General features: G+C 39.8%; 54 protein-coding genes (2 of these 54 only partly in view). 23 read left to right on the top strand and 31 right to left on the bottom strand.

What is annotated here, in order from left to right; all coding sequences use genetic code 11:
- A protein-coding gene (tolB, locus tag I593_RS02140) for a Tol-Pal system beta propeller repeat protein TolB (RefSeq protein ID WP_026441291.1) crosses the window boundary here: on the top strand, positions 1-890 show its 3' portion. 394 nt of this gene lie to the left of the window's left edge; the window shows 890 of its 1,284 coding nt (coding positions 395-1,284); the start codon falls outside the window, past its left edge; its stop codon occupies positions 888-890.
- A 32-nt stretch (positions 891-922) separates the two neighbouring features.
- Entirely contained in the window at positions 923-1,495 is a 573-nt protein-coding gene (gene pal, locus I593_RS02135) for a peptidoglycan-associated lipoprotein Pal (RefSeq protein WP_016165949.1), read from the top strand.
- A gap of 55 nt (positions 1,496-1,550) precedes the next feature.
- Here pal and I593_RS02130 read toward each other — a convergent pair whose 3' ends face one another.
- Complete coding sequence (locus tag I593_RS02130) at positions 1,551-1,742, bottom strand: NF038105 family protein (RefSeq protein ID WP_016165948.1); 192 nt, start codon at positions 1,740-1,742, stop codon at positions 1,551-1,553.
- A 182-nt stretch (positions 1,743-1,924) separates the two neighbouring features.
- Here I593_RS02130 and I593_RS02125 point away from each other — a divergent pair, with 182 nt between their 5' ends.
- The 5 genes from I593_RS02125 to I593_RS02105 all read left to right on the top strand — a co-directional run bounded on the left by I593_RS02125 (position 1,925) and on the right by I593_RS02105 (position 5,211).
- Positions 1,925-2,899, top strand: coding sequence for a class 1 fructose-bisphosphatase (locus I593_RS02125; protein ID WP_016165947.1), 975 nt, complete (start codon positions 1,925-1,927; stop codon positions 2,897-2,899).
- A gap of 51 nt (positions 2,900-2,950) precedes the next feature.
- Positions 2,951-3,727 (top strand): TrmH family RNA methyltransferase, encoded by a 777-nt coding sequence (locus I593_RS02120; protein ID WP_016165946.1) that lies wholly within the window; start codon positions 2,951-2,953, stop codon positions 3,725-3,727.
- A gap of 158 nt (positions 3,728-3,885) precedes the next feature.
- The gene (locus tag I593_RS02115) at positions 3,886-4,500 is read left to right on the top strand and encodes an RNA polymerase sigma factor (protein WP_026441292.1); all 615 of its coding nucleotides are present in this window, start codon (positions 3,886-3,888) and stop codon (positions 4,498-4,500) included.
- Positions 4,497-4,817, top strand: a complete 321-nt coding sequence (locus tag I593_RS02110) for a hypothetical protein (protein ID WP_016165944.1) — start codon at positions 4,497-4,499, stop codon at positions 4,815-4,817. Before I593_RS02115 ends, I593_RS02110 begins: the two co-directional genes overlap by 4 nt.
- Positions 4,807-5,211 (top strand): DUF3106 domain-containing protein, encoded by a 405-nt coding sequence (locus I593_RS02105; RefSeq protein WP_016165943.1) that lies wholly within the window; start codon positions 4,807-4,809, stop codon positions 5,209-5,211. The genes I593_RS02110 and I593_RS02105 overlap by 11 nt, the downstream gene beginning before the upstream one ends.
- 134 nt (positions 5,212-5,345) lie before the next feature.
- On the opposite strand, the gene I593_RS02100 is transcribed toward I593_RS02105, so the two are convergent.
- The 4 genes from I593_RS02100 to cxpE all read right to left on the bottom strand — a co-directional run bounded on the left by I593_RS02100 (position 5,346) and on the right by cxpE (position 11,894).
- Positions 5,346-7,760 carry a CSLREA domain-containing protein gene (locus I593_RS02100; RefSeq protein ID WP_016165942.1) on the bottom strand — a complete coding sequence of 805 codons (2,415 nt, stop codon included), beginning with the start codon at positions 7,758-7,760 and terminating at the stop codon, positions 5,346-5,348.
- A 15-nt stretch (positions 7,761-7,775) separates the two neighbouring features.
- Complete coding sequence (rbtA, locus tag I593_RS02095) at positions 7,776-9,596, bottom strand: rhombotarget A (protein ID WP_016165941.1); 1,821 nt, start codon at positions 9,594-9,596, stop codon at positions 7,776-7,778.
- A gap of 360 nt (positions 9,597-9,956) precedes the next feature.
- A complete protein-coding gene (gene hda, locus I593_RS02090; RefSeq protein WP_016165940.1) occupies positions 9,957-10,661 on the bottom strand; it encodes a DnaA regulatory inactivator Hda in 705 nt (234 codons plus the stop codon).
- A gap of 24 nt (positions 10,662-10,685) precedes the next feature.
- Positions 10,686-11,894, bottom strand: a complete 1,209-nt coding sequence (gene cxpE / locus I593_RS02085) for a chloramphenicol efflux transporter CxpE (protein WP_016165939.1) — start codon at positions 11,892-11,894, stop codon at positions 10,686-10,688.
- Between the two features lie 134 nt (positions 11,895-12,028).
- Here cxpE and purM point away from each other — a divergent pair, with 134 nt between their 5' ends.
- Both purM and purN read left to right on the top strand, forming a co-directional pair.
- Positions 12,029-13,099 (top strand): phosphoribosylformylglycinamidine cyclo-ligase, encoded by a 1,071-nt coding sequence (gene purM / locus I593_RS02080; protein ID WP_016165938.1) that lies wholly within the window; start codon positions 12,029-12,031, stop codon positions 13,097-13,099.
- Positions 13,096-13,728, top strand: a complete 633-nt coding sequence (purN, locus tag I593_RS02075) for a phosphoribosylglycinamide formyltransferase (protein WP_026441293.1) — start codon at positions 13,096-13,098, stop codon at positions 13,726-13,728. Before purM ends, purN begins: the two co-directional genes overlap by 4 nt.
- Before the next feature lie 52 nt (positions 13,729-13,780).
- Here purN and I593_RS02070 read toward each other — a convergent pair whose 3' ends face one another.
- Entirely contained in the window at positions 13,781-14,581 is an 801-nt protein-coding gene (locus I593_RS02070) for an alpha/beta fold hydrolase (RefSeq protein ID WP_026441294.1), read from the bottom strand.
- Positions 14,572-15,597, bottom strand: coding sequence for a signal peptide peptidase SppA (sppA, locus tag I593_RS02065; RefSeq protein ID WP_016165935.1), 1,026 nt, complete (start codon positions 15,595-15,597; stop codon positions 14,572-14,574). The genes I593_RS02070 and sppA overlap by 10 nt, the downstream gene beginning before the upstream one ends.
- Before the next feature lie 130 nt (positions 15,598-15,727).
- Here sppA and I593_RS02060 point away from each other — a divergent pair, with 130 nt between their 5' ends.
- Positions 15,728-16,675 (top strand): lysophospholipid acyltransferase family protein, encoded by a 948-nt coding sequence (locus tag I593_RS02060; RefSeq protein WP_016165934.1) that lies wholly within the window; start codon positions 15,728-15,730, stop codon positions 16,673-16,675.
- Here I593_RS02060 and I593_RS02055 read toward each other — a convergent pair.
- The 3 genes from I593_RS02055 to I593_RS02045 form a co-directional block, all read right to left on the bottom strand.
- Positions 16,665-19,073: a DNA internalization-related competence protein ComEC/Rec2 gene (locus I593_RS02055; protein WP_016165933.1), complete on the bottom strand. Its 2,409-nt coding sequence runs from the start codon at positions 19,071-19,073 to the stop codon at positions 16,665-16,667. The two genes, I593_RS02060 and I593_RS02055, sit on opposite strands and share 11 nt — an antisense overlap.
- A gap of 86 nt (positions 19,074-19,159) precedes the next feature.
- Positions 19,160-19,843 (bottom strand): lipoprotein-releasing ABC transporter ATP-binding protein LolD, encoded by a 684-nt coding sequence (lolD, locus tag I593_RS02050; protein ID WP_016165932.1) that lies wholly within the window; start codon positions 19,841-19,843, stop codon positions 19,160-19,162.
- Entirely contained in the window at positions 19,836-21,071 is a 1,236-nt protein-coding gene (locus I593_RS02045; RefSeq protein WP_016165931.1) for a lipoprotein-releasing ABC transporter permease subunit, read from the bottom strand. The genes lolD and I593_RS02045 overlap by 8 nt, the downstream gene beginning before the upstream one ends.
- 25 nt (positions 21,072-21,096) lie before the next feature.
- On the opposite strand from I593_RS02045, the gene I593_RS02040 reads away from it, so the two are divergent.
- Positions 21,097-21,666, top strand: coding sequence for a PilZ domain-containing protein (locus tag I593_RS02040; RefSeq protein ID WP_016165930.1), 570 nt, complete (start codon positions 21,097-21,099; stop codon positions 21,664-21,666).
- Between the two features lie 9 nt (positions 21,667-21,675).
- Here the strand turns inward: I593_RS02040 and I593_RS02035 are convergent, their stop codons facing one another.
- On the bottom strand, positions 21,676-22,587 hold the full coding sequence (locus I593_RS02035) for a DMT family transporter (protein WP_016165929.1): 912 nt from the start codon (positions 22,585-22,587) through the stop codon (positions 21,676-21,678).
- A gap of 12 nt (positions 22,588-22,599) precedes the next feature.
- Positions 22,600-23,076 carry a YaiI/YqxD family protein gene (locus tag I593_RS02030; RefSeq protein WP_016165928.1) on the bottom strand — a complete coding sequence of 159 codons (477 nt, stop codon included), beginning with the start codon at positions 23,074-23,076 and terminating at the stop codon, positions 22,600-22,602.
- 281 nt (positions 23,077-23,357) lie between these two features.
- On the opposite strand from I593_RS02030, the gene I593_RS02025 reads away from it, so the two are divergent.
- Positions 23,358-24,287, top strand: a complete 930-nt coding sequence (locus tag I593_RS02025) for a hypothetical protein (RefSeq protein WP_016165927.1) — start codon at positions 23,358-23,360, stop codon at positions 24,285-24,287.
- 417 nt (positions 24,288-24,704) lie between these two features.
- A complete protein-coding gene (locus I593_RS20575; RefSeq protein WP_016165926.1) occupies positions 24,705-24,845 on the top strand; it encodes a hypothetical protein in 141 nt (46 codons plus the stop codon).
- Positions 24,846-24,902: 57 nt separating this feature from the next.
- Here I593_RS20575 and serC read toward each other — a convergent pair whose 3' ends face one another.
- Positions 24,903-25,982, bottom strand: coding sequence for a 3-phosphoserine/phosphohydroxythreonine transaminase (serC, locus tag I593_RS02020; RefSeq protein ID WP_016165925.1), 1,080 nt, complete (start codon positions 25,980-25,982; stop codon positions 24,903-24,905).
- Between the two features lie 1,042 nt (positions 25,983-27,024).
- Here serC and I593_RS02015 point away from each other — a divergent pair.
- From I593_RS02015 to gltP, 5 genes are all read left to right on the top strand, one after another.
- Complete coding sequence (locus I593_RS02015; RefSeq protein WP_228130555.1) at positions 27,025-28,443, top strand: TolC family protein; 1,419 nt, start codon at positions 27,025-27,027, stop codon at positions 28,441-28,443.
- Positions 28,444-28,461: 18 nt separating this feature from the next.
- Positions 28,462-29,625, top strand: a complete 1,164-nt coding sequence (locus I593_RS02010) for an HlyD family secretion protein (protein WP_016165923.1) — start codon at positions 28,462-28,464, stop codon at positions 29,623-29,625.
- The gene (locus tag I593_RS02005; RefSeq protein WP_016165922.1) at positions 29,625-30,755 is read left to right on the top strand and encodes an ABC transporter permease; all 1,131 of its coding nucleotides are present in this window, start codon (positions 29,625-29,627) and stop codon (positions 30,753-30,755) included. The genes I593_RS02010 and I593_RS02005 overlap by 1 nt, the downstream gene beginning before the upstream one ends.
- Positions 30,752-31,858 carry an ABC transporter permease gene (locus I593_RS02000; RefSeq protein WP_016165921.1) on the top strand — a complete coding sequence of 369 codons (1,107 nt, stop codon included), beginning with the start codon at positions 30,752-30,754 and terminating at the stop codon, positions 31,856-31,858. Before I593_RS02005 ends, I593_RS02000 begins: the two co-directional genes overlap by 4 nt.
- Before the next feature lie 253 nt (positions 31,859-32,111).
- Positions 32,112-33,407: a glutamate/aspartate:proton symporter GltP gene (gene gltP / locus I593_RS01995; protein WP_016165920.1), complete on the top strand. Its 1,296-nt coding sequence runs from the start codon at positions 32,112-32,114 to the stop codon at positions 33,405-33,407.
- Between the two features lie 58 nt (positions 33,408-33,465).
- Here gltP and I593_RS01990 read toward each other — a convergent pair whose 3' ends face one another.
- From I593_RS01990 to I593_RS01970, 5 genes are all read right to left on the bottom strand, one after another.
- Positions 33,466-33,903, bottom strand: a complete 438-nt coding sequence (locus tag I593_RS01990; RefSeq protein WP_228130554.1) for a DUF3887 domain-containing protein — start codon at positions 33,901-33,903, stop codon at positions 33,466-33,468.
- Positions 33,904-33,977: 74 nt separating this feature from the next.
- Entirely contained in the window at positions 33,978-36,953 is a 2,976-nt protein-coding gene (gene gyrA / locus I593_RS01985; RefSeq protein WP_016165918.1) for a DNA gyrase subunit A, read from the bottom strand.
- A gap of 495 nt (positions 36,954-37,448) precedes the next feature.
- On the bottom strand, positions 37,449-38,384 hold the full coding sequence (locus tag I593_RS01980) for an FAD-binding protein (protein WP_016165917.1): 936 nt from the start codon (positions 38,382-38,384) through the stop codon (positions 37,449-37,451).
- A 17-nt stretch (positions 38,385-38,401) separates the two neighbouring features.
- Complete coding sequence (locus tag I593_RS01975; protein ID WP_016165916.1) at positions 38,402-39,154, bottom strand: electron transfer flavoprotein subunit beta/FixA family protein; 753 nt, start codon at positions 39,152-39,154, stop codon at positions 38,402-38,404.
- Between the two features lie 505 nt (positions 39,155-39,659).
- A complete protein-coding gene (locus tag I593_RS01970; RefSeq protein ID WP_016165915.1) occupies positions 39,660-40,265 on the bottom strand; it encodes a LysE family translocator in 606 nt (201 codons plus the stop codon).
- Between the two features lie 116 nt (positions 40,266-40,381).
- Here I593_RS01970 and I593_RS01965 point away from each other — a divergent pair, with 116 nt between their 5' ends.
- Positions 40,382-40,876, top strand: coding sequence for an Lrp/AsnC family transcriptional regulator (locus I593_RS01965; protein WP_016165914.1), 495 nt, complete (start codon positions 40,382-40,384; stop codon positions 40,874-40,876).
- Positions 40,877-40,884: 8 nt separating this feature from the next.
- The gene (locus tag I593_RS01960; protein ID WP_016165913.1) at positions 40,885-41,445 is read left to right on the top strand and encodes a GNAT family N-acetyltransferase; all 561 of its coding nucleotides are present in this window, start codon (positions 40,885-40,887) and stop codon (positions 41,443-41,445) included.
- Here the strand turns inward: I593_RS01960 and I593_RS01955 are convergent.
- From I593_RS01955 to I593_RS20975, 9 genes are all read right to left on the bottom strand, one after another.
- Positions 41,425-41,793: a hypothetical protein gene (locus I593_RS01955; protein ID WP_016165912.1), complete on the bottom strand. Its 369-nt coding sequence runs from the start codon at positions 41,791-41,793 to the stop codon at positions 41,425-41,427. The two genes, I593_RS01960 and I593_RS01955, sit on opposite strands and share 21 nt — an antisense overlap.
- 213 nt (positions 41,794-42,006) lie before the next feature.
- Positions 42,007-42,930: a tyrosine recombinase XerC gene (locus I593_RS01950; RefSeq protein WP_016165911.1), complete on the bottom strand. Its 924-nt coding sequence runs from the start codon at positions 42,928-42,930 to the stop codon at positions 42,007-42,009.
- Positions 42,931-42,940: 10 nt separating this feature from the next.
- On the bottom strand, positions 42,941-43,555 hold the full coding sequence (locus I593_RS01945) for an alpha/beta fold hydrolase (RefSeq protein WP_016165910.1): 615 nt from the start codon (positions 43,553-43,555) through the stop codon (positions 42,941-42,943).
- 104 nt (positions 43,556-43,659) lie between these two features.
- Positions 43,660-44,505, bottom strand: coding sequence for a diaminopimelate epimerase (gene dapF / locus I593_RS01940; protein WP_016165909.1), 846 nt, complete (start codon positions 44,503-44,505; stop codon positions 43,660-43,662).
- Between the two features lie 13 nt (positions 44,506-44,518).
- Entirely contained in the window at positions 44,519-45,763 is a 1,245-nt protein-coding gene (gene lysA / locus I593_RS01935) for a diaminopimelate decarboxylase (RefSeq protein WP_016165908.1), read from the bottom strand.
- Positions 45,764-45,787: 24 nt separating this feature from the next.
- Positions 45,788-46,012: an LPS translocon maturation chaperone LptM gene (lptM, locus tag I593_RS01930; protein ID WP_016165907.1), complete on the bottom strand. Its 225-nt coding sequence runs from the start codon at positions 46,010-46,012 to the stop codon at positions 45,788-45,790.
- Between the two features lie 133 nt (positions 46,013-46,145).
- Positions 46,146-47,549 carry an amino acid permease gene (locus tag I593_RS01925; RefSeq protein WP_016165906.1) on the bottom strand — a complete coding sequence of 468 codons (1,404 nt, stop codon included), beginning with the start codon at positions 47,547-47,549 and terminating at the stop codon, positions 46,146-46,148.
- A 306-nt stretch (positions 47,550-47,855) separates the two neighbouring features.
- On the bottom strand, positions 47,856-49,355 hold the full coding sequence (locus I593_RS01920) for an alanine/glycine:cation symporter family protein (RefSeq protein ID WP_016165905.1): 1,500 nt from the start codon (positions 49,353-49,355) through the stop codon (positions 47,856-47,858).
- Positions 49,333-49,455 carry a hypothetical protein gene (locus tag I593_RS20975; RefSeq protein WP_265596860.1) on the bottom strand — a complete coding sequence of 41 codons (123 nt, stop codon included), beginning with the start codon at positions 49,453-49,455 and terminating at the stop codon, positions 49,333-49,335. Before I593_RS20975 ends, I593_RS01920 begins: the two co-directional genes overlap by 23 nt.
- A gap of 250 nt (positions 49,456-49,705) precedes the next feature.
- Here I593_RS20975 and radA point away from each other — a divergent pair, with 250 nt between their 5' ends.
- From radA to tehB, 3 genes are all read left to right on the top strand, one after another.
- Entirely contained in the window at positions 49,706-51,088 is a 1,383-nt protein-coding gene (gene radA, locus I593_RS01915) for a DNA repair protein RadA (RefSeq protein WP_016165904.1), read from the top strand.
- Positions 51,089-51,213: 125 nt separating this feature from the next.
- The gene (locus I593_RS01910; RefSeq protein ID WP_016165903.1) at positions 51,214-52,188 is read left to right on the top strand and encodes a Tim44 domain-containing protein; all 975 of its coding nucleotides are present in this window, start codon (positions 51,214-51,216) and stop codon (positions 52,186-52,188) included.
- A 137-nt stretch (positions 52,189-52,325) separates the two neighbouring features.
- Positions 52,326-53,189, top strand: coding sequence for an SAM-dependent methyltransferase TehB (gene tehB / locus I593_RS01905; RefSeq protein ID WP_016165902.1), 864 nt, complete (start codon positions 52,326-52,328; stop codon positions 53,187-53,189).
- Between the two features lie 69 nt (positions 53,190-53,258).
- On the opposite strand, the gene cysN is transcribed toward tehB, so the two are convergent.
- The 4 genes from cysN to I593_RS01885 all read right to left on the bottom strand — a co-directional run.
- On the bottom strand, positions 53,259-54,869 hold the full coding sequence (cysN, locus tag I593_RS01900; protein ID WP_016165901.1) for a sulfate adenylyltransferase subunit CysN: 1,611 nt from the start codon (positions 54,867-54,869) through the stop codon (positions 53,259-53,261).
- A gap of 84 nt (positions 54,870-54,953) precedes the next feature.
- Entirely contained in the window at positions 54,954-55,862 is a 909-nt protein-coding gene (gene cysD, locus I593_RS01895) for a sulfate adenylyltransferase subunit CysD (RefSeq protein WP_026441297.1), read from the bottom strand.
- 212 nt (positions 55,863-56,074) lie between these two features.
- A complete protein-coding gene (locus tag I593_RS01890; protein ID WP_016165899.1) occupies positions 56,075-56,287 on the bottom strand; it encodes a hypothetical protein in 213 nt (70 codons plus the stop codon).
- 102 nt (positions 56,288-56,389) lie between these two features.
- Positions 56,390-57,671 carry the 3' portion of an alpha/beta hydrolase gene (locus tag I593_RS01885; RefSeq protein WP_016165898.1) on the bottom strand. It continues 164 nt past the right edge of the window, so only the last 1,282 of its 1,446 coding nucleotides appear in the window; its start codon lies off the right edge, out of view — the gene reads right to left on this strand; the stop codon is at positions 56,390-56,392.

Here is a 57,671-nt window from a genome sequence, read left to right as displayed (position 1 = left end):
TACCCACTTCACGCGTACGTCAAGCTGCTCATATGATCAGCGATGCCATTTACCAAGCATTAACTGGCATTCAAGGGGATTTTAGCGGACGTATTGCCTATGTACTCCGTAATCCTGCAACACCTGAGCAGCGCTATACCTTACAAATTGCAGATACAGATGGTGAACAGCCTAAAACTATTCTCACCTCGCGTGATCCAATCTTGTCTCCTGCGTGGACACCGGATGCCCAAAAAATTGCTTATGTGTCGTTTGAAAGCAAACGTCCTGCGATTTATGTACAAGATTTAGCCACAGGTCAACGTGAGAAACTGGCAAGCTTCCGTGGCTTAAATGGCGCACCAAGTTTCTCTCCAGATGGCAAATCGATGCTATTTACTGCGTCTATGCATGGTAATCCTGAAATTTACCAAATGGATTTAAATACTCGCCAGTTACAACGCATGACCAATGACAGTGCAATTGATACCGAAGCACGTTATGCACCTGATGGTAAGTCATTTATTTTTACCTCTGACCGTGGTGGATCACCACAAATTTACCGTTATAGCTTTGCCGATGGCAGTAGCAAGCGTATTACCTTCCGTGGTGCATTCAACGCACGAGGTACATTAAGTGCCGATGGTAAAAAAGTGGCATTGGTGCATCGTCCAAGTGGCAGTAGCTACAAAGTTGCAATTCAAGACATTAATACGGGGATCACCAATATTCTAACCCCAACCAGTCTGGACGAATCCCCAAGCTTCTCGCCAAATGGGCAAATGGTGGTGTATGCCACTCGCGAAGACAACCGTGGTTTACTCTCAATTATGTCGGTCGATGGCCGTTTCCGTATGAATTTACCAAGTGAACAAGGTGAAGTTCGTGAACCCGCTTGGGCACCTAAATAATTTTTTAAAAATCAATCTTTATGGAGATGAAGATGAACGCTCTTAAACTATTAGTTTTACCTGTTTTGGCTTCAGCCCTAATTATGACTGGATGTGCCAGCCGTAAACCTGCAGCCGAGATTCAAACAGGTCAAACGCCAAACTCAGCAGGTACAACCGTCAGCACTGAAGGATTAAGTGAAGATGCTGCATTAAATGCACAAAATCTTGCAGGCGCATCTTCAAAAGGGGTTACGGCTGCAAACAAAGCTTTTCTAGCAAAACGCGTAGTGCATTTTGACTACGACAGCAGCGATCTTTCAAATGAAGACTATCAAACATTGCAAGCGCACGCACAATTCCTCGTGGCAAATGCAAACTCTAAAGTGGCATTAACAGGTCACACGGATGAACGCGGTACGCGTGAATACAATATGGCACTAGGTGAGCGTCGTGCCAAAGCTGTAGAAAGCTTTTTAATCACGAATGGTGTAAACCCGACTCAATTAGAAGCAGTCAGCTATGGTAAAGAAATGCCAATCAATGCAGGTCATGATGAAAATGCGTGGAAAGAAAACCGCCGTGTTGAATTGAACTATGAAGCTGTACCACCTTTATTAAAATAACAAGGTCTACAGACATAAAAAAAGCGCTTTAAAATTAAAGCGCTTTTTTTATGCATTAAGCAGGTTTCTGCTCATCTTCTTCATGCTCATGCTGCATGGATTCAATGAGGTCATGCTTATTGAAATTCTTGTATTCAGGCTTGGCTTCATATTCTTTCCAAGCTTCTTTCACCTTTTCAGGACTAATATCATCTAAACTAATGCCTTCATTTTGCGTTGGCATGGCATCAAACTTTTGTGTAGTCATTCTGCTGCTCCTCAATTCTTCTTCATCCTTCACATCAACATAGCATTATCCCTAAAAGTTGCAAGGGCAAAATCAAGCCAAATAATCGAGTTTAATTTTTCTTTTGCGGCATTCTCCTCTAAAATAGCTATCTAAATTTTTTTTGCTCAATTTGATTGGTTTTCACTCGGAGTTTTCCTGCCATGGCATACCTCACCCTTTCCCAATTCTTAGAACAACAAACTGGGAATCTTACACCTGAACTTGCAAAAGTCATTGATACTATTGCAAATACGTGTAAAACGATTGACCAAGCTTTACAAAAAGGTGCACTTGCTGGGGTATTAGGCAGTGCGCAGCATGAAAATGTGCAAGGTGAAGAACAAAAAAAATTAGATGTGATTTCAAATGACTATTTAATTGATGCATTAAAAGTTCACCCACATGTCGGTGGTTTGGCGTCAGAAGAACTTGATGAATTCACACCTGCACAAGAAAATGGTGAATATTTGGTGTTATTTGACCCACTCGATGGTTCAAGCAACATCGATATCAACATGTGTGTTGGTACGATTTTCTCAATTCTTCCAGCTAAAAATGCCGTGACGCAATCAGCAGATTTCATGCAAGCAGGTGTCCATCAAGTTGCTGCGGGCTATGTACTTTATGGTCCATCAACCATGATGGCATTAACTGTAGGTGCAGGCGTAGTCTTCTTTACTTTCGACCCTGAGTCTCAACAGTTCTTATTAACTACTGACAGCATTCAGGTGGCAGCAGACACCAAAGAATATGCAATCAATGCATCTAATCAACGTCACTGGGAACAACCGGTAAAACGTTATATTGATGAATTACTTGCAGGGAAAACTGGCCCGCGTGAAAAAGACTTTAACATGCGTTGGGTTGCATGTATGGTCGGTGATATTCATCGTATTCTTTGCCGTAGCGGTATCTTCATGTACCCATATGACCTTAAAGATCCGAAAAAAGCGGGTCGTTTACGTTTGATGTACGAAGCCAACCCAATGAGTATGTTAATGGAACAAGCAGGTGGTGCTTCTACAACTGGTCGCGTTCGTATTCTTGAGATTGAACCAACAGAGTTACACCAACGTGTACCTGTAATTATTGGTTCAAAAAATGAAGTTGATCTAGTAACTCAATACCACAATTAATTTAAAAAACAGAAGTAGGTTTTATGCCTACTTCTGTGGACTCTAGCAAACATGCCTATAATTTTTTTAGAATCGAAAGACAACCCAAAAATTAAACACTTACGTGGCTTAATTGAGCAAAACACCTATCGCAAAAAGCAAGGTCAAACCGTGCTTGAAGGTACACATTTGTGTTTGGCATGGTTGCAAGAGCAAAAAAAAATCAATGCCATTTTTACCACGGAACTCGCACTACAACACCCAGACTTAGAAGAAATCCAACGTCTTTATCATGGTTCAATTTTTATTTTAAGTGAATCTTTATACAAAGATTTAAGTACTTTAGGCACTACCCTTGCTTGTCTTGCCATTATCGATTTGCCATCGTCTTCTCAGGCATTGCAATACAATTTAGATACTTTGATTTTGGAAAGTATCCAAGATCCAGGCAATGTCGGTACTTTACTCCGTTCTGCAGCTGCAGCAGGCGTTCAGCAAATTATTACCACTAAAGGTACGGCTTCACTTTGGTCACCACGTGTACTCCGTGCAGGTATGGGGGCACACTTCTCTTTAGATATTTATGAAAATGTCGAGCTGGAACAAGTTTTGCCACAGTTCAAAATTCCTGTCTATGTAACCAGTTCACATCGCTCAACCAGTCTATATGCTCAAGATTTAACGCGAGCATGCGTCTGGATCATGGGCAATGAAGGTCAAGGTGCTTCAGACTATGCGCTTGCACATGCACAAGCTGTGGCAATTCCACAACCAGGTGGGCAAGAATCACTAAATGTTGCTATTGCAGGTTCTGTTTGCTTATTTGAAATGGTACGTCAACGTATCTAATACACTTTTTATTTTAAATTGTCCCGCCCAATTTCAAAAATAGATTACACTTGAAAAAATAATAACGGATATTGTCAACCAAACCATTATTTCCAACGTTATTAAGGATATGTATTGGAAATAATGGTGATAATCCAATGACAGGGTTTTCCATTTCTATGGATTTAGCGCCAAAGCAGTCTCAGCCTGAAAATTTAAGTGCTTTAAAAAGTACGGCTGAACAACGTCTGAAAAATTTTATGCAAGACGTGACTGGACGTGCACTCGTGATGATGGAAAATGCAACGCAAGGACAACAAGGAATCGCAATGGATTTAGTCCAAGAAGCCTTTATTTCTTTGCATAAATCCTATTCAGAGAAGTCGACTGAAGAATGGTATCCCCTGTTTTACACCATTTTAAATAACAAACTGCAAGATTGGCGCCGTAAAGAAGCTCGTCGCTCTCAACCTTTTTCCTTTTTCAAAAAGGTGAGTCTAGATGAAGATGATCTTGAAATTCAGGATGTTATTGATGAAGCAACCCCTAGTCCACTTGAGTTTCTGGATCAGGCTGTCACGATTGAAGAAATTCAAGCTGCGATTCGCCAACTACCAGTTCGTCAACAGCAAGCGTTTATGCTTCGGGCTTGGGAAGGTTTTGATACGCAAACGACTGCTCAAATTATGAACTGTAGTGAAGGCAGTGTAAAAACACATTATCATCGCGCGATTCAAGGTTTGCGATCTGCATTATCGCATTTGAATCCATATTCGGGAGGGTCATCTGAATGAAACAGGATGATTTCTTAAAACAAGTCACTTGTAAACTTGATGGTCTTGCGCAGCAACATAAGGCAAAACCTGTCGTGATGAATCATGTTCTGGATCATATCCAACAACAAAAATCATCACGCTTTGTCTATTTCAAAATGACTGGGTTTGCTCTAGCAGCAGCAATTGCAGGAATTGTGGTTTTACCGAATTCTTTCGATATGTCTGAAAAACCACAGAATCAAGTTGTAGTAACACCAAAACTTTCTCCACAAATGGTTGAAGATTTGGAAATGTTAATGGTTTTAGGTGAGGACAAGGTTCCACATGGCAGCTAGACGGTTAGCTTTTGCTTTTTGTGCACTCGGTTTCTTGCAAACAAGTTTTGCAGGTTTCGAACGTTTTTGGATTTTTTCTAAAGATGCCAATACTCAAGTGGCTGAAACGTGGGAAACGCTTTCTGAACAAGAACAGCGTGCATTGATTAAACGCTATCAATCTCTTAAAGAAATTCCTGATGAACAAAGCAATAGCTTACAACAACGTATGGACTGGTTTACGCAATTACCTGAACAAGAAAAACAAAAAATGCGTGAAACTTGGCAACAAATGAGTAGCCAAGAACGTAATGATTTGCGCGCGCGCATGCAAAAAGCGACACCCGAAGAACGTATTACTATACGTGAAGAGTATATGAACAAATACTTACACCATACCATTGAACAGCATTAAGAACGCTTTAACAGCAATAAATAATCATATATAAAAAGCCAATCTACAATAAGTAAGATTGGCTTTTTATATTCTACTCAACACTTAAATATTAACTTCATCACTGCACAATGAAGTTAATACCAACACTTAATTTAACGCTTTTTTGTCTGGCTATGGTGTCGATACAAACCTAAACCCAACAAACCCAATAAACTCCACCATCCAATTGAACCGCCGCCACCGCCAGAGGTGACTGTATTCTTAGCTGTATTATTTAAATAAATTTTTGCTCGATTTGAAGCCAAGCCTTCCGCATCAAATACGGTATATTCCAAAATCTGGTCGAATGGGCTGTAATTATTTTTTACCTGCACCACCAAGTCGCTCGAATAACAAGTATCTCGCATGGCACTTCCAGGACATGGTCCATGCGGAACTGACGGGTCAACCATCATAGCACTGGGTAAACTATCCAATCGAATTGCCAATTCTTGACCCGCTTCATTACGATAAAAATCGGCTTTATTCAATCCAGCAATACTGCCTTTGGGACCATCATCATCAAAATCATTTTCAAGTGGATGCAAGGAAATTTTCTGGCTAGACCCATATTGCAAGCTGTAAGTATCCTCTTTTGCAATAGGAGCAATATTGGTAAAACTTGCGCTTAATAAACCCGAAGTGGTTTTAGTTGTATCCGCTTTCGAGGTAATACGATAAATACATAATGCACTTTCACCAATGGTAGAAATACTGTCATCCAGTCGATAAAACATGATTCGTTTAAGTTCTGGTACCCATTCACATTTTAACTTCGGATCTTGATCACCAATAAATTGGAAGTTACTGCCTTCACCAGAATAATGCCCCACACCTAAAACTTGGGTATTAATCGTATAATTTTCTGCATTCAATGCCTGAACCTGAGACTCGTTATTGACCCATTGTTCATCTGGCAATGCTAGCGCAAATGGATCAATATAAATTGCACGGTACTTGGCATACTTTTCAGTATTGCTCTTCAAATCCTTAAAAGCGCTCAATTCAGCTTGATATTGTGTTAAATACTTTGCATCCGTCGATTTATCATCAATTCGTTTTTGATATAAATCAATCGCTCGCTGATAGTCAGCGATCATCTGTGAATAAGATAAATTTTTTAAATTAATAATATCTGCTGCAGTTAGACGCATCAGCTCAACCGAACCAATATCACATGTATTTTTCATACTCGGATTGAGAATTAATGTGGCATCCGTAATGCGACTAAATCCGCGTTGATCAACATCACTACATCCTACGGTACCCAGATTGACCAAATCATTTGCTGTCTGATTATTTCTAGGATAATACAGCGGTAGATATTCAGTATTGGCATTCGGTTCTGTATATGTAGTCAGTAATGTTGCCATCGAAATATTACTGACATCAATATTGGTGTTGGTCCCAGAAACATTACTTTCATAAGCCACCTTCGGCAGATTACATTGCCCTGTTACAGCGGCCAATTGCAAAGCATTATTGATTGCACTCATATTGAGCTTGGCATCGGTCACATTCCCGTTATTCAAAGCATAACGGCATGACTGCCCCGAGTTATAAGCCAACACATTAAACGAAATATTTTTACTCCCTAATTGATCGTAAAGTAGTGTACTGGCCGCATTGTTCTCAACGATGGTATTACTGAGCAATGTCAGCGTGCTATTTTCACTTAAATTAGCCTGCGTGGCATTCGAAGAGACATTTTTAATGATTGCCCCTGTACTGCTATTCGCCTGATTTTTAGCAATGGTATTGGTTTGTAATAATATTGATGCTTCACCACAAATATCCAACATACTCTGATTATTCGCTGCACCATTCGCCACAAGGCTACTGTTTTGAATGGTAATGGTCGGCTTGGTGAATAACAAATTATTCAGGCACGTCATTGCTAGAACGCTGCCCTGTCCTGCTTGGTTACCTTGTATTAAGCCATGATCGATAGTCAAAGCGATGTTGCCATCAAGGTAAATTGCACCACCTTGTGCTGCACGTGAGTTCATAATTGCGACATTAGACAAATTAATGTCTGCACCAGCATAAATAGCTCCACCCAATCCCGTACTTACCGCATTCGCCAACGTTAAGTTTTTAAATGAAACCCCATATTTTGATAAAGAACTATTCAGAATCCGTGTTTGATTTTCTCCACTGATGGTTGTTTTAATCGCGGTCGTGGCAGGATAAGTATTGGTCAATACATGTTTCTTGGAATAATCAAGCGGTTCGGCACCATAAATCTCTATCACGGATTGCGGGACCAATTCACGCTTCAGTTTATAAGAGCCCTCTTTTAACTGAATCCGATCTTTTTGCCCTAAACGTGTATCACCTGCATTACATCCACCAAAAGCTTTATTATCGGCGGCAGTTTTTATGGCTTCGCGTAAAGAACATTGATTTAGATTCTCACCATCTTCATCATCAAACGTAGTGACATGAATAAATGTATCTTCTGCTGCCATCAATGACATTGCAGAAAGTACCATTAACGTCAGTAAACCTTTTTTATAATTTTTCACGGTCAATTCCCTTGCCTATTTCTTGTAACGACGTAACCCAATTAGTCCCAATAAACCGAATAAACTAAATATCCCTGCACTCCCGCCCGAAGTTTTCACTTTACTGCTTTCCATTTGTCCAGCTGGTGCCTGAGAGACTTGCACTTTTATTTCTAAATAAGGGTTTTTAGAATCATTGAATCGTGTAGTTGTCGTGACTAAGCGAATCTTGAAAATATCAGCACCATGCCAGTTCCCATTCGGCTTGTACTGAATGTTTCCTTCCTCATCTATGGTTAAATTCCCTTTAGGCTGAGTAATTGTTGGAACGACCTGTAAACATCCATCTTGCCAAGCACCGCCCGCTGGATTCGCACCTAATAAGGCTTCACATTGATCTTTCGGCAAAAGTTCGCCATCACCCAGTAAATCGGCAACCGACATTTTCGCAACTTCACCGTAATTGATATCATCCCCGATTAACGCGATTGTTGTTGGAAACACTAACTCAATAGCACCACGGTCACAAAGGACATTATTTGAATCACGTACTTGTCCACGCTGATCACTCGATTCACATTCAACCCGTGCAGTGTCAGAATCTGTAGATTGTTTACCTTTATTAACGATTAAAGAATCACTCAAGTTTTGATAAGACACCAATAAACGTGGCTTAAAGTAACCTAAAAAATCACTCGTTCCCTGATTAAATGGACAGACCAAACTTTGTCGATCTAAATTTGCACTGCTACATTTTCCTTCAATTGTACTGCCTGCAACTAAAGCCGTTTGGGTCAAAATGTCATTCGGATACTCTGCTGACCCTTGTCCACAAACCGCAGAAACTAAATTATTTTGTAAAATGCTCTGATCACCAGACTCAAATTTACAATCCTGCTGATTGGTAATCGGATACGGATTCCCCACCAAAATACTGTTTGCCAGAAAAGCTTTTCCCTGAGGAGCAACAAACTGAATACCTTGGGCATTCCCAATCATGGTCAGGTTATTTAAGCCAATGCCATCACGTAAATTCAGCAAGTAACCTTTATTCTGTAGAAAAGTACTGTTCTTAATAAAATTGGCGACATTTAATATAGAAGTCGGCAACTGATTGGTATTGAATAATAACGATGAATAAATGCCTGCCGATGTAGTATTTGCTGTCTCATTATTTCGAATAACACTATTGAGAATTTTATATGCAGGACGTTGGGTAAATAAAACCGCACCTTCATTGGCATAGTTTTTCTCCAACAAACTATTCTGAATGACAACCAAACTATCCGTCGTATTTTCTATCGTAGAATTACCAACGTTATAAATTGCCCCACCTTGAGCAGCATATCCACCTGACAATCCTGCATAACTTAATTGCAAATATTCATTGTTATAAATCAGTCCACCTTGTTGAGCACATTGAACCTGACCACAACCTTGTAGGCTGATTTCATACAGAGCTACACTCAGTAGCTTCTCTTGTGAACCATCATCAATGCGTAAAATATTATCTTTCGCCTGCATTTGTAGCACAGCATTGTTTTTACCTAAAACAGGCGTCTCATTAAAATCAGCCTCATAATTGGTTTTAATGGTTAATTCACGCTGAATGTTTAAGTGCGAATTGAGTTTATAAACTTTCTGCTTCTCTAATAAAATGACAGGACTTGCATCTTCCCCACCACAGCCAAAATATCCCTCTTTAGGCATATCTTTATTGATATAGTTTACGGCCTCTCTTAATGAACATTCTTTATCATCCTTAACAACATCTTCAGTGGTGGTGACACTAATATTTGCACTATAAGCATGCCCCGCTAGACATAACATTCCCACACCAATGCTCTGCTTGAGCATACATCTCTCCTTAATTTTTTAATTATCTTGTTTTTCTAGATTGCATCTTCTAAACAATTTAATGCAATCTGATTGCAGTCCTTTTGCTGTACAGCCTAAAAGATGCCAATACAAATAAAATTGACTAAATTGCCAAATTCTTTGGGCATTAAAGCAACTACAGCACGATTACACTGCATATTTTCTGAGCTAAGATAAGATTTGAATGGGTTTGGACATACTGAGGCTTCATGCTGATTTGCAGCATCATGTTCTCCTTAACTTACATTTCTATTATTTTTCTATGCTCGCAAATCCCTGCGATGCGAATTTATCAGTACTTTCTCATAGCTATTTAAATTACTCAAGCGCTTTTATCTATTACTGATATTCATCAATTAAGGCATAAATCTGTCTTAAAGTGGCATGACTGAGTTTAGTCTTTTCGCCTTTAAGCAATTGAATTAACTGCTCTAAAGTTTGTAAAAGTATCGAAGCCTGCTGTGGGCCATGTAACAGAAGATAATCAATAATTTGCTGATCAATATGAATGCCACGTCGAGCCAGCACTGAACTGACTAAAATTTGTCGATCTGCATATAAACTGCCAGTCGGAACTTTGACACTGACCGCTTGGGTTAATCTAGACTGCAAATCAGGCAATTCTAATTTCAATTCAATTGGTGCAAAGCGAGAGGAAAAAACCAGTTGTCCGCCAACTTCATTATTATAATTGATCAGGTGAAATACTGCTTTTTGCCAATGCGGGACACCACAAATCGCTTCGATATCATCAAGTGCCACCAAATCATAGCGTTCTAAAGAAGTAATTGCTTCTGTAGGCGCATCCAGTAGCTCTAATAATGAAACTTTAATCGCCGATTTACCCACATCCAAATAAGAATCACAAATCGCAGAAAGTAAATGGCTTTTACCTGTACCCGCACCACCATAAACATAAAAGCGATTCATCAAACCTGCATGTAACTGGCGAATTGCATCAATCACATGCCCCCATCCCGGACCAGAAAAATCACTGATTCGGGCATCAAGTTGAGGTTCAATATCTAATTGCAGTTGACGCATATTTATGTTTAAGCCTTATACGCTTTATGGTTTAGGTTCGATGTTACTTGATTTTTCAGCTACTTGCTGATCTTTCGCAATTTGATCTTTAATTTCAATATCCACTTCCAGTTGTGACGTTTCTATACTAATAGAATCAGCTTCTGCATTAGAAGTGAAGATTGTTTGTGTACCGTACAACTGGCTCTTCTCATACCATTCTCGTGCATGTTTAAGTAGCACCACAATCACCGCAGCTACAGGCAAAGCAATTAACATCCCTAAGAATCCTGCCAATTGTGCACCTGCCAATACAGCAAAAACCACAGCGACGGGTGATAATCCAATTTTATCGCCTAACAAGAAAGGTTGAAGAATATAACCTTCTACAGCTTGACCAATCATAAAAACCACAACAACCAAAGCCAAATGCATCCAGTCCAATCCAAACTGGAAAAGTGATGCAATGACCGCAGCAATAATCCCGACCGCAAAACCTAAATAAGGAATAATACTGGCCAAGCCTGCAACCATACCAATAATCAGTCCGACTTCAAGGCCAATTAATTGCAAACCAACTGCATACACAATGCCGAGCAACAACATCACCAAAAATTGCCCTTTCACAAATGCACCGAGTACGCTATGGCATTCACCCACAATTTTTAAGGTCGATTGTTCGTAAGGACGTGGAATGAGGCGCCGCATACTATCGAGCATACGATCCCAATCTAACAAGAAATAAAAAGCAATAATTGGGATAAGAACTACTGTCCCACCGATTTGAATGAAGCTTAATCCAGACTGGGCAATTTTCAGTGCCATTGTCTGTAAACTGTCTGCACTATAATTGGTCTGGATATAATCCATCACTGCCGTAGACAGTTGATGCTTATCAATTTCCATCTGTACTAAATTAAAAGTACGCGACAACCAAGGTAAGAAGGTATCATTCAGCCAGTGAATCCCAGCGGGAATACTGCTTTTGGCATACATTAGCTGCTGCCAAATTAAAGGCACCAAATAAGAAATCGCTAAGGTTAAGACTACACCAATTCCAATAAATACGATGCTAATCGCTAGCCAACGTGGCAATCCAATCTGATGGAACTTTTGAACTAATGGATTAAACAAATAAGCGACTAAAAAGGCGACAATAAAAGGCAATACAACAGGCTTTAATAAATAGAGTACCCACAAAATAAGTACAATACCTGTAAGAATAAAAATGCGCCGCAAGGTTCGGTCGACCATATAAACCCGCCTTTTTCGATTTAATCGTTATAAAAAGTAAAATATTTAATTAAAGATAGCATTTTAGAGCATAAATAACATAAGAGTTTCGTTTATTCAGGTTATAATCCCCGCGCAAATGCGGAGACTTCACTATGAGCAACTCAACTTCTACCCCAAACACTGGTTTAAGCTATAAAGATGCAGGTGTCGATATTGAAGCGGGCGACGCACTTGTCGATCGAATCAAATCTGTCGCTAAGCGTACAACTCGTCCTGAAGTGATGGGCGGATTAGGTGGCTTTGGCGCACTATGTAAAATTCCTAAAGGCTATGAAGAGCCTGTTCTTGTATCTGGCACAGATGGTGTGGGTACTAAATTACGTTTAGCATTGAACTTAAACCGTCATGACACGATTGGTCAAGACTTAGTTGCAATGTGTGTAAATGATCTTTTAGTGTGTGGGGCAGAACCATTATTCTTCCTTGACTACTATGCAACAGGTCACTTAAATGTTGATGTCGCTGCTGATGTCGTTACAGGTATTGGTAAAGGTTGTGAGCTTGCGGGCTGTGCATTGGTAGGTGGTGAAACTGCTGAAATGCCAGGCATGTATGAAGGCGAAGATTATGACCTTGCAGGTTTCTGTGTAGGCGTCGTTGAGCAAAGCAAAATCATTGATGGCTCTAAAGTTAAAGCGGGTGATATCTTAATTGGTGTTGCATCAAGCGGTGCACATTCAAATGGCTACTCTCTACTTCGCAAAATCTTAGACGTGAAAAATGTCGATCTTACTCAAATCGTAGATGGTCGCCCACTTGCTGACACAGCAATGGAACCAACACGTATTTATGTCAAACCAATTCTTGAACTTTGCAAACAAGTTGATGTTCATGCAATGGCGCACATCACTGGTGGCGGTTTACCGGGTAATTTACCTCGTGTGTTACCAAATGGTGCTCAAGCGATTATTAATGAATCTTCTTGGGAATGGCCAGAATTGTTCAAACTTCTTCAAAAAGAAGGTGGTGTTGAACAATTCGAGATGTACCGTACTTTCAACTGTGGCGTAGGTATGGTTATTGCTGTTGATGCAAATGATGCAGATAAAACCATTGCGCTTTTAACTGAACAAGGTGAAAAAGCTTGGGCTATGGGTCACATCGTAGACAACGCAGAATCTGTTGAAGGTGCTGACGAGAAAGTCCGCGTAATCTTTGCATAATGAAAATTGCTGTCCTTGTTTCAGGAAGTGGCAGTAACTTACAAGCGCTGATAGATGCCCGTCTATCAGGGAAAATTGTAGGTGTAATTTGCAATAAGCCTGAAGCGTACGCGCTAAAACGTGCTCAACAAGCAGGCATCCAGACTGCTGTCATTGAGCACAAACAATATCCAACTCGAGAAACATTTGATGATGTAATGCATCAACAGTTATTAGATTGGAATGTTGATTTAGTGGTATTGGCAGGTTTCATGCGCATCTTAAGTGCTAAGTTTGTCCATGCATGGGAAGGGAAAATGCTCAATATTCACCCTTCTCTTTTACCACACTATAAAGGTATGCATACCCACCAACGCGTGCTAAATACAGGTGATATGTATCATGGTTGTACCGTGCACTATGTCACCGCAGAGTTAGATGCAGGACAATCTTTGGCACAAGGTGTATTGAAAGTTGCACGTCATGATGATGTCGAACAACTTGCACAGCGCGTGCATGAACTTGAACACTTGATCTATCCTCAAGTTGTAGAATGGATCTGCACAGGTGCCTTGCAATATCACAACACCAATACCGTGATGTATCGCAATCAAGTTTTGAATGAACCCATTCAATTTTGTAAACTGTAAAGAATAATATTCGAATAAAAAATGCATCCTCGGATGCATTTTTTATTTTCTGTTATTGCTGAATCAACTGCTTAATCAATTCTACCGTCGCTTCAGGGCGTTCCAGAGGGAACATATGCCCGCCTGCAACCACACTAAATGGAATACCCACTTTTTTCTTGGCAACTTGCGGAAAACCGTGTTTTAGAAACTCACTTTGATCCCCGACCACCAAATGCATCGGAACTTTAGGTTTCGGCATAGGTAACCACCACCAAGATGGTGTATTACGAAATATTGCAACTTCAGCAGCTTTAGGAATGGTCAAGGTTACACCACCGCGCTCAGCATCTTCGGTTAAGGCATAATCTAAATAAGCCCGAAAGCACTCATCATCAAATTTTTGATATAGGCTTTTCGGTCGTAACATTTCACCTGCCTGTTCACGAGACTCCCAATGATCACGGCGGCGATTACTCAGACCTGCTGGCGTCATATGATCCACCAGTTTCGGTTGAAATAACTTCGCCGTGTGGAACAGTAAAGAGGCTTTACCCATAATCAGTGGTGGATCCAGCATAATCACTTGCTGAAATAATTCAGGTCGCTTATATGCTGTCATCATGGTCAAGACAGAACCTAAAGAGTGCCCCAATCCAATGACTGGACGCCCATGGGCCTGACGTACAATACTGTCGGTTAGCTGATCCACCAAGTGCGGCCAATGATTGGTCACAGGGTAACGCTGGTCAGTTCCGATGAGTGGAACATAGACAATATCGTAATCATCTCTAAGTAAATGAAAAAGCTTTTCATAAACTTTGGATGGCACACCATTGGCATGCGCAAAGTGGATCAGTGGTTTCATTGTAATTTTGTCGTTTGCTCAGCTTGAACTTGCTCTGAGAGTGAAGTTGCAAAACCTTGTCCGATTGAACTTCCCATACGCCCCAGAACAGAATCCAATGGATTATATTGAACGGTATAGTCCACTGTTTTATCGATTTTCAGTTCACGTTTCAAGCTATTTAGACTACCTGTACGGTCAGCAATCCCAAGTTTTACTGCTTGCTCACCTGTCCAAAATAGTCCAGAGAAAATGGCAGGGTCTTGCGATTTCAATTTGGCGCCACGACCTTTCTTAACCGCGTCAATGAAGTGATCATGTACATTATCTAATACGGCTTGTACATGTGCCTTCTGCGCAGCATCAACCGGTTGAGTCATTGATAAAATTGCTTTGTTTTCACCTGAAGTCATTGTGCGGTCTTCTACACCCAACTTTTGCATCAACCCATTCACACCATAATTCGGCATAATTACCCCAATAGAACCGACTAAACTCGATGGGTTGACAATAATTTCATCTGCCGCAGAAGCAATATAATAAGCACCTGATGCACCAGTATCACCAATAAGAGCATACAGTTTTTTATCTTTATGCTGTTGTTTGAGATATTGAATTTCTTGCCAAATTTCATCTGACTGGACTGGAGAGCCACCAGGTGAATTGATATTTAAGACAACAGCTTTACTATTGTTATTCTCGAATGCTTTCTTCAAAGATTTGATGGTGTCTTCACTATTCACACTTTGTTTATCTGCGGCAATTGTGCCAATAATATCAACTACTGCGATATGTGATCCTGTAGTCGAACTGACATCTGTAGGAGCAGTGCTACAGCTTTTACCCAAAATTACCAAGATGAAGAGAAGATAAGCAAAAGTCAGCAACTTAAAGAATATGCTCCAACGACGTGCGCGACGTTGCTCTTCCACGGAAGCCAATACGGCTTTCTCAAGAATTTGCCATTCTTTTCCTGACTGCTTTTCTAAATTTTGTTGTGTAATATGACTTTCGTTTTGTGGTTTAGGTGGCCAATCGGACATTTAATATGATCCAATAATGAATAAAATTACCCCCATTATATACATGCAAACGCAATAAACTATTTAAACCCTGTATTTTCGCCTATAATAATTACTGTTTTATATTTCTTATCCTCATATTTTTTAGGCAATGACTGACAAAACTTCAAAAACAATGACTGATCGCGTACTCCAATTTGTAAGTCGACAACCTATTCAAATTTCTCGCATGATTGCCCGTTCACTCGCGAGTTTAGTGAACGTATTAAAAATTTCTAAAACATCACAAACAATTCGTCTCAATCTTGAAATTGCTTTACCTGAACTGCCTGACCAGCAACGTGAATTGATTACCCAACACGCCATTCGAAATGAACTCATATCCTATTTTGAATTCTTTAGTATTTGGGGCTCAGAAAATCAGAAAAACATCTCACGTATTCATTCAATTACTGGTGAACAGTATTTACACGATGCGCTGGCTGAGAAAAAAGGGGTGGTATTGATTGTTCCACATTTTGGCACTTGGGAAGTGATGAATGCTTGGGTCGCCCAATTTACTGAAATGACGATTCTATATAAACCTGTAAAAAATCCAGCAGCGGATAATTTCGTACGAAGTGCACGCAGCCGCGAACAAGCGAATCTGGTTCCGACCGATGAAACGGGTGTACGACAAATTTTTAAAGCATTAAAACAAGGTGGAACGACCGTTATTTTGCCCGACCACACTCCCAATGTTGGCGGAGAATTGGTTCCTATGTTTGGTTTACCATTAGAGTCGAGTAATTTAAGTGCCAAGCTGATTCAAAAAACTAAAGCTAAAGCATTGTTGCTATATGCAATTCGTAATGATGCGCATGGCTTTGACATGCATATAGAGCCAATCTCTGATGAAATTTATCATGGCAGTGCCAATGATGGTACGGAAGTTATTCATCATGAAATTGAAAAACTGATTCAACGTTTCCCAGAACATTATCATTGGAGCTATAAGCGTTTTAAAGCCAATCCAGCGTTACGCAATCTCTATAACTTACCTCATGAACAAGCCATATCATTGGTCATGAAAATTAGACAACAGCAGACTAGCGATTAAGCCAACGCTGCTGATCACGATAAAAATTTAATTGTATCGTTTGATCCTGTGCCTGTATAAATTGAATACTTCCCTTGTCAATTGTGCTGTAAAGCGGAATCTTAAGTTCATTTAAACGCTGTAGAGTCAGCTTACTTGGATGACCATAACGGTTATTAATTCCCGCAGAGGCAATCGCAATTTTGGGTTTTAATTGTTTTAAAAAATCATAAGCCGAACTGTTTTTACTACCATGATGCCCCAATACCAGAACATCCACTTTTAAATCTGGATAGTCCTTTAAAATCTGATATTCTGCTTCCCACCCCGCATCTCCCATAAGCAAAAAGTTGGCATAGGGTTGGGCATTTTGCACTTGAACATAGAGCACACAAGAAAGCTCATTTTGATTATGAGTAACTTCAGTTAATTGCTGCTGTTTTGGTGATAATACCTGTATTTTGACACCCTTTAATTGCCATACCTGTCCTGAATGACAATAATTGAATTGAGACTCAGGCATTACGTGCACCTGCTCATTACTGTAAATTGTTTGAACAGGCAAAGTTGAACGTAAAGAAAAGTATGCGCCGCTATGATCTTGGTCTAAGTGAGTCAATACCAACTGATCTAAATTAGATATTCCCCTGCTATTTAAAAAAGGACGAATGAGTTGCTGTCCTACACTAAATTTTTGTTCATCATAATGACCACCCATATCAATCATCATCTGCTGATCGTGATTTTGTAAAAAAATAGCTTGCCCCTGCCCAACATCTAGAATTTGTAATTCAAACGCATGTTTTGATTCATCGAATATAAAAATAGGTAAAAAGCAGACAACACTCCAACTTTTTGGCACAACACCCCGAGGTAAAAACAGAATAATCAAACCCAAAATCAGCCCAAACATCACTGTCCAGCTCATGGCAATATTTTGTACCGTTGAACCAAATATCTGATCGCCAGTATTTAAAATTGAAAGTAAAAAAGACACACCTAGATCATTCAATTTAAATAACAAAATTCCCAATGGAGGAACAACCCATAAACACAGGGTCGCAATAATGCTTAATGGAACAACAAGCAGACTCAACCATGGTAATGCCAGCATATTACTGAATGGTGCAATCCAGACCACTTGTTGAAAGAAAACCAACATCAAGGGTAATAACGCTAAAAATATTTTCCCTTGTGATTCAAATAAAATAGCAATGTATAACTTAAGTTGTGCATAACGCGTTAGCATCAACTGCTCAGACTGCTGCTGTATGGTTTGATAAATTCTTAACAACACTAAACAGGCGCAATAAGACAACCAAAAGGCAGCGGATAAAATACTAAAAGGATCTAAAAACAGTAGAATTGCAGCACTGAGGAGGAGTACTTGCAGGGCTTGTAATTTGAATCTCAATAAAATCAGCACAGCAACAATACAACTGGTTAACAGTGTCCTTAATGCAGGAATTTCAAACCCCACAAAAGCCGTATAGAGCAATACTCCCATACAAAATGGAATCATCAATAAATAAGGTTTGGGATAACGTAAATACCAACTGGGTGTAAAACGGATAATTAACCGATGAATCATCCAACACAACATTGCAGCAAAAATCAAAACATGGGGACCAGAAATTGCCAATAAATGACTGAGTCCCATACGATTAAATAACGCTTCAACTTCGGGGCTCAATAAACTTTGGTCGCCTGTTAACAACGCCAAAAGTAAACCTGAGTGATGCAAGGATTGCTGTTGTAATGTATTTCGCAACTTTAATCTTTGTTGCTCAATGGCCAACTGTATTTCAGCAACTATACTGTTCTGCTGTCTTAAATAGGACATGAACCCCATAGCATAAAGTTGTTGTTCAGTCAGCTTTTCTGCTTTTTTTACTCGAAATGCAGCCATGATGTTTTGCTGCAAAAACCATTTTTCTTGATCAAATGCGCCTTCAATTGCATAACTATGGGCTGGTAACACCTCTCCATACAATCGGTAGTATTGCCCCAATTCGAGCTGACTATCTAAGGATGGATAGACATAAGCTAACCACTTCACAGGTTGCTTTCGATCATTCAATACCATAATCTGCTGTTGAATATGTTTTGATTGAAGCTGATTCAATGATTTTACATGCACAATCACTTCGGCAGGTTTCGCGGTCAATTCACGTAAAGAGAGACGTCGTGTTAAAGCACTGTCTGCGTATACGTAAGCCAAATTAAAACTCAGCAAACACAATAAACTTAGCCTTATTAATCGAATCGATTGCAAATTAAGTTGTGGGAATTTAAAGAGAACGCATTGAACAATCAAACATACTATTGCCAATAAAGCACAAGTTTGACCTGTCAGTGCCCAAACTTTTCCCATACCCGTGATACCAAAAATCCAAGCGATTAATATGTAATACATCATTATTTTTCATATTGTTTTTATGCGTGCCGCACATCATAAAGCCCACCAAGGTGGGCTTCAAGTACAAGATAAGAATTTAAATTTTATTACGGTTCAGCCCAAAGGCCATCTTGCATATGCAATATAGAATCTGCCGTTTGTGCCAATTGCTCATCATGCGTGACAATCAACATTGCCATATTAAATTCTTGACGTAAATCGCTGAGTAATTCAAAAATTTTAACCGCAGTTTTCCGATCTAAATTGCCTGTAGGTTCATCCGCCATCATTAATGCTGGTTTTGCTACCAAGGCACGTGCAAGTGCAACACGCTGACGCTCACCACCTGATAATTCACCAGGCTTATGCGTTAAACGATGCGATAGCCCAACACGATTTAATAAATATTCGGCCTGTGCTTTGACGTCTTTATAGTTCGTCCCTTCACGTAACATTAGCGGCATCGCAACATTTTCTAAAGCAGAAAATTCAGGTAATAAATGATGGAATTGATACACAAAACCGAGATGCTGGTTACGCAAATAGCCTCGTTCAGCTTCTCCCATATGGTCAAAACGCTGACCATTAAGCCAGACTTGCCCTTCTGTAGGACGATCTAATCCACCCAACACATGTAGCAAAGTGCTTTTACCAGAACCACTTGAACCTACAATCGAAATAAACTCACCAGCATGGACTTTTAAAGATAGACCTTTAATCACTTCAACAGTTGATTTGCCATCCGTAAAATGTTTAACCACATTTTTGGCTTCTAATACCACGTTACTCATAACGCAAAGCCTCCGCAGGTTGAATTTTAGCAGCACGTAATGCAGGGTAAATGGTCGCCAAGAAACTTAAAATTAAAGATAGGCTGACAATAATCACTACATCTTGCCATCTTAAATAAGAAGGTAAGTAATTAATAAAATAGGCATCAAATAAATGTAAACCAAGTGCTGTATTCACCCAGTCAATAAAACCACTAATCCCAGTTGCGAAAATAATGCCTAAAATCGCACCGGCTACAGTACCAATAACGCCAATGACTGTACCTTGTACCATAAAAATTTTGGTAATGGTCGCAGGTGAAGCACCTAGAGTTCTTAAAATCGCAATATCTGCCTTTTTATCAGTGACTACCATCACCAGCGACGAGACAATATTAAATGCCGCAACCAATACAATCAGGAACAACAGCAGACTGACCATCGCCTTTTCCATTTGAATGGCACTGAACAAATTACCGTGGGTATAAGTCCAGTCTGAAGCGTAATAATTGCCTGGCAATTCGCGTACAATTTCATTACTTACTTGTGGTGCAACAAAAATATCATCCAACTTTAAACGTATTCCTTGTGCACCATCAGGCAAACGAAGCAACGTTGATGCATCATTCAGGGCAATATAGCCCATCATGGAGTCTACTTCCGCTCCAATGCTAAATATGCCAACAATTTTAAAACGCTTGAAGCGTGGCACCACACCCGCAGGTGACGGCGTTGCTTCTGGCAAGACCAACGTAACACTATCGTTCAAACCCAAGCCCAACGCATCGGTTAATTGCTTGCCTAAAACAATGCCAAATTCGCCTTTTTTCAATTGATCAATATTACCTTCGACCATGTGATCTTGAATAATCGAGACTTTTCTCTCGTATTCCGGCTCAATACCTGTCACCATAAGACCAGAGACCTGACCATGTGCAGTTATCATGCCTTGTAATTGAGTAAATGGCGCAACACCTTTAACATGCTCATGCTGTTCAACTTTTTTTGCAAGTTCAGGCCAATCTGTTAAAATTTGTGTTGATGAAACAGTGGCTTGAGGTATCATGCCTAGTACACGGTTTTTTAATTCTCGGTCAAACCCATTCATCACAGATAAAACTGTAATGAGCACAGCCACACCTAATGTGAGACCGATCATTGAAACCAGAGCAATAAAAGAAATAAAGTGGTTGCTACGCCGTGCGCGAGTATATCTTAACCCGATGTACAGCGAGATTGGTTTAAACATACCATCTAGTCCGAGGTAATACATTATGGAAAATTTACAGCATCAAAGCGCCTCAGCGGAACGTAGAGTTATGTCACGTATCGATGCTGCCTTGCGAATTAATTATCAGATTATTTCTGATGATGTTGCTCTTAATGATCCTTACGATCCAAATTTTGTCTTGCCCCGCTATTTTCTACTACTCGCAGAATTAGATCAATTTGATCTGGCATTAAACTACGAATTAGAACAATTAACTGAAAAAGATCAACAAATTGCTCGAATATTATCCTTATTCAATCAAAAATTAAACCTCATTACAGGCTCTTTATACGACGCAATTGTACAATCCATGTTACCTGTGCCTGAACATGTCAATTTTTCTGAGAGTGGATTTAGTTTTCACAGTGACCGTGAAATTCAGGAAGGCACTTACATTCATGTCACTTTGAGTCATCCTGAAAACTTCTTTCACATTGCTGCGACGGCTCAGGTTGTTTACAGCCGAGACGAAGGTAAAGGAAAATTCCGCACAGGCGCCTATTTTATTACATTACACCCACAAGATCGGGTCAAATTGGCTGAATGCGTCGACTTGGAACAATCCAAAGATTAAACTCGCAGATTATTTGGATCGCTTGAGTTTAAGAGCGAGCTCTCTGCTCGCTTTTAAATCTCGATAAAAATAGATAAATAAACCCAATAATAAAATGCCCGCACCCACAAAAACCATTAAAGACAACATTTCCTGATTCAACAAGGCACCAATCAACATTGCTAGAATTGGTGTCATGACTGTGGTTAATGAAATGGTGGTCGGCTGTAAGTTTTGTACCAATTTAAAATAACAGAACATCGCAATCAGAGATGCCATGATTACGGTATACAACAATGCCAATATCGATTTTACTTGTGGTATATGAGTAGGTACATACTGCCAAATAAAAGGAATTAAACAAGCCGCCACAATGCTCGACACTAAAATTGAACCTGTCGCTTGCGCAATAGGATTGATAGGTGCATTGACTTTTTTGACCCAAAACATTGATAAAGCATAAATAAATACGCTAAGCAACATCAGTAAAATGCCGATTGGATGCACATGTTGCTGACTACCCGTAAAGCAAATAATCGCTAAACCTGATACCGAAATCGTCATGCCCAACCATTGCAGTCGATGTAATTGTTGCTGAAAAGCAAAACGACCTATGAGTCCCGCCATAATTGGAGCTAAACCGAACATCAAAGCAATCATCCCTGAGGATAAATAACGGGTCGCCATATAGGTAAAAATTTGCGAGCCAATAAAACTTGCAGCACCTGCCAAATAACTTCGCAAACTGATTCGATCAAATGGCAAATGCACTTTCAGTACATAAATAAGTCCCAAAGCCAAAGGCAAGGCGATAAAAAATCGCAAAACCAATGCCCACATTAAATGGATGTCTGAAACACTCCATACAATGGCTAATGGTGTGGTTGCCCAGATGAACACCAATAAGGCATAGGTGGACATCAAATTGGCTTTGGATGGCATAGTCAATTCCATTTAAACACTAGTTTTGCGCTTTTGCTTTTGAATCGTTTGATCAAGACTGCTCGAAAATTCACGCTTATCACGTTCTGAAATTGGCGGTGGGCCACCAGTTTGTACACCTGCTCCACGTAAGGTGTCCATAAAATCACGTAAATGTAGCCGTGCTTTTACATTGGCAGTGGTATAAATTTCACCACGGGGATGAATGGCAATCCCCCCTTTCTCAATCACTTGAGCCGCCAATGGAATATCTTGTGTCACTACAATGTCATTGGCTTGCATACGCGATACAATTTCTTGGTCGGCTGCGTCTGCGCCACTCATCACTTGTATGGAGTTAATACGCACCGAAGGGGTAATCCCCACGTTTTGGTTGGCAACAAAAGTTACCTCTAACTGGTAACGATCTGAAGCACGTAAAATCACTTCACGTAAAATTTTTGGCAATGCATCAGCATCAACCCAGAGTTTAAAAGCTAACACAGGCATCTACGATATTAAAAATTTCACTCAGTGTAACAAAAAGCTCTGCATTACTCTGCTGTTCATTTTAAATATACTTGAAAAGTATAATATTAATAAAAGGCAAGATGAAAAATGCGTTAACTTAAAATTGGGATGCTCACAAATATACAACATGCTTTCCTTTCTCAGTCCAGATTCATCACTTAGTTTGTATTTTTACTCTTATTTTCATCCAGATAGACTTGAAATCTCCAAATCACCCTCGATTAATAGATTAAAGCCACTGAACATTCAAAATTGTGCTTATGAAAAATCAAAACAGACCAGAAATGATCAGCATTGAAGATCAAAACTTCGGCAGTCATATTGAGCATTGGAATCTGCTGACAGAGAATCCAGCCACTGAAGTTCCCAAATGGTTAGGTCTGGCGCTTGATGAACCCATCATGCCAATGGGACTTTGCCGTGAAGAATGTGATATGGATGCATCTGTATGGCTGATTCAAGGTCCTAGCAAGGAAAAAGTACAACTTTGCCAAGTGATTGCTGTTGAAAACAATAAGCCTAAAGCGGTGAAGACCGCTTTTCCAAGTTTTGAAAGCCCGTATAAAGTCAAAGCCTCAATTGAGCGGATTATTAGCTGTAAATCTAATACTCAGGCAGTACTGCGTTTAAATTTAGGCGACAATAGCATTGTTTATGCATTTGATAGTCTCTACAGTGTGAATCATGATCAATACCAAAAAGATCAAACCTATTTGGTTCAATTAAATGCATGGGCCTATGAATTAGAAGCAGTTTCTGAACATGAACAACTGGTAGTAGATGATCCAGCTTCAATTAAACATCACCGTGCCTTGAATGATATTCTGGCTGCAAATGATGGTATTGCACCCGCCAATCTACAAGAGCAAATAGATGCATGGGAGCCTAAATCTGATGATGATAAAGCACCTGTCACTGTCGACTTCTCCAAAATGGTGGCCTATTTGTATGGCGAAAAAATGGGGCAAGAAGATGAGGCTTGGTTCCAAGGAAATATTGTGGGCAAAACTAGCCTAGAATTTATGGGACAAGAATATACACTCTATGATGTCACGCTTATTCATGATGAAAATCAAGAGGCTACCCTCATTCGTATTGCGACCAAAGATGATCAATATAGACATTTTAATATTGGTCAATACATTCGTGGCAATATTTGGGTTCAAGTGAGTATTCACTCAAAAAATTAATTTTTTCATCAAGATAGCATCTTAAAAAGCGGAATATAGATCATATCGAATCCATGATTTGTATTTCGCTTTTTCTATTTAATTACAATCAACAAGGTCAATCGCATATCATTGTTTATATTTTATCCACAGTTTTTTATTTTAAGATTCTTTTTAAATTCAAATAATGCGCACTTATCCACAGTTTTAAATTTATTTACTGCTGTATTCCTCTTAAAATAAAAAACAAATAAAAACATTTAGTTATAATAATACTGAGTAAAAGTTAGATTATTGAATATAGAAAAGTTATTTAAATTAAAATATGCGCGATTTTCGAATTAATGCAAATTAGTACTTTATTTAATCAATTCTTTATGTCTATAATATGAACAAGCAATAGGATTTAACGATAATATAGATCGGAACGAAATATCTATGAAAATCGTACAAGAAGAAAATTTACAGCGCGTTGAAACTCAACTTGAACAACGCTACCCCCTTGATGTGATGTCATGCATTTTTTTTATTTTTGGCATGATGTCATCGGCTTATATTCTGCACCAGTTTATTCTTTAATTTTACGCTTAAAATAAAAAAACCCATCTTATTCAGATGGGTTTTTGCATATTAGGATTAACCGTTACGTTTTGCAAAGTCATCCATAAAGTTAACCAACGCTTGTACCCCTTCTAAAGGAACGGCGTTATAAATACTTGCACGCATACCACCTACAGAACGGTGACCTGCCAAATTCAACAAGTGATTTTCTTCAGCTTCTTTCAGGAATAATTTTTCTAAATCTGGATTTGCCAAAGTAAATGGTACGTTCATAATTGAACGGTTTGCTTCTGCAATTGGGTTTGCATAGAAGTCGCTAGAATCAATATAGCCGTAAAGCAATTGTGCTTTTTGCAGATTCACTTGATGAATGGCATCTACACCGCCATTTTCAAGTAACCATTCAAATACTAAACCTGACAAATACCACGCATATGTTGATGGTGTATTCACCATCGAATCATTTTTAGCTTGAGCAGAATATTTCAGCAAACTTGGAATTTCTGGTTTCGCTTGATCCAATAAATCTTCACGAATAATGACCAATGTTAAGCCTGCTGGACCAATATTCTTTTGCGCACCTGCATAAATCAACCCGAATTTAGACACATCTAAAGGCGCAGACAATATGCTTGATGAAAAATCAGACACCAATGGCTTATCTGTTTCTGGAATGCCAGCGAACTGTAGACCACCAATTGTTTCATTATCTGCATAATGCACATACGCAGCATCATCCGATAAATTCCATTGACTTTGTGGCGTAATCGCGAGTTTGCCGTCAATTTTTGTTCCAGCTTCTACAACATGAATATCGCCATAACGCTGCGCTTCTTGCAACGCTTTTTCAGACCAAATACCCGTATGGATATAGTCCGCTTTGTTGTTTTTACCCAACAGGTTTAATGGAATTGCAGAGAATTGTAGTGATGCCCCACCCTGTAAAAATAACACTTTGTAATTTTCAGGAATGTTCATGAGCTTACGTAAGTCAGCTTCGGCCTTTTCTGCAACTGCAACATAGTCTTTGCTACGGTGGCTCATTTCCATAATGGACAGCCCTTTGCCATGCCAATCCAACAACTCTTGTTGAGCTTTTTCTAAAACGGCAGTAGGTAATGCAGCAGGACCAGCACAGAAATTGTACGCGCGCATGATTTTTCCTTTCAGAGGTGAAACACAATAAAATGATGGCATTTAATCATATCTTGCTCAGGCTTGCAGTAAATTATCCTGAAAATATTTCAATGCTATCGGGTATTTAAAGTCAAAACTTCAATAAAGATCGATTCTTTTTTAGGTGGAATAGCTTTATTAAATGATTTAACAGTCACTAAGTAGCTGACTATACGTACAATTAATGCTGAAATCATCACCATAGCATGAATCAACATCGTAGCTATTAAATAACAGCCCAATTCAACATAACGCTAAACATGAATTTTTTTCTTTTTAGGCCAAGTAAAATGTTGTTCTTTTAAATCTTTCAATAATTTTTCATCATGTATATTAATCCTGTGACATGTAGATTGAGCATACAAATTTTGGCTAGTCACCTCAAACTAAAATACCCACTACATTTGTCGTAGCTTAAAAAAACCGTTGAAAGCAGTATTAAATTCATTAAGCTAAGTATGGGATGATTCAACATAGAAACCAGCACCAACTCACAAGGACTGACCTTACTCTCATCCATTCTACAAATAAGATAGCCAGTTAAAATATGGTGTAAATCATGATATTTTGAGATTTATGTCTTACTACAATATTCGGAAGCGAGATGAGTAAGTAACCATAAGAAACATGAACGGTGCAAAACTCTGGTTCGAGTTGGATCAAGCAAAACCATTGTTCTGATAAAATAAATCTAAGATTTAATGAATATAGATCTGGTCTGATTGCATTGATACAAGTAAATGTAAATTGAAAACGTACGCTGTCATTGCTATTTTTATCTATGTAATTTTTTAAAAAGTTTAAATTTATCGTATTATCTATTTACTGGAAAATGAGTCTAGCATCTGCAACACTCACAATGTAAACGCGCCCGTTTACACCAATAAAATAAAGATCTGTATAATTCATTACAACAACAATGCGAGTTTGATTAATGCCACAGCGTTTTCAATTAAAACCAAGAAAATTAACGCTTAGGATGAATCCCGTTTTCCCTAGTTTTATTTGCCTATGTACTAGTATGCTATTTCATACTCCAAGTTATGCAAAATCAATCAGCTATATTGAGGCTGAACAAAACATACTGACTCAATCCTATAGCACTCGAGCTGCGCAAGCTCTACAACAATCTGCTCAACTGCAAGCCGAAGCAGTGAAAGGGCTCGGACTCCCGCGTATAGATTTAAATGTACGTGCTTATGCCTTCCATAATGAAGTGGATGTGCCACTAAACTCCTTAAAAAACAATCTGGATAATACGCTTACTCAGGGCGTGAATAATCAAATTGATCAATGGCAAAATAATAGTGGCATACCCAGCGGAATTACAGACACGCTAAAAGATGGTGTTGGGCAAGTCATTGACCGTGGCGTTGGATTAATTCCCAATGAAGCGACTGTGAATTTGGATGATCAAGTCGTACGTCCTACTGTTTCTGTTTTTATGCCTTTATATACTGGCGGGTTGACCTCTAGTGCCAAACAAATGGCACAAATTCAGTCAGAGCGCAGCGTTATCAATAATAAACAGCAACAAGACCTTCAACGTTTCGAAATTATTCAGGCTTATTTTAACTCTCAATTACAGACACAATTATTAGCAGCAAGCCGCTTTAACGCTCAAGCAATGCAAACACATTATCAAAATGCGCTGAAATTAGAACAGCAAGGCTTTATTAGCAAAGGGCAACGGATGCAATTTGAAGTTGCTAAAAATAATGCTGAACGTTTAGCACAAAATGCCCAAGCCAACCTACAAGCCAGCTTGTTTCAGTTGAATAATCTACTCCAAAGCAGTGAAATAACAGAATTAAGCACGCCTCTTTTTGTCAATACGACCCAAAATCATTCGGTTAATCAATTATTAAAGAGTTACCCTGAACAATCCTCTCTGGTTCAAAAATTGCAAAAGGATACTGAACTTGCTGGAGTAAAAGTAAAAGCGGAATCGGCAGCCAAAAAGCCGACTGTATTTGCCTTCGGTGAATACAGCTTAGATGAACATCAAAACTGGATTGTTGGTATTGCCGCTCAGTACAATTTATTTTCGGGCATCGACAAACAAAAAAATATACAAGCTGCTGAATTACAAAGATACGCTTTACAATTAACCACTGAGCGTACCAAGCAAGAAATCGAAAACATGATTTATAAATCATATAGCGAGCTTGAAACTGCACAACAAAGCCATGTTTTACTGCAACAAAACATGTTAGCCGCACAAGAAAATTTACGTATTCAAACACTTTCTTTCAAAGAAGATATGGGTACTGCCACACAAGTCATTGATGCTCAAAATGCCATGACGGCTCTTAAATCTGAGATGGCACTGAATGCTTATAAATACGTCATGTCATTAGCCACTTTATTACAAAGCCATGGTTCTATAGCTGAGTTTCAAAGCTATGTAAATCAAAAAAATACGCAATATATTCGTTAACTTTAATGGGGAAACCACATGAATCAAGATCAATCAACACCTGATCAAGAACCTAATGCTTCCTCATTGGAAGAAGAAAAAACAGCTAAATCTGAAACGGATGTATCAGTGCAACTGACCGAAAATAACACTGAGACAGAAAATTCAGCAGAACAGTTAAATGATGTCTCTGAAAAAGTGACTGATCCAACATCAAAAACTAAGCTTCTGAAAAGCTTGGGTATTATTCTAGCCATCTTACTGCTTGGGTTAATCGCATTTGGTTTGTGGAAAAGCTACCAACCCAAAATGGTTGAAATACAAGGAAGAGTTGAAGCGGAAACCATTCATATCAGTACCAAAATACCAAGCCGAATTGAAGAACTCTATGTACATGATGGGGAAAAAGTTCAAAAAAATCAGCCTCTCGTACGTTTATATAGTCCTGAGATTGATGCTAAAAAACAGCAGGCACTGGCTACTTTGCAATCTGCGCTAGCACTGCAATCGACAACTGATCGAGGCTCACAACAAGAGAATATTGATACCCTATTTGCCAACTGGCAAGCCGTGAAAGCTCAACAAGAGTTGGCACAGACAACCTACCAACGTGGAGCAAAACTTTTTCAGGAGGGTGTTATTTCACGTCAGCGCCGTGACGAAATGCAGGCTGCCGCCCAATCTGCTGCTCAGTTGACTGAAGCTGCCTATCAACAATATGCTCGGGCAAAACGAGGAAGTACAACTGAACAGAAATCCACAGCCGATGCGCAGGTTGAAATTGCTAAAGCTGCGGTTGCAGAGGCCAATGCGCTAGATGCTGAAACAAAATTATTTTCACCTGTAAACGGTACAATTTCCAAAACCTACGGCAAAGTCTCAGAATTAGTCGCGATTGGCGTGCCTGTCATGAGTATTATTTTAGACGATGAGCTCTGGGTGAGCTTAAATGTTCGAGAAGATCAGTATGTTCAGGTCTATCAAGCTAAAACTTTGGAAGGATTTATACCCGCTTTAAATAAAACTGCACAATTTAAAATCGAAAACATTGATGCAGAGGGTGAGTTTGCCACCATCAAAACAACGCGACAAACTGGAGGCTACGACATACGTAGTTTCAAGCTCCACTTAACACCAAGCATACCCATTCCTGATCTTAAAGTTGGCATGAGTGTGTTATTTAAAGTCAAAGAGCAATCCTGATGTGGGCTGGTCTCTGGCGTGAACTCCGCTATTTAGCCACACATAAATGGGACTTGTGTTTAGTTACACTCGCCCCGCTATGTATCATTGTGCTATTTAGCTGTATGTTTGCTCAGGGAAAGCCTGAACATTTACCCATTGCGATTATTGATCAAGATCAGAGTAATCTGAGTCGAAATATCGAAAAATATTTATCCAGTAATCAAAGCTTAGCTATTTATACCGTAACGCCCGATTCCAATGAAGCTGAACGCCTACTGAATGAAACAAAAATTTGGGGCTACGTACTGATTCCAGCAGGTGCCGAACAACGACTGGTTCAAGCCAAGGATGCTCAAATTGCTCTTGCATTTAATCAAAGCTACTTCAGCGTCGGCAATACCATTTCTTCAGCCATGCTCAGCAGTACTGTGCAAGCCATGGCAAATTACATGGGACAAAATTATTTAGAAAATAATATTCCCTATTTAGACATCCCTACTCCCAATGTGAAAATCTCGCCACTCTATAATCCGAGTCTCAGTTACGAATTTTATTTAGAACCTTTTGTCATTCCTGCTGTTCTACATTTATTACTCTGTTGTTGTGTGGCCTTTTCTGTAGGTCAGGAATTTCAATTTAAGTCTGCAAAAAACTGGCTCAAATCTTCAACAATATGGACAACATTACTCAGTAAAGTTCTTGTTTATGTTTTTATTTTCAGTATTTGGACATGGTTGTGGATGTTCTGGCTTATAGAAATTCGAGGGTGGTTTGTGGCTGGTCAACTCTGGCTCCTACTTTTAGCTCAGTTTTTATTTTATTTTGCCTATGCTTTAATTAGTGCAACTGTAGTATTAGCTACCCATAATTTAGCCAAAACTTTCGGCTTTATTGCTGTATATGGCGGTTCATCCTTAAGTTTTGCAGGTGTGACACTCCCTTTAAATAATGCTCCTGCATTTACCAAATTTTGGGCAAATATTATTCCATATACCCCTTATGCCAAACTTCAAACTGAACAATGGGTCGTTGGTAGTCCGATACAACTTTCATTCATTCCTTTAGCAATTCTAGTTTTTTATTGTCTCGTCTATTGGACAACTTCTTTCCTGTTATTAAAAAAACGTCGTGTAGAGGTGCAGGAATGAAACAAACATTAAAGTCATTTCTTTTCTACTTTGTAAAAACATTTAAAGATATTACAAAGAATAGTTCCATTCTCACAACGATGGTGCTTTCAATCTTCTTTTATAGTTTTTTCTATCCCACAGCTTATAAAGCACAACATGCTCAAGCATTACCCATCATTATTGTAGATGAAGAACAAAGTGCTTTAACTGCCAGTATCATTAATGCAGCAAGTAACAGTCCAAATATTCAGGTTCGTGCGGTAACAGGAAATTTTGCCGAAGCAGAGATGTGGGTAAAGCAACAACGTGCAGATGGCATTTTGCTATTACCAAATAATTTGTCTAATAGTATTCATCGCGGTGAAGTCGGCGGTGTTGGGTTATATTTGAGTGCTGCCTATTTTTTAAGAACTAAACAAATTGGTTTGGGGCTGGCAACAGCCATTGAAAATACCCTAGCAGAACGCGCAGAAAAGTTTGGTCAGATTTCACATTTTTCACCCGTCCTTTCTGTTCATCAAATTCCATTATTTAATACACTTTCAGGCTATGGAAGTTATATTTTTCCGGCGATTGCCCCATTAATTATTCATCAGACTATTGTCTTGGGCTTGTGTATGCTGATTGCAGGTTATCGCAACTCAAATTGGCGGAGCAAAACAACTGAGTTTTGGGGATTATTTGCTGCTGCGCTAAGCATAGGTTGTTTAGGCTGCTTTTATTTATTTGGTTTTACCTTTTGGTTCTATGACTATCCGCGTGGCGGAAATTTTCTGGGAATGCTGATTGCTGTCCCAATTTTTATAAGCAGTGTGATTGGGCTGAGTCTTGTCTTGGCTTCTTATCTGGATCTTCCCGAGCGCGCTGGTCATCTCATTGTTTTCACTTCCATTCCGCTATTTTTACTTTCGGGTACAGCATGGCCACATGCCGCTATGCCACAATGGATGCAATACTTAGGCTCAGTTCTACCATCTACTCAAGGTATTCAAATGTTTATTCAATTGAATCAGATGGGTGTACCTACGCAAATGGTCATTACTAAGCTCATTTATCTGAGTGTTTTTGCAAGCATCTGTTTAAGCTGGGCACATTATCGCTTATGTATCAAACCTAAATAGCCATATATTCATCACTTTTATTTTACAAATTAATCTATTTTCTAGAATCAATCGTATTACCAAATAAAATTGATTAAATAACAATCAATCAATAATAATAAATTAAAAAAAGATCGCTCATTCTTCATAATAACTTCACAATAGCCACCTTCCATCTGCCAGCATTCTTCTTTTTTTCGTGCCATCGCATTTTGATGCAGCATAAGAGTTCTTGCAGATATTTTTTGCCCCTAATTTTTTTTCTGAGCTGAGTATGAAAAAAATTAAGATAAGCCTTGCATGGCAAATTGTAATTGCACTCATTTTAGGTGTACTTCTAGGCTCTTTTCTGCACTATTCTCCTGAATATCGTGATGCCTTTGTAACTAATTTATTGAGCCCATTAGGTTCAATATTCATTAGCCTCATCAAAATGATTGTAATCCCACTTGTAGTTTCAATGCTGATTCTCGGCATTGCGAATACAAGTCATGGTACCAATGTTGGTCGCCTAGGTTTCAAAACTATTTTATATTTTGAAATTATTACAACCATTGCCATTATTGTTGGCTTGGTTGCGGCAAATATATTCCAGCCAGGCGCTGGTATTGATATGTCGACGCTAACTCAAGTCGATATTTCTAAATATCAAGAAACCAGTCATGAAGTTAGCCAACATTCTCATGGTTTAGTACAAACCATTTTGTCGCTAATTCCACCGAACTTCTTTGCTGCATTAACTAGCGGTCAAATGCTGCCGATTATTTTCTTCTCGGTATTGTTTGGTATTGGCTTAGGTTCTTTGTCTAAAGAAACGAAACAACCGCTGATTCAGGTATTGCATGGTGTTTCTGAGACAATGTTCAAAGTTACACACATGATCATGAAGTTTGCACCTTTAGGTGTATTCGGCTTGATCGCTGCGACCGTTGCAAACTTTGGCTTTAGCTCGTTACTTCCATTGGTCAAACTTGCCGTATTGGTGTATGCCGCTATTTTCTTCTTCACTTTTATTGTATTGGGGTTTGTTGCCAAAATTTGCGGATTCAGCATTTGGACCATTATTAAAATCTTAAAAGATGAATTGATTTTAGCTTACTCAACTGCCAGTTCAGAAACCGTGCTTCCACGTATTATGGAAAAAATGGAAGCTTATGGCGCGCCAAAAACAATTACCAGTTTTGTTATCCCAATTGGCTATTCATTCAATTTGGATGGTTCAACACTGTATCAAAGTATCGCCGCGATTTTCATTGCTCAGCTCTATGGTATTGACTTAAGCTTAGGTCAGCAAATCATTCTCGTGCTTACTCTTATGATTACCTCTAAAGGTATTGCAGGTGTACCTGGTGTTTCTTTCGTGGTGCTATTGGCGACTTTAGGCAGCGTTGGTATTCCACTTGAAGGTCTGGCGTTTATTGCAGGTATTGACCGTATTTTAGATATGGCACGTACTGCATTGAATGTTGTTGGTAATGCCTTGGCTGTACTCGTGATCAGTAAATGGGAAGGCCAATTCGATACTGAAAAGCAAAAGAACTACAATGTACAGCTTAATGATACTTTGTAATTACTAATGCGAATAAAAAGGACGCTAAGGCATCCTTTTTATTTAATATCACTTTTGATTATTCAATTTTCTCGCCAAATACTGACACGCTAATGTCTCGAATTTTGCTGCTGCCATTGGGTTTATCAAAACTCACATCATACTGTACTAAGTTTTTATCATAGGCATATTCATAGGTCACAGTATATTTACTTGGCTGATTGCTTTCATTCAGCAATTTTTTTGAGACAATTTTTTTGGTTTTATAATTTTCTTGAGGCAAACCACGTGCAAACTTTTGCATATCTTTTTGATTGCCTTGATAGCGTGCCTGCAACTCAGGCTCAAAATGCGTCATTAATCGATCAAAGTTTTGCGCTCGTAAATCATCATAGGCCTCTTGAGCAGCCTGTACTTGCTGTGGACTAGGATCTGGAATATTGGCCTGCTGTCCCAGTTTATCGCACCCACTGAAAACCAATACCGATGCTAGAATCGCATACTTCATCTTCATCATTCTTTTCCCATTATTTATGCAGCAAATCATATAGAAAAAGGACGCCTTAGCGTCCTTTTAATTTAGATCATCACTTATTCTTCTTCAGATTCATTCAAATCTGATTCGTTTTCAGTTTCATCTACAATCATTTCTTCATCAACTAACTTTTCATTAGCCACTACTGATTCTATAGTTTCGATTTCATCTTCTTCTACTGTATCAATCGCCTCTACACCCACCAATGTTTCATCTTCACCTAAACGGATCAAACGAACACCTTGTGCGTTACGGCCTGTTTGTGCAACTTCTGAAGCGCGAGTACGAACCAAAGTACCACCGTCTGAAATCAGCATCAGTTCTTTGGTTTCATCAATCGCAACAGCACCGACCAATTCACCATTACGCTCAGAGGTTTTAATCGCAATTACACCTTTTCCGCCACGTTTCTTGGTCGGGAAGTCATCGACAGGTGTACGTTTACCGTAACCATTAGCTGAAGCACACAGCACTTCACCTGTTTCTGGAACAACAACTAAAGATACAATGCGACTAATGAAGTTTGCATCTGCTGCATCATCTTCATCCGATTCAACTTCTTCTGACTCATCGACTTGAGCTGAACCAATTGTGACACGCATACCACGTACACCCTTGGCAGAACGGCCCATCGCCCGTACATCTGTTTCAGCAAAACGAATCGCCTTACCTTCATTAGAGAACAACATAATTTGCTGTTCGCCATCAGTAATCGCCACACCAATCAAGGTATCTTCTTCATTCAGCTCAATTGCACGTAAACCATTTGAACGTACATTACTGAATTGTTCCAACTCTACACGTTTCACAGTGCCTGATGCAGTTGCCATAAATACAAAGAAGTTTTTACGTAACTTTTCAGTCAATTCTGCAAATTCAGCAACAATTTCATCATCAAGATCTATTGTAGAAAGTTCTACACCTAGCTCTTTTAATTGTTTACGCAATGCATCTGATAATTCATCTGCATCTTCAGCCAATCCATCAAATGATGCTTTTAAAGCATCATAATGCGCTTCGATAATGCTGTTTTCGCGTAGTTTCACTACATTGGCACGAACAAAAGCTTTAAAGTCAGCTAAACGATCTTTAAATTTCTTTGGCGCATCAATCACAGGCAAAATTGCGGTAATCGTTTCATCTGCCTCTAACGGCAGTAAGTTCACCATTGGGCGACCTTTTGCACCGCGAGAAGCTTGTGGCACTTCAAACACTTTCAGGCGATATACTTTACCTACATTGGTAAAGCATAAAACCGTTGCATGGTTTGAGGTGACAATCAGATGTTGGATGTAGTCATCTTCTTTCATCGATGTTGCAGATTTACCACGCCCACCACGACGCTGCGCCGCATAGTCAGACAATGGTTGCGTTTTTGCATAACCCGTTTGCGAAACAGTTAATACAACTTGCTCTTCTGGAATTAAATCTTCACGGCAGAAATCAATACGTGATTCCACAATTTCAGTACGACGTGCATCGCCATATTGCTGAAGAATTAAAGCCAGTTCTTCTTTAATGACATTCATCAATAAATTGAAATCGTTCAGAATTGCAGTTAACTCAGCAATTTGACCTAGAATTTCGGTATATTCAGCGTGAAGCTTGTCTTGCTCTAAACCTGTTAAACGGTGCAAGCGTAGCTCTAAAATCGCACCGACTTGAGTCGGAGACAAACGGTACACATCACCATCTAAACCAAATGGACGGTTTGGATCTTCACCGTCGATCACTTCAGGACGAACAGAAACTGAACCCGCTTTTTCTAGGAGAGCAACCACACCACCCGCAGCCCATTCACCTGCTTGTAAACGTTCACGCGCTTCAGCTGGGTTTGCAGAGGTCTTGATCGTTTCGATGATGGCATCAATATTCGCCAACGCAACCGTCAAGCCTTCTAAGATATGACCACGTTCACGCGCTTTGCGTAATTCGAACATGGTACGGCGGGTCACGACTTCTTGACGATGACGAATAAATGCCGCAATGATATCTTTGAGGTTCATTAACTTAGGCTGTCCGTTGTCCAGACACACCATGTTAATGCTGAAAGAATTTTCGAGTTGCGTATTCAAGAATAAGTTGTTCACGACAACTTCTGCATTTTCGCCACGTTTTAAATCAATGGCAATACGCATACCCTCTTTATCAGATTCGTCGCGTAGCTCTGAAATACCTTCGAGTTTCTTTTCTTTCACCAACTCAGCAATACGCTCGATGGTTTTCGCTTTGTTAACTTGATATGGAATTTCAGTAAAAATAATCGTAGTACGACCTGTTTTTTGGTCTTCCTCGAAGTGATATTTACCACGGATATGCAAACGACCTTTACCCGTACGGTAAGCATCTACAATGCCTGATTTACCATAAATAATACCGCCAGTCGGGAAGTCTGGACCCGAAATATGCTGCATCAAACCTTCAATGCTGATATTTGGGTTTTCAGCATAAGCCAGACATGCATTCACAACTTCCGTCATGTTATGAGGCGCCATATTAGTCGCCATACCCACAGCAATACCAGTCGTACCGTTAATTAACAAATTCGGAATGCGCGTCGGCATCACTTGCGGGATACGTTCTGAACCGTCGTAGTTATCTTCCCAGTCTACGGTATCTTTTTCGAGATCCGCCAAAATTTCATGGGTAAGCTTTTGCATACGCACTTCGGTATAACGCATTGCTGCTGCACTATCACCATCGACAGAACCGAAGTTACCTTGACCATCTACAAGCATATAACGCAAACTAAAATCTTGCGCCATACGAACAATAGTTTCATAAACAGCAGAATCACCGTGAGGGTGATATTTACCGATTACGTCACCGACAACACGGGCAGACTTTTTGTATGCTTTGTTGTAGTCATTACCCAATTCGTGCATTGCAAAAAGCACACGACGATGAACAGGTTTTAGACCATCTCGTACATCAGGTAAAGCGCGTGATACAATCACGCTCATTGCATAATCCAAATACGAGTGCTTGAGTTCATCCTCAATGGCAATCGGTCTAATTTCCGATACGCTCATGCATACTCCTTGTTATACAAGCAGGAATTCTGCCCGCATTTATATCTTAAATCTTGCAAAAATTTAACTCAGGGAATTGAGCTAAAAAACTAAAATACAGCCGTAAATTTTAGCATATTTTATCCCTTTTAGGTGCGTATTTAGCCGAGTTAATTTCGTTTGTTTTCCTTTGTTTATCGTCGTTTTTTTATACGAATTTTAAATCTGAATTAAGTTGAAAAATAAGCTATTTTGCAAAGCTGATATTCATAGCATATACAACACTTTAAATTGTTGTTTTACTTATAGTATTCGTAAATTGATTTAATATTTTTAATACTTCTAATGACTTTCGCGCTTTACAGCCTTTCTAAACCCTATTTTGCCTCACAGGTTATCTTCTATTTAGCCCTGATGAGATAAGTGCTAAGCGCAAAAAAACGCCCCTGTTCATAACAACTTAAGCATGACTTAAATTGCTTACACAAGAGCGTTTTTCGAACAATCGTTCAGAAATTAGATTTTAGATACTAATTCAGGAACAACAGTATTCAAATCACCAACTAACCAGTAGTCAGCAACGGCATTGATTGGCGCTTCTTCGTCTTTGTTGATCGCAACGATCACTTTAGAGTCTTTCATACCCGCCAAGTGCTGGATCGCACCAGAAATACCTACAGCGATATATAAGTCAGGTGCAACGATTTTACCTGTTTGACCAACTTGCATGTCGTTTGGAACGAAACCGGCATCGACCGCAGCACGTGAAGCACCTTGTGCAGCACCTAGCTTGTCAGCTAATGGGTCAAGTACTTTATGGTAGTTCTCACCAGAACCTACACCACGACCACCAGAAACAACAATTCGTGCAGCCGTTAATTCAGGACGTTCAGATTTTACAATCTCTTCAGAAACAAACTTAGAGATACCTGCATCTTTTGCTTCGCTTACAGCTTCTACCGCAGCAGAACCGCCTTCAGCAGCTACAGGATCAAACGCTGTACCACGTACTGTACCCACGATGATTGCTTCGTCAGATTGAACAGTTGCAATCGCGTTACCCGCATAGATTGGACGCTTGAATGTATTTGCAGATTCAACAGCAATGATGTCTGTGATCATACTTACATCAAGAAGCGCAGCAACACGTGGAAGAATGTTCTTACCTGTTGTTGTAGATGCAGCCAATACGTGTTTGAAACCACCTTTCGCTACGTCAGCAACTAAAGCTGCAACGTTTTCAGCCAATTGGTTTGCATAAGCAGCGTTGTCAGCAAGTAATACTTTGCTTACGCCTGCAACTTTTGCAGCTGCATCAGCAACTGCTTGCGCGCCAGAGCCTGCTACCAATACAGTGATATCACCACCGATTTTTTGTGCCGCAGCAACAACGTTTAAAGTTGCACCGTTAAGTGTCTTGTTGTCGTGCTCAGCGATAACTAAAATACTCATGATTTTATCCTTCTGTATTAGATCACTTTCGCTTCGTTTTTCAATTTTTCAACAAGCTCATCAACAGATTTCACTTGTACGCCTGCTTTACGGTCAGCAGGTGGTTCAACTTTAACTGTTTTAAGCTTAGTTGCTGTAGAAACACCAAAATCAGCTGGTGACTTAGTATCAAGCGGTTTTTTACGCGCTTTCATGATGTTTGGAAGAGCAGCATAACGTGGCTCGTTCAAACGTAAGTCAGTGGTGATGATTGCTGGAAGTGACAATTCAACAGTTTGTAAACCACCGTCAACTTCACGAGTCACTTGTACTTTGTCGCCATCAACTTTAACTTCAGATGCGAACGTACCTTGACCTGCACCTAGAAGTGCACCAAGCATTTGACCAACTTGGTTAGAGTCGTCATCAATGGCTTGTTTACCAAGAAGGATTAATTGTGGTTGTTCAGCTTCAACAACACCTTTAAGGATTTTAGCAACTTCCAAAGCACCAAGTTGGCTGTCATCAGCTTCAACCAAGATACCGCGGTCAGCGCCAAGTGCCATTGCAGAACGAATTTGTTCTTGAGCTTCTTTAGGACCAATAGAAACAACGATGATTTCTGAAACAGTTCCTTTTTCTTTTAAGCGAACCGCTTCTTCCACTGCGATTTCACAGAATGGGTTAATTGACATCTTAACGTTAGTAAGGTCTACCCCACTATTGTCCGGTTTAACGCGAACTTTAACGTTGGCATCAACCACACGTTTTACAGCAACAAGAGCCTTCATGTAATCCTCGGCTGTTTTAGCAAAAGTAAAAGTTGAGAAAAGTTAGATTAACTCTTCACATAAAATTTTTTAGGTGTCCTATCTTGCAATTGTATGGCATTTCGGTCAAGTCACAATTACTGAATCCACTGTAAAAATGCGTAAAAATGGCTGAACGTCGCGTTCAAATTTTTATTTGCATGAATTTTAATTCTAAAATAGCGGTTTTACTGTTCTAATTTTAAGCATTGATTTTTATTATTTTTTTACTTTATTTACTACATAATTTTTTCTGATCAATGACTTAAATTTCTGCTTTAGCTGTTTGAGCAAGTGACCAAGCATGGCTATAAAATCAAACAAATGACTTGTCAGTTTTGACAGAACCATATTCCTGATTAAAATTTTATTCCCTAGCTACCTTTAAGTAGCCGCCTAATCCAACTTATTGCTTCGACATGATAAGAAATCTGCTGTTATACATATAAAAAAGCATGCCAATCAAGAGCATGCTTTTTAATTTCAATTAATTGGCGATCAACCAGCTCGCAGCTAGCATGAGTAAACCGCCCGAACCTGCATCAACCCATTTTTGTTTTTGAGCATCTAATTGTGCATTTACAGTAATTTTAGCAATAACAATACTTAATCCACTATATACCACCAAGCACAAGCCTATAAAAATAGACGATAGAATGAGACCTTGTATGACAGTATTGTCTGCATTACGCATAAACTGCGGTAAAATTGCAAAATAAATCAGCATCCCTTTTGGGTTTAACAATGAAGTTAAAAAGCCCTTAGCAATTGGACTGCCTGCAGAAGCCTTGGGCACATGCAAAGATTTGCTGTTAAAAACAGCGCGAAATAAACTAAAAGCCAGATATAAAAGATAAGCAATCCCTAACCAGCGAATTGTTTCGAACAACATCGGAAAAGAAACCAATATTGCCGCGATGCCCAAGGCAACCAAGACCGAATGTACCATATAGCCCATACAAACCCCAAGAGTCGCCATAAAGCCCGCTTTTACACCTTTCGCCATCACTTGCGAAAAAATAAATAGCATGTCAGGTCCTGGAGTACACACCAGTGGTAGAACGGTCAACGCAAAGAGTAAATATACCGACATATCCTTTTCCCTTTCGAATATCGACTGAAAGTGAAAATTAGTATCTTCGAATTTATACAAAATAGGATTGCAAATATTCTATAATTAGATCCATATTTCGAATTTAATTCTATTTTATGAAATCATCTTCCAAGAATATTTTAATCAAGCTAGATCGGATTGATAAAAGTATCATTCGAGCCTTACAAGAAAATGGTCGAATCCAAAACAATGATTTGGCTAAAGAAGTTGGGCTATCTCCATCTTCCTGTTTAAGACGAGTCAAACTGTTGGAAGAAGCAGGTGTCATACAAAATTACACCACCGTGGTCGATCCTCAAAAGATTGGCTTCCAATTGATTTTATTTTCACGTATTTGGTTGGTCGGACAAGATGCTGAAACGATTGATCGTTTTATTGAAGCAATGAAAGAACTGCCTCAGGTCATGGAGTGTTATATTATTTTGGGTGAATGTGATGCCATGCTCAAAGTTGTCGTCCCTGATTTGGAAAGTTATCGAAAATTCCAGTCTACACATTTGACCAAAAAAAATGGCATTACCAGTGTCAAAACAGATTTACCTAGCCAAATTATTAAACAAAGTTTTCAACTTCCGCTTGAAGATTTATAAGAGAGACAATGCAAAAGTTTCTAGAAAGTGCCCGCTTAATTTTACGTCCATGGCAAGAGACTGATCGATTACCATTTTATCAGCTCAATGCAGACCCTGCTGTGATGCGTTATTTTCCCAAATGCTTGACTCGGACTGAAAGCGATCTGCTCATCGATAAATGCCAAGCTTTCATTGAACAACAGGGCTGGGGCTTTTGGGCAGTCGAATTAAAATCTGAACAACGTTTGATTGGTATGACAGGATTACACTCTCAACCTGATCAATTTAGTTTTTCACCGTGTACCGAAATTGGCTGGCGGTTGAACAAAGATTATTGGGGTCAAGGCTATGCGACAGAAGCAGCTCAACTTGCATTGAGTTTTGCCTTTCAAACCCTCAATTTAAAGGAAGTTGTCGCATTCACAGCATCCATTAATCATCCTTCGCAAGCGGTAATGAAAAGGTTAGGTATGCAATATCAACAAGAGTTTTTACATCCCGCCCTGACTGCCGATAGTATTTTGCAAAAGCATGTGCTGTACACCATTCATCAGCATGATTTTAGCTCAGACGTGTGCATTGCCTAAAAAGTCGCGATGTACATGACTCAGTTCAATCAATTCATAATCGGACAAATCGAAAATTTCCCAGACCAATTGAAAGTCATCGGTTGTATCCATAATTGGAATAAAGTTTGCAGATACATTCCACGTTGTACCATCCCAAACATAACATTTACGAGTATCCTGTTGCACCGCTTGCACCATACCAGAGGTATTAATTCCCTCAATCACGGAATTTTCTGGCAATAGAGGCTGTACTTCAGGTAAGCAATATTCAATAAAATGTTTAATCTGACGCAAACCATATCCTGCAAAAATATCCTTCTGCACTGAATTTAATTGATCATATTTTTCTTGTATATTCGAAATCATGGCTTGCATTCCTCTTTCATTTAACACTCAAAATTCGCAATCGGTATATTTATGCCCAATACCGCATGCCATGCGACACTTATACTTCATCTTTTGATTTTTTATTATTCTACAATAGTACAAATATGCTCCTTTTCATTTTACTCATATAATGACTGAAGCAAATTTTGTACCAGAACAAAATCATTCAGGCATATATCTACACTGAAATTGTTACTGTTTTTTGAATTGAGCACGCGGATGTGCTTGATCGTAGACATTGGCAAGTCGATCAAAATCGACATGGGTATATATTTGGGTAGTACTTAAATTACTATGCCCCAACATTTCTTGTACAGCTCTTAAATCACCGCTATTTGACAGCATATGACTTGCAAAACAATGTCTTAATAAATGTGGATGTAAATCGACACTCACCCCTGCACGTTGCGCTTGAAACTTGACACGATTTTCAATTTGTCTGGCACCCAATGGATTGCCTTTACGACTAATGAATACATGAGCATCAGGAACAAAGTCACCATGCCATAATGGATACAACTTTAGCCAATCCATTAATGCATCTCTGGCTTTGGAACCAAAGGGAACTACACGGGTTTTGTTACCTTTACCCGTGATCCGTAATAGAAGCCGATTAAAATCAATGTCTTTAATTTTAAGACTTTGTACTTCTGCTAAACGTAAGCCACTGGAATACAATAATTCCAAAATTGCCTTGTCGCGCAACCACAATTCTTGATCTGATTCTTTTTCAGGTTTAGGTTGATCTAAAATTTGCTGAATGGTTTCAATGTCGACCATACCTGGCAAGGGTCGTGGTTGACGTTTTAATTGAAAATCATCAGAAGGGTTAAATTCCAGATATTGCCCATCTTGAGCCCATTTCATGAACTGGCGAATCGCAGACAATAACCGCTGCAAACTACTTGAACTTAACTGTTGTTGCTCTACTTTGACAGCCAAATATTCGCGTAAATCAGCCGTTTCGACATCTTGTAACAGCAGTTTTTTCTGATCACAAAACTGTAAAAAATCACCAACGTCACGCTCATACGCGAGTAAAGTTAATTTAGACTGATTTTGTATTTCTCGTGCTTTCAGCCACATACCGAGTAACTGTTGGGATTCTACAGACATCATCCCCACCCTAAACCTGAAAATTAAAATGAGTTAGATAATGCTGAATTTGTGCTGCAACTGCTTCTGAATGGTGTTCAGCAAAAGCATGATCACCCCCATGAATAATTTGAAGTTCCGCTTGCGGGAATTTTTGCTGTAAAGTCTCTCCAACAGCAATTGGGCTAATCGGATCTTGATCTCCCCACAATAACAATACTGGTATTCTGATCTTTTCAAGTTGCGGTGATAAATCTATTTGAATATCCACAAACCAGTCTGGATAGTGAAGATACTGTTGTTGATAAGCGGTTCGCCAATCTTGTACCTGAAATGGAGTTAAATCGATTCCACCTGAAGTTGCCAGAAGAACAAGGCCCTTGATCAAATCAGGTCGCGCTATTGCTGCCTGCACAGCAAAAATACCGCCCATAGACTGTGCAATTAAAATCGATTCAGACTGAATCTGTTGCAACACATAATTCGACAAACTGGCAAAATCATAAACGCTTTGGTGGCTTGGTTCGTCACCAAAACTCGGATAAGCAATGACCTGTTTAGATTCTGCAAGAGATAACTTATTGATTAAAGGATGCCAGAACGTGGTACTTCCCGACGCACCCGGCAGAAAAATTAAATTTGGCATGTCTGTACTTTATATCTATTTATCTTTGGCTTCAGCATAGCCGATTTTGATCCATAAAAAAGCACCATCATAAAGACAGTGCTTTTTTCAACATCAATACTGGTTTAGCCTTGGAAATAACGCAAGTCGATACGTCCTTCATAAACGTTGGCTGTCGGACCTGTCATCCAAACTACATCACCATCACGCCATTCAATTTGTAACTTCCCACCCGCCAGTTCAATTTCAACCTGATTTGCCAATAAACCACGGCGGATGCCTGAAACAGCAGCAGCACACGCCCCTGTACCACAAGCTAAAGTTTCGCCAACACCTCGCTCGAATACACGTAAACGTGCATGTTTTTCATCAATAATCTGCATAAAGCCTGCATTGACGCGTGCTGGGAAACGCGCATGAGACTCGACTTGTGGTCCCATGGTTGCCACATCAGCCGTAATGACATCTGGAACAACGGTCACCGCATGTGGATTGCCCATGTTCACCACATCAATTTGAATCTGTTGTTGATTTGCCAACTCTAGATCATACAAATTTTCTGGTTCATCTACTAAAAATGGAATTTCCTGTGGTAGAAATTTTGGATAACCCATATTGACGCGTACCCAACCATTCGACCCTAATTCAGGCTCAACAATACCTGCTTTGGTTTGTACTTTAATTTTGGTTTTAGTGGTGAGTTGTCGTTCATGTACAAAACGTGCAAAACAGCGCACGCCATTTCCACATTGTTCAACCTCTGAACCATCGGCATTAAAAATACGATATTTAAAATCCGCTTCTGGTACATCGGGTGGTTCAACAATTAGTAACTGATCAAAACCAATGCCAAAATGGCGGTCTGCAAGACGTTGGATCGTCAGTGCATCTAAATACGCGCGCTGACTAATTAAATCCACAACCATGAAGTCATTGCCTAGACCATGCATTTTAGTAAATTCTAAAAACATTTTTAGTGACTCCTTAAGGCAATAAACGCTCTTTTTCCCAAAGTGATTCGATAGTTTCACGCTCACGAATCAGATGTGAGTGCGAACCGTCTACCATAACTTCAGCCGCACGACCACGTGTATTGTAATTTGAGCTCATCACAAAACCGTATGCACCAGCACCTAAGACAGCAAGTGTATCGTTTTCACGGAGAGCTAAATCACGCTCTTTACCCAAGAAATCGCCTGTTTCGCAAATTGCACCCACGACATCCCATTGTAAAGTTTCGACATCATCTCGTGGCGTAATAGGTTGGATATCCATCCATGCTTCATACAAAGCAGGTCGAATTAAATCGTTCATTGCCGCATCAATAATGGCAAAGTTACGGTGATTGGTCGGTTTCAATAAATCCACTTTAGTCAGTAACACGCCAGCATTGGCAGAAATACTGCGACCTGGTTCCATATATACTTTTAGCCCTAACTTTTCTAAAGCTGGTTTGAGTGCATTGGCATATTCTTCTACAGTTGGTGGGACTTCATCTTTATAAGTTACGCCCAAACCACCACCAATATCGATATGCTTCAACTGAATGCCTAACTCTTTCAGTTGCTCAATCATGAGCATGACACGAGCTAAAGCATCGACAAACGGTTTGGTTTCAGTCAGTTGTGAACCAATATGACAGTCAATTCCTATAATCTCTAAGTTCGGTAGACTGGCTGCATATTGATAGGTTTCAAATACCGCATCCGAAGGAATACCGAATTTGTTTTCTTTTAATCCTGTCGAAATATAAGGATGAGTTTTTGCATCGACATCTGGATTAACACGCAAAGAAATAGGCGCTTTTTTACCTAAAGTTGCTGCCACTTTCTGAATACGATCTAATTCGGCATGAGACTCAACGTTAAAACATGCAATCCCGACTTCCAGTGCCTTTTGAATATCTGCTTCAGTTTTACCTAAACCTGAAAAGACAACTTTAGATGCATCGCCGCCTGCTGCCAATACACGAGCAAGCTCACCGCCAGTCACGATATCGAAACCACAGCCTAACTTTGCCAAGACATTGAGTACCGCAATATTTGAGTTAGACTTTACCGCAAAACAAATTTGATGGTCGATAAAATCAAACGCACGATCCATATCTAAATAATGTTTTTCAAAAGTCGCTTTTGAATACACATACAGTGGCGTGCCATATTGCTGCGCAAGCTGTTCTAGGGAACACTGCTCTGCGTGCAATACCCCATTAATGCGGGTAAAACTCATGGAAGATGTCCTTTCAATGACAAGTTAAGGAGTAGAAGATTTTGATTCTGTAGTTGCCTGTTGTTCAGCGGATTGGTCCGTTGGAACTTGCTCCGTTTTTTGCGCAGGCGCTACATTTGGATATAACAAATATTTTGCACGTTTGTCATAATTTGAATCGCTTGGTAATTGTAATGCCCCCGATTGACCACAACCGACTAATGAAGAACCCAACACCAATACACTTATGCAGCAAATGACGTGACGCATCTGACCACCTATCTCAAATTTTAACGAAGTATAACCCGATCAACGCATTGACCAAAGCATTAAACGCTAGAGATTATCGCCAGACATAAAAAAACGCCAGTTCTAAACTGACGTTTTTCTGTATAGACAACGATTATTTATGTTTTGGCTTATAGAAACCGAAATAACCAATCGCAAGAATAATAAGCCAAATTGGGCTGACCATTAATGCCTTCATGGTATCTGGCTCTAATGACAACACGTAAATCATGCCAATGAAGAACACAATCACCACCCAACATGTCAAAGGACCACCAGGCAATTTAAAGGTCGATTTTGCATGTAACTCTGGGCGTGTTTTGTAGTAAACCAAATAGCTCCACAAAATAATCAACCACACCAAAATAAACAGAATCGTGGATAGCGTCGTTGCCAAAGTAAAGGCTTCAACCGTATTTGGCACGAAATACTGTAAGGCTGCCCCACCCAACAAACAAATTGCAGAGAAATATAAAGCATTTGCAGGAACTGCACGCTTATTCAAATGACCAAAAGCCTGTGGTCCTTGCTTCTCACGTGATAAGCCAAACAACATACGACTAGTCGAAAATACTCCGCTGTTCATAGAGGACATCACTGACGATAACACCACAAGGTTCATAATAATCGCAGCGGCTGCAATACCTGCCTGACTGAACAAATTCACAAAAGGGCTAACTTCTGGATTGATTCTGTTCCATGGTGTCACTGACATCACAATGACCAATGCCAACACGTAGAAAAAGATAATACGAATGGGAATAGAGTTCACTGCTTTAGGCAAGTTGCGCTCAGGATCTTTGGTTTCAGCCGCAGTTGTCCCAACCAACTCTACCCCGACAAAGGCAAAAATTGCAATTTGGAAGCCTGCTAAGAAGCCTTCCATTCCTGTCGGGAACATTCCGCCATTTGCCCATAAATGAGTAAACGATGCCACTTCGCCTGTTGTTGAGGTAAAGCCTGTAAAAATCATCCACAAACCAACCGCAATCAGTACCACAATCGCAATGATTTTGACCAAAGCAAACCAAAACTCAAGCTCACCGAACAGCTTCACCGTCATTAGGTTCAAACCCATAATGAAGATAATCGCAGCAACACTTATCATTGCTCCTTCAACTGGACTAAACGGTATTCCATTATTGAAGAATTGCAGATAATAAATAATGGCGGATAAGTCCGCGATACCAATGGTGATCCAACACAACCAATAGGTCCAACCTACGAAATAACCCGCCCAAGGACCAATCAGGTCTGTCGAGAAGTCAATAAAAGACTTATATTTCAGGTTAGATAACAGTAATTCTCCTAATGCGCGCATTACGAAAAACACCATTAAACCAATGATCATGTAAATAAATAAAATTGATGGGCCTGCCAAACTAATGGTTTTACCCGACCCCATGAACAAACCAGTACCAATTGCACCACCAATCGCAATTAGTTGTAGATGTCGATTTGACAAACTACGATGGAGTTCGCCTTGTGCAGCTGACTCATTCGTGTTTTGATTTAACATCGCTATAAAAACTCTCTATTAATCCTTTAAGATTTTTTAACCAAATTAATCCAAATTACACATTTGCACTATTTTTAAGCACGCCTTCGCCATGTAAGTTTTTGGGTCAATCTAAGCTAAACAACTCTATCTGTATCGTTCAGCATTCAAGCCTTATACAATTGGGGCCGATAATACGCACTACATCAATGCAATACAATGCACCTTTTGGACACATCAGTTCATATAAATCTTATACCATTCAATAAAAAAAGCAGCCGCCGTGACTGCTTTTTAAGTTCTACTTCACACTAACATTCAATTACTTTATTGATTATTCTGTTGTTTCTTTAAGCGTTCTTCCCAATAAGTTGCATTACGAATCCCAAGTTTTACAGGATCAAAGGTATATTCTGTTACTCCTGCTTTTTGTTGCTGCTCATAATCTTTCAATGCTTTGATGGTTGGTTTCCATACAAAGTAGGTCACAATAATACCCACAATATTAATCCATGCCATTAAACCCACACCGATATCACCAATTCCCCAGATATAACCTGTTGCACTAATTACACCGTAAGCGACAGAAATCATGATAAAACATTTCGTAACGAACAATAACGATGGAGATTGCGTGATATAACTCAAATAAGTGATGTTGGTTTCTGCAATATAGTAATAAGCAACAATTGTGGTAAATGCGAAGAAGAATACCGCCAAGGCAACAAAAATTTGTCCAAAACCACCAAATACAGTGCTCACCGCCATTTGGGTAAATGCTGGCGAACCAATTTCGACAGTACCTGCAACATTTTGAACAATAAATTGTCCTGCTTCTAATGTGCCTTGTACGTTATACATACCTGTAATTAAAATCATGAAGGCTGTAGCAGAACAAACAAATAGCGTATCAACATAAATTGAGAAAGCTTGTACAAAACCTTGTTGCGCTGGATGTTGTACTTCTGCGGCTGCCGCTGCATGCGGTCCAGTCCCCTGACCTGCTTCATTTGAATACACACCACGTTTAACACCCCAACCAATGGCAGCACCCAGTCCTGCCATAGGGCTAAACGCATCGTCAAAAATAAGTTGCAGCACACGTGGCAATTCGTGAATATTAATGACCACAATGACGAGGGCCATTAAAATATAGCCCAACGCCATAAATGGAACGACAAACTCTGCAAAACGTGCAATACGTTTAATACCACCAAAAATAATGATGGCCAACAAAGATAAAATTACAACCAAAGCAACTAATTTGAATGAACCTACATTACCAAAGACGATGGAACCTTCACCCGTAATTTGCGTAAAGGCATTCCCCACCGCATTGGCTTGAATACCTGGCAGGAACAAACCACAAGATACAATTGCGGCAACCGCAAATACCACCCCCAACCAACGTTGCCCTAAACCTTTATCAAAATAAAATGCAGGTCCACCACGGTACTGACCTTGGTATTCCACCTTATAAATTTGACCTAAAGTAGATTCTACGTAAGCTGTACTTGCCCCTAAGAAAGCCACAAGCCACATCCAAAATACTGCGCCCGGACCACCAAAACCAATTGCTGCTGCTACCCCTGCAATATTACCAACACCTACACGCCCCGAAAGTGATACGGCTAATGCTTGAAATGAAGAAATCCCTTGTTCTGAAGAACCACCATGTATTAATAATCTTGCCATCTCTTTCATTTGACGAACTTGAACAAAGCGCGTCAGAATAGAGAAAAATAAACCTGCTCCCAAACACAAATAAATAAGAGCCTTGCTCCAAATAATACTATTTACCCAATCAACAATTTCTGCTGCACTCATAGACATCAACCTTTTTTATATAATTTGAAAATGTTGCAATTGCTTTATTTTCATTTGTTTGAGCATGAGCAATATCTATGCCATCAAACTGCTGTGTCATGACAAGAAACAACCAAACGCTCAAACTCCTTCCATGGAAAAAGTGAACTGAACAAATCACTTGACTCAAAACACACTGTTTCTTACTTGTAAAAGTCTTATATCATGTTATTTTTCTGAGCAATTCCCTTTAACCAGTAATTACGATAAACAGCGACACTTCTTATTCCTTAAGAATTGCATTCACTGTATTTAATTGTTTTCGTAACTATTACTTTTATCTAATTTACAGATTATTTTCAATTTTATTTATGGCAAAAATTAAAACCGTATATCGCTGTGAGCAATGTGGTGCAGACCATTCAAAATGGGCTGGACAATGTGTTGAGTGTGGCGAATGGAATAGTCTGGTTGAAGTTCGCATTGAACCTGCGGTGACACATCGTGCCCAACCTAAAATGGGCGGAGGCTACGCAGGACAAGCAGCAAATATCACCACTTTAAATCAGGTCTCAGTTTCGCATGAAACGCGTCTTGCAACAGGTATTGGCGAGTTTGACCGCGTACTGGGTGGGGGTTTAGTTACTGGTTCTGTGGTATTGATTGGCGGTGACCCTGGTATTGGTAAATCAACCATTCTCTTACAGACAGCAACTTATATGGCAGCAGCCAGAAGTTCCGCACTCTATGTCACAGGCGAAGAATCCCTCTCTCAAGTTGCACTACGGGCACAACGTTTAGACTTACCAACAGATCAGCTCAAAGTGATGGCAGAAACTTGTGTGGAACGTATTTGTGAAGTTTTGGCACAAGAACGCCCTGCCGTTGCAATTCTCGATTCCATTCAAACCCTTTACACAGAAACTTTACAATCTGCACCGGGTGGCGTTTCGCAAATTCGAGAGTCTGCCGCATTACTGACTCGTTTTGCCAAAAATAGTGGTACTGCACTGTTTATTGTGGGTCATGTGACCAAAGAAGGTGCTTTGGCAGGACCACGTGTACTTGAACACATGGTTGACTGCGTACTGTATTTTGAAGGTCAATCTGACTCACGTTATCGTATGATTCGCGCAGTAAAAAACCGTTTTGGTGCAGTCAATGAGCTGGGCGTGTTTGGTATGACCGATAAAGGCTTACGTGAAGTCGCCAATCCTTCAGCAATTTTCTTAAGTCGCTACGATGAAGCCATTCCAGGTTCAATTGTGATGATTAGCCGTGAAGGTACACGCCCACTTTTAGTCGAAGTGCAAGCTTTGGTGGATGATGCACACGGACAACCACGTCGCGTTGCCTTAGGCTTAGAACAAAACCGCCTAAACATGTTGCTTGCAGTCATGCACCGTCATGGTGGTGTACAAACCTCTGGACAAGATGTATACGTTAATGTCGTCGGTGGTTTAAAAATTACTGAAACTGGTTCGGACTTGGCTGTACTACTGGCGTGCGCTTCCAGTTTAAGAGGTAAAGCATTACCCCAGCAATTAGCAGTTTTTGGCGAAGTTGGATTATCTGGCGAAATTCGTCCTGTACCGAATGGTCAAGAACGTTTAAAAGAAGCCATTAAACATGGTTTTAAATACATCATTGTGCCACGTGCCAATGCGCCACAGAAAGCCATTGCAGGCGTGCAAATTATTGCAGTAGCACGATTACATGAAGCATTAACCGAAGCTATGAATCTTTCTGAATGATCTAAGGTGAGTGTTAAAAATTAACTGTGCAAAATTAAACAAAAAAATTGCTTTTTCTTATTGAAAAAATTGACAAATGCCTGCATAAATACAGGGCTATTTATCATTTTTTATAGGAAAATTGAATGGAAGTTCGACAGCGTAGTTTAGTTGCAGGTATTTTAGCAGCGACGTTATTGGTAGCACCTTTGGCAGAAGCGAAACGTGCAGGTGGTGGTAAGAGTCATGGCATGAGCCGTTCTGCCACACCAACTCAGTCTTATCAACAACCTCGTCAAGCTACACCTGCTCAACAACCTGTTGCCCCTGCAACTGCACCACAAAAATCTGGTCCAGGTGTAGGTAGTATGGTTGCTGCGGGTGTTGCTGGTGCTGCCGTAGGTGCAGTGGCTGCAAATGCGCTTGCAGATGACCGTCCAGCTAGCCATGCTGAAGCTGCTCAAGAAGAGAAAGGCGGAATTCCAGGTTGGATCTGGATCCTTCTCGCTGCTGCTGTTGCCTTCTTCATTTTCCGCAAGATGGGCGCAAAAAAAAAATTAACATCCACTAATCCATATGCACCAAATAATGGCGGTCAAACTGCATCGTCATTTGGTCAAACACCTGCGGCACCGCGCACATCAACGGACAATACCAATATTTTTGGTCAATCTGTAGGTGGCGGTGCAGCAACTCAAGCACCTGTGAATAACGCGCCATTCGGTGCTGCCTATACCAACAGTGGCAATCAACTTCCTGATGGTACAGAGCCAGCCGCTTTCTTACGTATTGCACGCCAACGCTTTAACCATATTCAATCAATGAATACTGCCAGTAACATTGAAGAAATTCGTCGTTATTTAACGCCTGACTTATACCAGTCGATGTATAACGACATTATGGCGAACCGCGATCAAGATGTTGCTGAGTTCTCTAACCTGAATGCCATGGTGACGGATTCTGCGACTGAAAATGGTCAATATGTAGTGAGTGTTCGCTTTACAGGTACAGTCAGTGAAGACCTGAACAGTTTGCCGCAGCCATTTGCTGAAATCTGGCATTTTGTTAAACCTGCGGGTTCTAACCAAGACTGGTTGGTTGCGGGTATTCAACAAGCTTAATCATTGAAACATTTTAAAACAGCGACTTCGGTCGCTGTTTTTATTTGTCATCGAATCAGGCTAATATCAAATAAAGAATATGAATGAATAAAACCTCTTTCTAGCTGAGATGAAGCACCCAATCACAGGATATCCATATGCAATCTCTCGTTTGTTATAAAACCCTTCCTGTTTGGAAGCACGACAGCATTCCCTCCGCTTTTCAGCAAGCTCACAATACCAAACAAGGGACATGGGCAAAACTGCATATTTTAAAAGGTGAACTCGACTTTGCCATGCTAACCGAACAGGGTGAGATCATCTCAAATCATCATTTTAGCGTGACCGAGCAACCCCCTTTGGTTGAACCTCAGGCTTGGCATCGTATTGTGGCATTTAGTGATGATATTGAATGCCAGCTCAGCTTCCATTGCCAATCCGATCAATTGTTTACACAGAAATATCAGCTCACTCCCACCCATTCCGAAATTTTAGCTGCACAGCCTTATTTACAAGGTGGAAAGGCACTAGATGTGGGCTGTGGTTCAGGTCGTAATGCCCTATTCTTAAGTCAACAAGGCTTTGAGGTCGATGCTTGGGATGTAAATACACAAAGCTTACAACGCCTTGAACAAATCATTCAGGCCGAACAAATTACCAATATTCATATCCAACTGCGAGATTTGAATCTAAATCAACAGATTGAAAAGCAATATGATTTCATCTATTGCACTGTCGTGATGATGTTCTTGCTAGCCAGTACCGTTCCACCGCTCATTCTCCAAATGCAACAAGCTACTAAATCAGGTGGATATAACTTGATTGTCTGTGCGATGGATAGTGAAGATTATCCAGTACAAGCTGATTTTCCTTTCAGCTTCAAATCTGGTGAACTGAAAACCTTATATCAAGGTTGGAAAATTCTAAAATACAATGAAAATGTCGGTGAGTTACATCGTACTGATGAACAAGGCCACCGAATTAAACAGCGCTTTGCCACGCTCTTTGCTCAAAAAGTCTAGTTTACAGATATCTATAGGCAATAAAAAAAACCCACCTTAAGGTGGGTTTTTCTAAATTAATTCAATCTATTACAGACGAACCAATTTCACAATTTGTTCTGCAAGCTCTTCCGCTTGTTCAGCAGTAAAACTTACATCGGTTGCATCCGCAAGGTCAGTAATTACCACAACACCTGTTTCACGTAACAAAGCTACTTGCTCAGCACTTAAACCTGCTTTCGCAATTGCTACCACACCTTGTTGAATCAACAAGCTTTCTAACACTTGTGCTTGCTCAAGTGCTTTTGCTGTTACAGTGACTGCCGCAGGTTTTTGACCTAAACGTGCAGCACGATCTTCAGCAGAAACAGGGTTCGCATGTGCAGTCCATTCAACCGCGGCTTCAACCATACCCGCACCAACCGTCACATTGCTTAAACGGTCAATAAAGATAAATGAACCTGTATAACGGCTGTCTTGATAACGGTCAAATACGACTGGCGCATCAAATTCAACGGTTAAGTCTGCAATTGCATTTAGCTCTAACTGTTCAACTTGGGTATGCTCAAGTGTATTTACATTCACGCGGTAGTTAATTGCCGTTACTTTGGCTGGAACTGTTTGCGTACCAATCTTAACGTTATACAACTTACCTTTTACAAGCGGTTGGTCATTCATCCAAACCACAGTTGCGCGGACACTACGTGATAAAGAAGGCTCTTCACCTGCTTTTACCAGCACGTTACCACGTGAAATATCAATTTCATCGTTTAAGGTTAAAGTAACAGCCTGACCAGCAATCGCATGCTCCAAGTTACCGTCATAAGTCACGATTTCTTTAACTGTCGACTTTTTACCTGAAGGTAACGCCACAATTTCATCGCCAACATGTACTTCACCCAGTGCGATTGTTCCGCAGAAACCACGGAAGTCGAGGTTTGGACGGTTGACATACTGCACAGGGAAACGGAATTCACTCTTGCTTGAATCACGGGTAATTTCTACAGATTCCAAGATGCTCATCAAGGTTTGACCTTGATACCATGGCGTATTTGCAGATGGATTAACCACGTTATCGCCATTTAAAGCCGAAATTGGCACAAACAGAATATTGCTTGGCTTACGATCTAACTGGCTCACAAACTGTTGGTATTCTTCTTGGATTTCGCCAAAACGAGTTTCAGAGAATTCCACCAAGTCCATTTTGTTAATTGCAACAACAATGTTTTTAATACCCAACAAGCTTGCGATGTACGTATGACGGCGTGTTTGAGTTTGTACGCCATAACGCGCATCAATCAAAATGATTGCAAGGTCAGCAGTAGAAGCGCCTGTTGCCATGTTACGCGTATATTGCTCATGCCCTGGGGTGTCAGCGATAATGAACTTACGTTTTTCGGTTGAGAAATAACGATAAGCGACATCAATGGTAATACCCTGTTCACGTTCTGCTTGCAGGCCATCTACCAATAACGCAAGGTCAGGTGCATCGCCTGTTGTACCGACTTTTTTACTGTCGCGGGTCACAGCTTGTAATTGATCTTCGTAGATCAATTTTGAATCATATAACAAACGTCCAATTAAAGTACTTTTACCATCATCGACGTTACCGCACGTCAAAAAGCGTAATAAGTCTTTTTGTTCATGCTGTTTTAAGTAAGCCAAAATATCTTGGCTAATTAATTCTGATTGATGAGACATTGCTCAAACTCCACAAATGCTTTGAAATCGATTTTTTAATCTCCCGAAATCCCTCTTTAATAAAGAGGGACTTTGATCAGGAAATTAGAAATAGCCTTCTTGCTTTTTCTTTTCCATAGAGCCAGCTTCATCATGGTCAATCATACGACCTTGACGTTCTGAGCTTGTCGCGAGCAACATTTCTTGAATAATTTCAGGTAAGGTATTCGCTTCTGACTCGACTGCACCTGTTAATGGGTAACAGCCTAAAGTACGGAAACGTACCGATTTCATTTGTGGAACTTCACCTTCGTGTAAACGCATACGTTCATCATCAACCATGATGAGTGTACCGCTACGTTCAACCACTGGACGTTCAGCAGCAAAATACAATGGAACAATTGGAATCTGTTCTAAATAAATGTATTGCCAGATGTCTAACTCTGTCCAGTTCGATAATGGGAACACGCGAATACTTTCGCCTTTGTTCACTTTACCGTTGTATAAATTCCATAATTCTGGACGTTGGTTTTTAGGATCCCAACGGTGTTTATTATCACGGAAAGAATAAACACGCTCTTTCGCACGAGATTTTTCTTCGTCACGACGTGCGCCACCAAAAGCAGCGTCAAAACCATACTTATCCAGTGCTTGTTTCAAGCCCTGAGTTTTCATGATATCCGTATATTTTGAGCTACCGTGGTCGAACGGGTTAATGCCCGCATCACGACCTTCTTTGTTTTGATGCACGATCAAATCAAAGCCATGGGTTTTTGCCATGTTGTCACGGAATTGGATCATTTCCTTGAACTTCCAACCTGTATCTACATGCAGTAGTGGAAATGGAAGCTTAGCAGGATAGAACGCTTTCAAGGCAAGATGCAGCATCACAGCTGAGTCTTTACCAATGGAATATAACATTACCGGATTTTCGAATTCGGCAGCTACTTCACGAATAATGTGAATACTCTCAGCTTCAAGCTGTTTAAGATGAGTAAGTCTTTCCTCATTTATTGACATCGACAACACCGATTACTAATTCGTGCTTATTACACATTCAACAATTGATATTCATTATAGAGATTTACTATTCACAACTATTGCTTGTTTTATTATATTGATATGCAAAATTGTCATATAGAGCATAACTAATAATAACTATAAGTTTTCAAGCTATAGTCGATCTCTACCCTTTCAAAATGATTGCAAAGTCTTGGAAGATTAACCTATTCACTCTTTGCCTGTGCGGCAGCTTCGCGCTGTTGTCTTAGTTCAACACGCTTTTGAATTTCTGCACGCTCTAAATCATATTGCTTTTTATTATCTGCATCACTTTTTGCAGCTAAAAGTGCCATTCCGAGAATAAACACTGGAATGAGCAGCCCAAATGCCATGAGTTTCCAAGGCATCGGTTTTTTATTCACTTCAGGTTGGTTCATACGCAATAACTCAAATCTAATATCTTTTAAACGCGCAACAATATAACAAAAAAGAGCCTCAATAATGAGACTCTTTTTGCAAAGATGTATCTAACACAGGACTTAGAATTTACCCGTACATTGTGGGTTTTGACTTGCATCTTTTTGTGCGTCGGTCAACACAATACCTGTAGCAGCAGACATATTTGCTTGAATGAAATCAAAAGCATCTGCATTTTTGCAAACAATCGCTTGTGTATGCGTGGCATTCGGCACAATAGTCAGTTGGTATCCATCTGCATAAGCATTTTGAGGGAAGTACTTGGTTGCATTAGTTTTCATATTGGCAAACAAGGCTTGAGTCACCATAGGTAATACTGCTTGATCATTCGCCCCTTGAATAATAAATACAGGGGTTTTAATCACCTTCTCAGCAGTTGCATTGGTGGCTGGTTGATTATCTATTAAGAATTTTTGAACCACTGGGTCCGTTTTAATCTTGTTTAAATCAATGCCATATTGTGCAATTAAATGTGTAGGATCTTCATTTAAGAAAGCAAGTACCCCGACTTTAAATTGTTCTTGTAAACCATTTGCACTATTCGGGTCTGCATAACCCAAACATGCGCCATCATCGCCCGTACGGCCATATGCCTTTTCTGCAATATCCGCAGCACCTGCTGTAAAGATATTTTTTAAATCGTAATTAGGTTGATATGCTTTAATACCCGAACTGGTCAGCGCTGCATAAGCCAACAACTCAGCATAACCATCTGCAATTTGATCAATTGCTGCTTGTCCTTGTGCTGGTGTAATAATGTTATTTGCAACTGCATATCGAACTTTTAGTAATTGCTCATCTAATCTATTCACACCCTTAGATTGATTATTTTCATCAAGATTCAACTGCGGATCGAGATAAATCTGGATAATTCGCCCTAAACTTGATGCTGGCGCACCCGCAACTGCTCCTTTATAGCTGCTGTCTGTATTGGCAAATTCCGCAGTACCCAAGGAAGCATGTCCACCTTGTGACTGACCAATCGACATCCATGCGCCATTTAATTGCTTACCGTAATGATCTTTTGCCGCTTTTACCGCTGCAATTGCGGAATTAGCCTGACTGGATAGGTTCAAATAAGGATGTACGCCTAGTGTACCCAGCCCTTCATAATCTGGTGCAATGATGACATAACCCGCAGCCAATAAGGTATCTGCAAGAATTTTAAAGCGAGGGTTAAGTAAATTTTTACTCGGAGCACAGTCATCTCCACCTCCAACAGTCCCATGTTCCCAGACCACAACGCGATAGCCATCTTTAGGTTGAATGGCTTTTGGAAATAATACCATGGCAGTGGCTGTTGCAGTTTTCCCTTGAACATTAGTCATATTATAGGTCATGACT

Source organism: Acinetobacter tandoii DSM 14970 = CIP 107469 (assembly GCF_000400735.1).
Lineage (GTDB): Bacteria > Pseudomonadota > Gammaproteobacteria > Pseudomonadales > Moraxellaceae > Acinetobacter > Acinetobacter tandoii.
This window is presented reverse-complemented; position numbering and strand designations above follow the sequence as displayed.

What these genes read in the sequence shown, in the direction of transcription:
- hda (WP_016165940.1), bottom strand. Translation starts at nt 10,661, where the DNA reads ATGCGTCAACTGCAATTAGATATTGAACCTCAACTTGATGCCCGAATC.
- I593_RS02110 (WP_016165944.1), top strand. Translation starts at nt 4,497, where the DNA reads ATGAAACAGGATGATTTCTTAAAACAAGTCACTTGTAAACTTGATGGT.
- I593_RS02045 (WP_016165931.1), bottom strand. Translation starts at nt 21,071, where the DNA reads ATGTTTAAACCAATCTCGCTGTACATCGGGTTAAGATATACTCGCGCA.
- tehB (WP_016165902.1), top strand. Translation starts at nt 52,326, where the DNA reads ATGCAATCTCTCGTTTGTTATAAAACCCTTCCTGTTTGGAAGCACGAC.
- pal (WP_016165949.1), top strand. Translation starts at nt 923, where the DNA reads ATGAACGCTCTTAAACTATTAGTTTTACCTGTTTTGGCTTCAGCCCTA.
- lysA (WP_016165908.1), bottom strand. Translation starts at nt 45,763, where the DNA reads ATGAGTTTTACCCGCATTAATGGGGTATTGCACGCAGAGCAGTGTTCC.
- gltP (WP_016165920.1), top strand. Translation starts at nt 32,112, where the DNA reads ATGAAAAAAATTAAGATAAGCCTTGCATGGCAAATTGTAATTGCACTC.
- I593_RS01945 (WP_016165910.1), bottom strand. Translation starts at nt 43,555, where the DNA reads ATGCCAAATTTAATTTTTCTGCCGGGTGCGTCGGGAAGTACCACGTTC.
- I593_RS01920 (WP_016165905.1), bottom strand. Translation starts at nt 49,355, where the DNA reads ATGAGTGCAGCAGAAATTGTTGATTGGGTAAATAGTATTATTTGGAGC.
- I593_RS01890 (WP_016165899.1), bottom strand. Translation starts at nt 56,287, where the DNA reads ATGAACCAACCTGAAGTGAATAAAAAACCGATGCCTTGGAAACTCATG.
- I593_RS01955 (WP_016165912.1), bottom strand. Translation starts at nt 41,793, where the DNA reads ATGATTTCGAATATACAAGAAAAATATGATCAATTAAATTCAGTGCAG.
- cxpE (WP_016165939.1), bottom strand. Translation starts at nt 11,894, where the DNA reads ATGGTCGACCGAACCTTGCGGCGCATTTTTATTCTTACAGGTATTGTA.
- purM (WP_016165938.1), top strand. Translation starts at nt 12,029, where the DNA reads ATGAGCAACTCAACTTCTACCCCAAACACTGGTTTAAGCTATAAAGAT.
- I593_RS02035 (WP_016165929.1), bottom strand. Translation starts at nt 22,587, where the DNA reads ATGCCATCCAAAGCCAATTTGATGTCCACCTATGCCTTATTGGTGTTC.
- I593_RS02125 (WP_016165947.1), top strand. Translation starts at nt 1,925, where the DNA reads ATGGCATACCTCACCCTTTCCCAATTCTTAGAACAACAAACTGGGAAT.
- gyrA (WP_016165918.1), bottom strand. Translation starts at nt 36,953, where the DNA reads ATGAGCGTATCGGAAATTAGACCGATTGCCATTGAGGATGAACTCAAG.
- cysN (WP_016165901.1), bottom strand. Translation starts at nt 54,869, where the DNA reads ATGTCTCATCAATCAGAATTAATTAGCCAAGATATTTTGGCTTACTTA.
- radA (WP_016165904.1), top strand. Translation starts at nt 49,706, where the DNA reads ATGGCAAAAATTAAAACCGTATATCGCTGTGAGCAATGTGGTGCAGAC.
- I593_RS02130 (WP_016165948.1), bottom strand. Translation starts at nt 1,742, where the DNA reads ATGACTACACAAAAGTTTGATGCCATGCCAACGCAAAATGAAGGCATT.
- I593_RS02115 (WP_026441292.1), top strand. Translation starts at nt 3,886, where the DNA reads ATGGATTTAGCGCCAAAGCAGTCTCAGCCTGAAAATTTAAGTGCTTTA.
- I593_RS01980 (WP_016165917.1), bottom strand. Translation starts at nt 38,384, where the DNA reads ATGAGTATTTTAGTTATCGCTGAGCACGACAACAAGACACTTAACGGT.
- I593_RS01910 (WP_016165903.1), top strand. Translation starts at nt 51,214, where the DNA reads ATGGAAGTTCGACAGCGTAGTTTAGTTGCAGGTATTTTAGCAGCGACG.
- lptM (WP_016165907.1), bottom strand. Translation starts at nt 46,012, where the DNA reads ATGCGTCACGTCATTTGCTGCATAAGTGTATTGGTGTTGGGTTCTTCA.
- I593_RS02105 (WP_016165943.1), top strand. Translation starts at nt 4,807, where the DNA reads ATGGCAGCTAGACGGTTAGCTTTTGCTTTTTGTGCACTCGGTTTCTTG.
- I593_RS01960 (WP_016165913.1), top strand. Translation starts at nt 40,885, where the DNA reads ATGCAAAAGTTTCTAGAAAGTGCCCGCTTAATTTTACGTCCATGGCAA.
- I593_RS02025 (WP_016165927.1), top strand. Translation starts at nt 23,358, where the DNA reads ATGAAAAATCAAAACAGACCAGAAATGATCAGCATTGAAGATCAAAAC.
- I593_RS02000 (WP_016165921.1), top strand. Translation starts at nt 30,752, where the DNA reads ATGAAACAAACATTAAAGTCATTTCTTTTCTACTTTGTAAAAACATTT.
- I593_RS02120 (WP_016165946.1), top strand. Translation starts at nt 2,951, where the DNA reads ATGCCTATAATTTTTTTAGAATCGAAAGACAACCCAAAAATTAAACAC.
- lolD (WP_016165932.1), bottom strand. Translation starts at nt 19,843, where the DNA reads ATGAGTAACGTGGTATTAGAAGCCAAAAATGTGGTTAAACATTTTACG.
- rbtA (WP_016165941.1), bottom strand. Translation starts at nt 9,596, where the DNA reads ATGCTCAAGCAGAGCATTGGTGTGGGAATGTTATGTCTAGCGGGGCAT.
- I593_RS01990 (WP_228130554.1), bottom strand. Translation starts at nt 33,903, where the DNA reads ATGATGAAGATGAAGTATGCGATTCTAGCATCGGTATTGGTTTTCAGT.
- dapF (WP_016165909.1), bottom strand. Translation starts at nt 44,505, where the DNA reads ATGTTTTTAGAATTTACTAAAATGCATGGTCTAGGCAATGACTTCATG.
- I593_RS01925 (WP_016165906.1), bottom strand. Translation starts at nt 47,549, where the DNA reads ATGTTAAATCAAAACACGAATGAGTCAGCTGCACAAGGCGAACTCCAT.
- I593_RS01965 (WP_016165914.1), top strand. Translation starts at nt 40,382, where the DNA reads ATGAAATCATCTTCCAAGAATATTTTAATCAAGCTAGATCGGATTGAT.
- I593_RS20575 (WP_016165926.1), top strand. Translation starts at nt 24,705, where the DNA reads ATGAAAATCGTACAAGAAGAAAATTTACAGCGCGTTGAAACTCAACTT.
- I593_RS20975 (WP_265596860.1), bottom strand. Translation starts at nt 49,455, where the DNA reads ATGACACAGCAGTTTGATGGCATAGATATTGCTCATGCTCAAACAAAT.
- I593_RS02015 (WP_228130555.1), top strand. Translation starts at nt 27,025, where the DNA reads ATGCTATTTCATACTCCAAGTTATGCAAAATCAATCAGCTATATTGAG.
- serC (WP_016165925.1), bottom strand. Translation starts at nt 25,982, where the DNA reads ATGCGCGCGTACAATTTCTGTGCTGGTCCTGCTGCATTACCTACTGCC.
- I593_RS01970 (WP_016165915.1), bottom strand. Translation starts at nt 40,265, where the DNA reads ATGTCGGTATATTTACTCTTTGCGTTGACCGTTCTACCACTGGTGTGT.
- I593_RS02055 (WP_016165933.1), bottom strand. Translation starts at nt 19,073, where the DNA reads ATGATGTATTACATATTAATCGCTTGGATTTTTGGTATCACGGGTATG.
- I593_RS01975 (WP_016165916.1), bottom strand. Translation starts at nt 39,154, where the DNA reads ATGAAGGCTCTTGTTGCTGTAAAACGTGTGGTTGATGCCAACGTTAAA.
- I593_RS02010 (WP_016165923.1), top strand. Translation starts at nt 28,462, where the DNA reads ATGAATCAAGATCAATCAACACCTGATCAAGAACCTAATGCTTCCTCA.
- I593_RS02040 (WP_016165930.1), top strand. Translation starts at nt 21,097, where the DNA reads ATGGAAAATTTACAGCATCAAAGCGCCTCAGCGGAACGTAGAGTTATG.
- I593_RS02030 (WP_016165928.1), bottom strand. Translation starts at nt 23,076, where the DNA reads ATGCCTGTGTTAGCTTTTAAACTCTGGGTTGATGCTGATGCATTGCCA.
- sppA (WP_016165935.1), bottom strand. Translation starts at nt 15,597, where the DNA reads ATGTCCGATTGGCCACCTAAACCACAAAACGAAAGTCATATTACACAA.
- I593_RS01950 (WP_016165911.1), bottom strand. Translation starts at nt 42,930, where the DNA reads ATGTCTGTAGAATCCCAACAGTTACTCGGTATGTGGCTGAAAGCACGA.
- I593_RS02060 (WP_016165934.1), top strand. Translation starts at nt 15,728, where the DNA reads ATGACTGACAAAACTTCAAAAACAATGACTGATCGCGTACTCCAATTT.
- I593_RS02005 (WP_016165922.1), top strand. Translation starts at nt 29,625, where the DNA reads ATGTGGGCTGGTCTCTGGCGTGAACTCCGCTATTTAGCCACACATAAA.